The organism is Olivibacter sp. XZL3, assembly GCF_004368405.1.
In the GTDB taxonomy this organism is placed as follows: Bacteria; Bacteroidota; Bacteroidia; order Sphingobacteriales; family Sphingobacteriaceae; genus Olivibacter.
In genome coordinates this window covers 1-57671 of the sequence record NZ_SBJH01000033.1, presented here as the reverse complement: position 1 = coordinate 57671, position 57671 = coordinate 1, and the positions used below count along the sequence as shown (strand labels likewise).

General features: G+C 45.1%; 42 protein-coding genes and 2 pseudogenes. 17 read left to right on the top strand and 27 right to left on the bottom strand.

The genetic code is table 11. From position 1 onward, the window contains the following. The first annotated feature begins 58 nt into the window (after nucleotides 1-58). Nucleotides 59-2323 carry a GH92 family glycosyl hydrolase gene (locus EPX21_RS08305; RefSeq protein WP_134089201.1) on the top strand — a complete coding sequence of 755 codons (2265 nt, stop codon included), beginning with the start codon at nucleotides 59-61 and terminating at the stop codon, nucleotides 2321-2323. A gap of 143 nt (nucleotides 2324-2466) precedes the next feature. Here EPX21_RS08305 and EPX21_RS08300 read toward each other — a convergent pair whose 3' ends face one another. Next, nucleotides 2467-2910 (bottom strand): SgcJ/EcaC family oxidoreductase, encoded by a 444-nt coding sequence (locus EPX21_RS08300; RefSeq protein WP_166670712.1) that lies wholly within the window; start codon nucleotides 2908-2910, stop codon nucleotides 2467-2469. Between the two features lie 430 nt (nucleotides 2911-3340). Here EPX21_RS08300 and EPX21_RS08295 point away from each other — a divergent pair, with 430 nt between their 5' ends. Together EPX21_RS08295 and EPX21_RS08290 are read left to right on the top strand one after the other, a co-directional pair. After that, nucleotides 3341-3724, top strand: coding sequence for a co-chaperone GroES family protein (locus EPX21_RS08295; protein ID WP_206106031.1), 384 nt, complete (start codon nucleotides 3341-3343; stop codon nucleotides 3722-3724). 87 nt (nucleotides 3725-3811) lie between these two features. Continuing rightward, nucleotides 3812-4021: a hypothetical protein gene (locus EPX21_RS08290; protein ID WP_134089199.1), complete on the top strand. Its 210-nt coding sequence runs from the start codon at nucleotides 3812-3814 to the stop codon at nucleotides 4019-4021. A 107-nt stretch (nucleotides 4022-4128) separates the two neighbouring features. On the opposite strand, the gene EPX21_RS08285 is transcribed toward EPX21_RS08290, so the two are convergent. Beyond that, on the bottom strand, nucleotides 4129-5379 hold the full coding sequence (locus EPX21_RS08285) for a PQQ-dependent sugar dehydrogenase (RefSeq protein WP_134089198.1): 1251 nt from the start codon (nucleotides 5377-5379) through the stop codon (nucleotides 4129-4131). A 52-nt stretch (nucleotides 5380-5431) separates the two neighbouring features. Further along, the gene (locus tag EPX21_RS08280; RefSeq protein WP_240768600.1) at nucleotides 5432-6139 is read right to left on the bottom strand and encodes a DUF92 domain-containing protein; all 708 of its coding nucleotides are present in this window, start codon (nucleotides 6137-6139) and stop codon (nucleotides 5432-5434) included. A gap of 93 nt (nucleotides 6140-6232) precedes the next feature. Here EPX21_RS08280 and EPX21_RS22645 point away from each other — a divergent pair, with 93 nt between their 5' ends. The 6 genes from EPX21_RS22645 to EPX21_RS08255 all read left to right on the top strand — a co-directional run bounded on the left by EPX21_RS22645 (nucleotide 6233) and on the right by EPX21_RS08255 (nucleotide 11606). Further along, complete coding sequence (locus EPX21_RS22645; protein ID WP_166670711.1) at nucleotides 6233-6409, top strand: hypothetical protein; 177 nt, start codon at nucleotides 6233-6235, stop codon at nucleotides 6407-6409. 172 nt (nucleotides 6410-6581) lie between these two features. Continuing rightward, nucleotides 6582-7253: a YceI family protein gene (locus tag EPX21_RS08275; protein ID WP_134089196.1), complete on the top strand. Its 672-nt coding sequence runs from the start codon at nucleotides 6582-6584 to the stop codon at nucleotides 7251-7253. 269 nt (nucleotides 7254-7522) lie between these two features. Further along, complete coding sequence (locus EPX21_RS08270; RefSeq protein WP_134089195.1) at nucleotides 7523-8146, top strand: bifunctional 4-hydroxy-2-oxoglutarate aldolase/2-dehydro-3-deoxy-phosphogluconate aldolase; 624 nt, start codon at nucleotides 7523-7525, stop codon at nucleotides 8144-8146. Nucleotides 8147-8159: 13 nt separating this feature from the next. Beyond that, a complete protein-coding gene (gene dgoD / locus EPX21_RS08265; protein ID WP_134089194.1) occupies nucleotides 8160-9308 on the top strand; it encodes a galactonate dehydratase in 1149 nt (382 codons plus the stop codon). After that, the gene (locus EPX21_RS08260) at nucleotides 9302-10642 is read left to right on the top strand and encodes an MFS transporter (protein ID WP_240768598.1); all 1341 of its coding nucleotides are present in this window, start codon (nucleotides 9302-9304) and stop codon (nucleotides 10640-10642) included. Before dgoD ends, EPX21_RS08260 begins: the two co-directional genes overlap by 7 nt. A 4-nt stretch (nucleotides 10643-10646) precedes the next feature. After that, entirely contained in the window at nucleotides 10647-11606 is a 960-nt protein-coding gene (locus EPX21_RS08255) for a 2-dehydro-3-deoxygalactonokinase (protein ID WP_134089193.1), read from the top strand. Between the two features lie 23 nt (nucleotides 11607-11629). On the opposite strand, the gene EPX21_RS08250 is transcribed toward EPX21_RS08255, so the two are convergent. The 3 genes from EPX21_RS08250 to EPX21_RS08240 all read right to left on the bottom strand — a co-directional run bounded on the left by EPX21_RS08250 (nucleotide 11630) and on the right by EPX21_RS08240 (nucleotide 20356). Beyond that, on the bottom strand, nucleotides 11630-13588 hold the full coding sequence (locus EPX21_RS08250) for a sialate O-acetylesterase (RefSeq protein WP_134089192.1): 1959 nt from the start codon (nucleotides 13586-13588) through the stop codon (nucleotides 11630-11632). Between the two features lie 25 nt (nucleotides 13589-13613). Further along, nucleotides 13614-17696: a hybrid sensor histidine kinase/response regulator transcription factor gene (locus tag EPX21_RS08245; protein WP_134089191.1), complete on the bottom strand. Its 4083-nt coding sequence runs from the start codon at nucleotides 17694-17696 to the stop codon at nucleotides 13614-13616. A gap of 149 nt (nucleotides 17697-17845) precedes the next feature. After that, the gene (locus EPX21_RS08240; RefSeq protein WP_134089190.1) at nucleotides 17846-20356 is read right to left on the bottom strand and encodes a glycosyl hydrolase 115 family protein; all 2511 of its coding nucleotides are present in this window, start codon (nucleotides 20354-20356) and stop codon (nucleotides 17846-17848) included. Nucleotides 20357-20681: 325 nt separating this feature from the next. On the opposite strand from EPX21_RS08240, the pseudogene EPX21_RS08235 reads away from it, so the two are divergent. After that, nucleotides 20682-21786 (top strand): annotated as a pseudogene (locus EPX21_RS08235) (endo-1,4-beta-xylanase). A gap of 96 nt (nucleotides 21787-21882) precedes the next feature. On the opposite strand, the gene EPX21_RS08230 reads toward EPX21_RS08235, so the two are convergent. From EPX21_RS08230 to EPX21_RS08170, 13 genes are all read right to left on the bottom strand, one after another. After that, complete coding sequence (locus EPX21_RS08230; protein ID WP_206106030.1) at nucleotides 21883-23952, bottom strand: alpha-glucuronidase; 2070 nt, start codon at nucleotides 23950-23952, stop codon at nucleotides 21883-21885. Between the two features lie 11 nt (nucleotides 23953-23963). After that, nucleotides 23964-26627, bottom strand: a complete 2664-nt coding sequence (locus tag EPX21_RS08225) for a glycoside hydrolase family 3 C-terminal domain-containing protein (RefSeq protein ID WP_240768595.1) — start codon at nucleotides 26625-26627, stop codon at nucleotides 23964-23966. A 14-nt stretch (nucleotides 26628-26641) separates the two neighbouring features. Next, on the bottom strand, nucleotides 26642-27763 hold the full coding sequence (locus EPX21_RS08220) for a glycoside hydrolase family 43 protein (RefSeq protein ID WP_134089189.1): 1122 nt from the start codon (nucleotides 27761-27763) through the stop codon (nucleotides 26642-26644). A 131-nt stretch (nucleotides 27764-27894) separates the two neighbouring features. After that, nucleotides 27895-29847, bottom strand: coding sequence for a RagB/SusD family nutrient uptake outer membrane protein (locus EPX21_RS08215; RefSeq protein WP_134089188.1), 1953 nt, complete (start codon nucleotides 29845-29847; stop codon nucleotides 27895-27897). 11 nt (nucleotides 29848-29858) lie between these two features. Next, on the bottom strand, nucleotides 29859-32957 hold the full coding sequence (locus EPX21_RS08210) for a TonB-dependent receptor (RefSeq protein WP_134089187.1): 3099 nt from the start codon (nucleotides 32955-32957) through the stop codon (nucleotides 29859-29861). 263 nt (nucleotides 32958-33220) lie between these two features. Continuing rightward, nucleotides 33221-34663 (bottom strand): NAD(P)/FAD-dependent oxidoreductase, encoded by a 1443-nt coding sequence (locus EPX21_RS08205; protein ID WP_134089186.1) that lies wholly within the window; start codon nucleotides 34661-34663, stop codon nucleotides 33221-33223. A gap of 168 nt (nucleotides 34664-34831) precedes the next feature. Then, nucleotides 34832-35176, bottom strand: a complete 345-nt coding sequence (locus tag EPX21_RS08200) for a DUF2149 domain-containing protein (RefSeq protein WP_134089185.1) — start codon at nucleotides 35174-35176, stop codon at nucleotides 34832-34834. A gap of 2 nt (nucleotides 35177-35178) precedes the next feature. After that, nucleotides 35179-35790, bottom strand: a complete 612-nt coding sequence (locus EPX21_RS08195; protein ID WP_134089184.1) for a MotA/TolQ/ExbB proton channel family protein — start codon at nucleotides 35788-35790, stop codon at nucleotides 35179-35181. Between the two features lie 9 nt (nucleotides 35791-35799). Next, nucleotides 35800-36546, bottom strand: coding sequence for a hypothetical protein (locus EPX21_RS08190; RefSeq protein ID WP_134089183.1), 747 nt, complete (start codon nucleotides 36544-36546; stop codon nucleotides 35800-35802). A gap of 10 nt (nucleotides 36547-36556) precedes the next feature. Further along, nucleotides 36557-40651: a cobaltochelatase subunit CobN gene (locus EPX21_RS08185; protein ID WP_134089182.1), complete on the bottom strand. Its 4095-nt coding sequence runs from the start codon at nucleotides 40649-40651 to the stop codon at nucleotides 36557-36559. Between the two features lie 7 nt (nucleotides 40652-40658). Continuing rightward, complete coding sequence (locus EPX21_RS08180; RefSeq protein WP_134089181.1) at nucleotides 40659-41729, bottom strand: HmuY family protein; 1071 nt, start codon at nucleotides 41727-41729, stop codon at nucleotides 40659-40661. 57 nt (nucleotides 41730-41786) lie between these two features. Then, nucleotides 41787-44090, bottom strand: a complete 2304-nt coding sequence (locus EPX21_RS08175) for a TonB-dependent siderophore receptor (protein WP_134089180.1) — start codon at nucleotides 44088-44090, stop codon at nucleotides 41787-41789. Nucleotides 44091-44154: 64 nt separating this feature from the next. Beyond that, nucleotides 44155-44481, bottom strand: coding sequence for a hypothetical protein (locus EPX21_RS08170; RefSeq protein WP_134089179.1), 327 nt, complete (start codon nucleotides 44479-44481; stop codon nucleotides 44155-44157). A 406-nt stretch (nucleotides 44482-44887) separates the two neighbouring features. Between EPX21_RS08170 and EPX21_RS08165 the strand changes: the two genes are divergently transcribed. Further along, nucleotides 44888-45463: a DJ-1/PfpI family protein gene (locus EPX21_RS08165; RefSeq protein WP_134089178.1), complete on the top strand. Its 576-nt coding sequence runs from the start codon at nucleotides 44888-44890 to the stop codon at nucleotides 45461-45463. A 92-nt stretch (nucleotides 45464-45555) separates the two neighbouring features. Here EPX21_RS08165 and EPX21_RS08160 read toward each other — a convergent pair. Further along, nucleotides 45556-45831, bottom strand: a pseudogene (locus EPX21_RS08160) (winged helix-turn-helix transcriptional regulator); the annotation flags it as partial. A 140-nt stretch (nucleotides 45832-45971) separates the two neighbouring features. Here EPX21_RS08160 and EPX21_RS08155 point away from each other — a divergent pair. Then, on the top strand, nucleotides 45972-46970 hold the full coding sequence (locus tag EPX21_RS08155; RefSeq protein WP_134089176.1) for a YhdH/YhfP family quinone oxidoreductase: 999 nt from the start codon (nucleotides 45972-45974) through the stop codon (nucleotides 46968-46970). A gap of 73 nt (nucleotides 46971-47043) precedes the next feature. Here EPX21_RS08155 and EPX21_RS08150 read toward each other — a convergent pair whose 3' ends face one another. Then, nucleotides 47044-50109, bottom strand: a complete 3066-nt coding sequence (locus EPX21_RS08150) for a beta-L-arabinofuranosidase domain-containing protein (RefSeq protein ID WP_134089175.1) — start codon at nucleotides 50107-50109, stop codon at nucleotides 47044-47046. A gap of 357 nt (nucleotides 50110-50466) precedes the next feature. Beyond that, on the bottom strand, nucleotides 50467-51693 hold the full coding sequence (locus tag EPX21_RS08145; protein ID WP_134089174.1) for an MFS transporter: 1227 nt from the start codon (nucleotides 51691-51693) through the stop codon (nucleotides 50467-50469). A gap of 104 nt (nucleotides 51694-51797) precedes the next feature. On the opposite strand from EPX21_RS08145, the gene EPX21_RS08140 reads away from it, so the two are divergent. Further along, complete coding sequence (locus tag EPX21_RS08140) at nucleotides 51798-52634, top strand: AraC family transcriptional regulator (RefSeq protein WP_134089173.1); 837 nt, start codon at nucleotides 51798-51800, stop codon at nucleotides 52632-52634. 137 nt (nucleotides 52635-52771) lie between these two features. Here EPX21_RS08140 and EPX21_RS08135 read toward each other — a convergent pair whose 3' ends face one another. Both EPX21_RS08135 and EPX21_RS08130 read right to left on the bottom strand, forming a co-directional pair. Continuing rightward, on the bottom strand, nucleotides 52772-53224 hold the full coding sequence (locus EPX21_RS08135; protein ID WP_134089172.1) for a hypothetical protein: 453 nt from the start codon (nucleotides 53222-53224) through the stop codon (nucleotides 52772-52774). Beyond that, nucleotides 53224-53856: a peptidoglycan-binding protein gene (locus EPX21_RS08130; RefSeq protein ID WP_240768592.1), complete on the bottom strand. Its 633-nt coding sequence runs from the start codon at nucleotides 53854-53856 to the stop codon at nucleotides 53224-53226. The genes EPX21_RS08135 and EPX21_RS08130 overlap by 1 nt, the downstream gene beginning before the upstream one ends. 427 nt (nucleotides 53857-54283) lie before the next feature. Here EPX21_RS08130 and EPX21_RS08125 point away from each other — a divergent pair, with 427 nt between their 5' ends. Together EPX21_RS08125 and EPX21_RS23435 are read left to right on the top strand one after the other, a co-directional pair. After that, a complete protein-coding gene (locus EPX21_RS08125) occupies nucleotides 54284-54481 on the top strand; it encodes a hypothetical protein (protein WP_134089171.1) in 198 nt (65 codons plus the stop codon). A gap of 9 nt (nucleotides 54482-54490) precedes the next feature. Then, the gene (locus EPX21_RS23435) at nucleotides 54491-54733 is read left to right on the top strand and encodes a type II toxin-antitoxin system mRNA interferase toxin, RelE/StbE family (protein ID WP_206106028.1); all 243 of its coding nucleotides are present in this window, start codon (nucleotides 54491-54493) and stop codon (nucleotides 54731-54733) included. Between the two features lie 224 nt (nucleotides 54734-54957). On the opposite strand, the gene EPX21_RS08115 is transcribed toward EPX21_RS23435, so the two are convergent. The 3 genes from EPX21_RS08115 to EPX21_RS08105 form a co-directional block, all read right to left on the bottom strand. Then, complete coding sequence (locus tag EPX21_RS08115; RefSeq protein ID WP_134089170.1) at nucleotides 54958-55311, bottom strand: hypothetical protein; 354 nt, start codon at nucleotides 55309-55311, stop codon at nucleotides 54958-54960. Between the two features lie 114 nt (nucleotides 55312-55425). Further along, on the bottom strand, nucleotides 55426-55977 hold the full coding sequence (locus EPX21_RS08110) for a DUF6266 family protein (protein ID WP_255502053.1): 552 nt from the start codon (nucleotides 55975-55977) through the stop codon (nucleotides 55426-55428). Nucleotides 55978-56020: 43 nt separating this feature from the next. Continuing rightward, a complete protein-coding gene (locus EPX21_RS08105; RefSeq protein WP_134089168.1) occupies nucleotides 56021-56662 on the bottom strand; it encodes a DUF6266 family protein in 642 nt (213 codons plus the stop codon). 216 nt (nucleotides 56663-56878) lie between these two features. Between EPX21_RS08105 and EPX21_RS08100 the strand changes: the two genes are divergently transcribed. Together EPX21_RS08100 and EPX21_RS08095 are read left to right on the top strand one after the other, a co-directional pair. Continuing rightward, complete coding sequence (locus tag EPX21_RS08100) at nucleotides 56879-57103, top strand: hypothetical protein (protein WP_134089167.1); 225 nt, start codon at nucleotides 56879-56881, stop codon at nucleotides 57101-57103. Next, nucleotides 57084-57497, top strand: a complete 414-nt coding sequence (locus EPX21_RS08095) for a putative toxin-antitoxin system toxin component, PIN family (RefSeq protein WP_134089166.1) — start codon at nucleotides 57084-57086, stop codon at nucleotides 57495-57497. Before EPX21_RS08100 ends, EPX21_RS08095 begins: the two co-directional genes overlap by 20 nt. The last annotated feature ends 174 nt before the right edge of the window (nucleotides 57498-57671 follow it).

The following is a 57671-nucleotide window of genomic DNA, read 5'->3' as shown; positions in this document are numbered from 1 at the left end:
AGCTTATATTTACCGGCGGGAATAAGCATTATTTAAACGCCAATACTTTTATAATACCATGAAACGACCGAGTATTTTATCTATTTTGTTATCTATAATGGTTGCAACGACCCTTTTTGCGCAGACGCCCAAGAATCCGGTCGACTATGTCAATCCTTACATAGGAAACATCAGCCATCTGTTAGTGCCTACCTATCCGACGATCCATTTGCCCAATAGCCTATTGCGCGTCTATCCAGAACGGGAAAACCTCACCGGAAACGTACTCAACGGCTTACCGCTCATTGTTTCGAGTCACCGCGGAAGTTCGGCCTTTAATCTTAGTCCGTTTCAGGGCGAGATAAAAGACATTCGGCACATTCTACCTTTAAGCTATGACAATGAAGTGATTAAACCGTTCTACTATAGCGTCGATCTCGATGAACAGGACATCCAAGTACAATACGCGCCCTCGCATCAATCGGGTATATACGCATTGAATTTCCAGCAACCTGAAAAAGCGAGTTATTTAGTATTCAATACGCGAAACGGCGAATTATCGCATGACGGGAAAAACATCAGCGGATATCAAAATCTGGACAAACGTACAAAGGTATATATCTACTTGGAAACAGATATCAAACCTGTTGCTATAGGAACACAACAAGGAAATCAGCTTGGGGTAAACGACAAAACAACAAAAGGTGAAAACGCCTATTTCATCCTGCACTATCCAAACGGAACAGCGAAACTCAATGTGCGTTACGGTGTGTCTTTTATCAGTATAGAACAAGCTAAAAAAAATCTCCGTAGAGAAATCAAAGACTTCGACGTGGCTACGCTAGCTGAGCAAGGACGTGATATCTGGAATAAAACATTAGGAAAGATAGAAGTTACTGGTGTTGACGAAGATGCGAAAACGGTATTCTATACTTCTTTATACCGGACTTACGAAAGGATGATCTGCCTTTCGGAAGATGGCCAGTATTTTAGCGCCTATGACGGGAAGGTCCATAGCGACAAAGGCAGGCCTTTTTATACGGACGACTGGATTTGGGATACCTACCGGGCAACGCATCCATTGCGTGTATTGATTGAGCCGGAAACGGAGGCGAATATGATCAATTCATATATTGTCATGACCCAACAGATGCCTCGCGCGTGGATGCCTAACTTTCCGGAAGTTACGGGCGATAGTCGGCGAATGAATTCGAACCATGCCGTCGCAATGGTAGCAGACGCTTATAGCAAGGGATTGCGAAATTTTGACTTAGCGGAAGCCTATCAAGTGGCCAAAGCGGCCATCACCGAAAAAACCTTGGCTCCGTGGTCGGCTAAGCCTGCTGGCGTATTGGATCAATTTTATAAAGATCATGGATATTTTCCTTCTCTGGCACCGGGAGAAAAAGAAACTGTTCCGGAAGTACACAGCTGGGAACGTCGACAGCCCATCGCAGTAACGCTGGGTACTGTATATGATGAATGGTGCTTGTCGAAGATTGCCAAAGCACTCGGAAAAGAAGACGAAGCCAAGCATTTTTCGGAAAGAAGCTTAAACTATCGCAAAGTGTTTAACCCTGTAACGAAATTTTTCCATCCCAAAGACACCTTTGGCGTCTTCATGCCCGATTTAGATTATCGCTTTCCTCCGGGGATTGGCGGGCGGGATGCTTACGATGAAAACACAGGCTATGTTTATCGTTTCGATGTACCCCATAACATCGAAGACCTTATGCACTTAATCGGTGGAAAACAAGCTTTTGTCGCCGCGTTGGAAGATATGTACAGCACGCCATTGGGTAAAGGAAAGCCCGATTTCTACCACATCTATGCTGATCATAGCGGAAACGTCGGTCAGTTTTCTATGGGGAATGAACCGGCTATGCACATTCCGTATTTATACAATTACGCCGGAGAGCCATGGCGTTCGCAAAAGCGTATACGCACGCTACTTCGACAATGGTTCCGTAATGACCCGATGGGAATACCGGGTGACGAAGATGGCGGAGGGCTTACTTCTTTCGTAGTCTTCTCTCAACTAGGTTTTTACCCCATTACGCCCGGTTTGCCGATGTATGTAATCGGAAGTCCGACTTTTGAAAGCGCGACCTTGAACCTTGGAAATGGTAAGCGCTTTAGCGTTGTATGTGAAAATTATGCACCGGAAAACAAATACATCCAATCAGCCAAGCTCAATGGTGTATCGTGGAATAAATCCTGGTTCAGTCATGAAGATTTGATGAAGGGCGGTAAACTGGAATTGGTAATGGGAAAGCACCCCAACAAAGCCTGGGCCTCGGGAGCAGATGCCATACCACCTTCGTTTAGTATGAGTGATAAGTAAAAATCCAAAAGCTTGCCTCCCGTAGGGGGGTAAAAGATTGGGTGTCTGCTGTCTGTTCCTTTTACGCGGCCAGCGGGCACCCAATCATGCTGTTAATGTCTTCTCGCTTATACCAGACAGCTTTGCCTAAATATGAAACACAATCACCGATCTCTCATCAGCCATTTGGCGAGCCAGCCTTTTTTTTGAATACGGCAGTTGTGAAAGGCGGTCATCTTCCACTTACCGGTAAGCTCCTTAACCCAAACAGAAGTATTAATAGACACCAAATGGGGTGTTATTTTCTTCCGCCAACGAAAGTTAATCGATTCTCTTGCGATTACGACAACAGTTTTTTCATTTAGGAAACGGATATCGGTAATATCACCTTCCACCTTGGCTCCTTTGAATACAGCATTATTCATCAACTCTTTATGTGCTCTTATATAAGCTGCGCGGCCTTTAAGACGCATTCCTTTAGCAGTTATATAGTCACAATCTTCCGTAAGATATTCTCCCGCAGCGTTGAAATCCAGGGTTTCGAATGCCTGGTAAATGGAACGATTAGCTTCCTGAATAGCTTTTACATCTAGTGTATGTTGATTCATCTGCTTCGCTTTTAATGTATACTCGGCATCCATGTCTTATCTATTAGGTTGTAATGTTGTCGTTCATGTAAAAATAAGTCTATATTTTAGATAAAGAGGCTAACTTTTCCGTCAATGGAAGGAATTTCTCGGTGAACAGTCCTATTTCTTCGGTTAAGCCTATGTGAAATTGTCCTAGCGATGCCAAGCCCTTGGTAATAAAGTAATCAAGTGCTAATGACGCTGCTTATATAAAAGACGTAATAACAGTGAAATAGTTGCATCGCATTTGTCATTTCTCTTAACCGTTCGCAACCAAAACGATTTTCTCGCGGCACAGGAACCACAAGCAGACTCTGCCTGTAGATTTGCACGCCGGTTAATGTGTCATTATGGCATTTTTTATGGGTGCTGCACAGCTTTTGCTAAGAACTGAAAAAGGATTGAATGCATGATGACCATCCATTTAACAGAAGACAATAAATTGAGAAAGCTAATTGTTGTTGGGGATCGCGTATTGGTGAAGCCCGCCAAACTTAACGAACGAACGGAAAGCGGACTTTATCTTCCTCCAGGTGTTCAGGAGAAAGAAAGAGTGCAGCAGGGCTATGTTATAAAAACCGGACCAGGTTATGCCATTCCCGTGCCTGCGGAAGAAGATGACGCTTGGAAACCACAAGAAGAGAAAGTAAAGTACATCCCTTTACAGGCAAAGGAGGGCGACTTGGCGATCTTTTTGGTCAATGGATCTACCGAGGTATTATATCAAGGGGAAAAATATTTTATTGTTCCTCAGGCTGCGATTCTTATGCTCGAAAGAGAAGAAGAACTCTGATAGGCCTTTACTAAGACACGGATAGATTAAACACCTAAACAATTAGGTCTTTATCGCTGTTAAGTAAAGAAACAAATTATATTTATTATGAAAATGGTAAAAACGCTATCTGGTATATTGCTTGTTGCAGCCACTCTGTCCTTCAGCAGCTGTGGACAATCGGACGGGCAAAATGAAACGGACAACTCTTATCAAGATACGGTTGAATCACCAACCACGAACGACAATAACATGCGTAATGATCAGCCGATTGACGAATTAACTACGAAAGATTCGCTACAGACTGATTCCATCTAATATGGTATCTAAGACCTTAGCGTATTTGCGCGAATAAAAGGTAAGGATATAAAAAAAGGTTCCGCTTACAAAAAGAAGGCGGAACCTTTTATTTTTCTATTTACTACTTATTCGCTGGCCTTTTTAGCCACTTTGAATAGCCATCCCGAATCGGTAACGGCGTATAACGCCCCATCGGAACCTTCCGTGATTGCGCGGAAACGCTGCGCCTGATCGGTCAGCAATCTTTCCTCGCCTACCACCTTATTGTCCTCGATAACCAGTCGTGCTATATGCACACCGCTTAATGCAGTAACGAATAAATTATCCTTCCATTCCGGAATAACGTCACTGCTATAAAAGGTGATGCCACTTGGCGAAATTACCGGATCGTAATAATACACAGGCTGTTCTAATCCGTCTTTTTGCTGAAGGCTGTCGCCAACCTTTTTTCCACTGTATTCAATACCATAAGTAATAATCGGCCACCCATAGTTTTTACCGGGAACAATACGATTAATTTCATCGCCGCCTCGCGGACCGAACTCCGATTCCCAAAGATCGCCTGTGCTTGGATGAAATGCCAGACCTTGCACGTTTCTGTGTCCATAGGAATAGATCTCGGGGCGCGCTTCGCTATTATTCTCAAAAGGATTTCCCGGTGCAGGCTTACCCTCTTTCGTGATGCGCACAATTTTTCCGAGTGCCGATTTCAAATCTTGCGCTTGCGGTCTGGTTTCTAAATCTGAACGTTCTCCGGTACTCACAATCAAATTACCGGTCTTATCAAATAAAATACGACCCCCATAGTGTAAAGTTCCATCATGAGCCGGTGTTGCTTCGTAAATCACCTGCGCCTGTTCGATCGTTTTTTCGTCGTCGGCTAATCGACCTTTTCCAACTGCCGTCAGATTTCCTCCTCCTTTCGGTTCGGAAAAAACCCAATAAACAATGCGGTTGCTTAAGAAGTCAGGATCAATGGTCAATCCAAGCAAACCACCCTGCCCTCTTGCATCGACCTTCGGTAGGCCTGTGATGGCTTCGCTTATTTTGCCGTCTTTCGCCACGATTCGCATAGTGCCGCCTTTTTCGGTAATTAGCAATCGACCGTCCGGTAAACTGACAATACCCCAGGGATTTTTTAATTCCTTGTTAAGCACGGTAACCTCATAAGGAGTGGTTGTTTTAACACCTGCTGCCCGGGTTTGACCTTCAAAGGCAGGCTTATAGCCGCTATTTGGTGCCTCTGTTTCCACAGCAGGTAGGCGGGTAGTGTCGGCATCTGCGGGCTCGCCATTCTTGGTTGCAGAGGAGCTGCAGGAAACCACAGCAAACGCTAATCCGGAAATTAATCCTAAAAAACTTGAGTTGTATGACATAGTTGATGTTTTTTGCAAGGATAAAACTATTGAATTTTATTTATATCGGCAATTAATCCAAAGCTAACAAAAAAATGAGAGCAACAAGCGACGCAAAAAGGGTATTGAGAAAATTCACGCTGTTGTTTCGTAAATACCGCCTTCGCTCTAAACCTGCGCCTAAAATAGAATCGAAAATATTGCCAGAAACACCTGCTATAGCTATAAACACAGCTTCTTTACTAATTCCCGCGTAAACAAAGGCCATTAAACCAGCGCCCAGTGCGCCTATTAAGGTACCCTCTATACTCACGACGCCGTCCATTCCGCGGACATCTTTTTTAAACGTCAATATATTATAAAAACGAGTTCCGTAAACTGTACCCAATTCAGAAGATAAGGTGTCTCCCAGAGCGGAGGCTAAGCTGGCGACCATCATCACCTTATATAAATATACATGGTCTACGTCTATCAAACTGGGCAGGCTCAGTAAGCCGGCGACACCGCCATTTGCGAACACCTGCCCAATCGTTCGGGTTTCCTGATGTTCCGCTAATTCTTGCAGCTGCGCTTTATATTCCTTTTTATGTGAAGTCGCCAAGACACTGAGCACAAAAAAAAGACATAACATCGACAATTCTTTCACTCCTGCCGAAAAAAAAACCAAAAAGCCTATAAAAAAAGCGGTGACAGCCGCAGAAATAGTTAGCTTTTTTGTCAATACAGTTAAAAATGATCCAATAAACAAACCGAAACAGAGAATCAGAAACGATTTTCCCATTAGATTGTCAAGATTATACAAAATAACATCATTTAACAAATTCTTATTATTAGAGTTTCTACCTTTATCCCGTCACACATAAACAGTTTTGCTATGAATTCAGCAGCAGTATCCTTAAAGAGCAATAATAATGAAATACGCATAAAAAAACCCGGCATAAACGAACTCATTGCTATTGCAAAAGGAATGAAAAAGGACGGCTTTTCTTACGATGAAATAGCGAAAGAAACAAAACTCGCGCTATCTTTTGTCATCTCCCTATTTAAATAATTGTTTAACGCCTTCATTTACCGCATTTTATTCGCCATTAGGTATCAAAATAATCGGCCGTTCTCTCTTAGATCCAACTGCTAATAAATGTTTAAACATATATTTTTAAAAACCTTTTCCATTTGTAAATCAAATCTACTACTTTTGGAAAGATTAAAAATAAAAATAGCGTATGAAGACAATTATTCCAGCATTTGCCTTAGTGCTCCTTTTGGCAGCATGTGGTGGCTCAACGAGCGATCAGGCGAAAACAGAAGAAAAGAAAGAAGCAGCGGCGTCTAATGGTGCCTCTTATGAGATCGACACGACCGCCACGCAAGTTACTTGGCAAGCTACCCACAAGGGAGGATTAGCACCGCGTTTCGGAAACATTAAAGTTACCGGAGGTTCCTTATCTGTTGACAATGGCGCAGTAACTGCCGGAGATCTTGAGTTAAGCCTTTCCGGACTTCAAGTTGACCCTACATCGGTTACCGAAGACGGCAAAAAACACACGGATTTAGAAGGCCATCTTAAAAGCGCTGACTTTTTTGATGTAGAAAAGCACCCTACTGCTAAATTTGTCATTACTTCTGTTGCCCCTTACGACAGCACCCAACACAAAAGCTTACTTCCTGGAGCTACTAACCTGCTAAGTGGTAATTTAACGCTAAAAGATAGTACATTAAACATTACGTTCCCGGCACAGCTATCTGTTGCAGAAAATGAAGTGACCGGAAAAGCCAAGTTTACCATCGACAGAAGCGCTTGGGGCATCAATTATAAAACTGAGGGAAGTCCTGAAAATTGGGCAATCAGTAAAGATGTTGAAATAGGGTTCGATCTAAAGGCTGTAAAAAAATAATCTCTTCAAACAACAACTTTGTATAAGGCTGTGTCCTGTGTTCGTCTTCGATAAACACAGGACACAGCCTCTTCTTTTGCCGCCTTCTCTTCCTTCCTTTTTGCCTACTCAAGTTCTTTCTTAAGCATTTCATATACAGCCCTTGCCACTTATACGTTTTATTCGTAATTTGTGCTTAATAAACAAACGGAATGTGTCAATGATGCCACATACCGTGCTACGATAACTACTTATAAATTTAAGCGAATTATTATCTAAACGTCCATTCTATGTCTGTACGATCGCAAATAGCGGAAAGCAAAATAGTAGCCATTATCAGAGGTGCAGATCCGCTCGATGTTGTCCATATAGCGCAAGCATTATATGAAGGAGGAATTCAGCTATTGGAAATCACCATGAATTCAACCGAACCGCTTGCTGCTATCGAACGGATAAGCAACGAACTAGGCGACAAAATGGTCATCGGTGCAGGAACTGTACTTGATGGTGATGGGGTAAGAAATGCCCAGAAAGCCGGTGCAAAATTTATCCTTTCGCCCATAGTGGATGAAGAAGTGATTACCATGACAAAGAGCCTTGGTATGGTGAGCATACCCGGCGCCTATACCGCCACAGAAATCTATAGGGCCTACAAATTCGGCGCTGATATCATAAAAGTTTTCCCGGCTACATCTCCGTCCTATATAAAAGATATTGCAGGACCTTTACCGCAAATTCCTTTGTTACCAACCGGTGGCATTACCTTGGAGAATATTGGCGACTTTAATAAAGCTGGTGCAGCCGGATTTGGTGTGGGCAGCGCGCTGGTAAACAGCAAACAGAAAATCACCGCAGAATACCTACAACAGTTAACCGATAAAGCCCGCAAATTTGTAGCGGCAATTAACCCATAAAGAATATACCCACATGAAGATTAAAAGTTACGAACTATTTCAGGTTCCGCCACGATGGTTGTTTTTAAAAATCGAAACGGACGAAGGAATTGCGGGATGGGGAGAACCCGTTGTTGAAGGAAGAGCTGCTACCGTAAAAGCTGCCGTCGACGAATTGATGGGGTACCTTGTAGGCAAAGACCCCATGCATATAGAAGACCATTGGAATGTGCTATACCGCGCTGGTTTTTATCGTGGTGGCCCTATTTTGATGAGCGCAATTGCAGGAATCGACCAAGCACTGTGGGATATAAAAGGCAAATTCTACCAAGCGCCTATACATCAGTTATTGGGAGGAAAAGCCCGAGACAAAATGAAGGTATATTCGTGGATTGGCGGTGACCGCCCCGCTGAAGTAGGCGCGGCGGCAAAAAAGATGGCTGAACAAGGCTTTCTGGCGGTTAAAATGAATGCCACGGAAGAATTACAGTATATTGACAGCTACGATAAGATCGATGAAGCGGTTGCACGAATGGCCGCTGTGAGGGAAGCCGTGGGACCGGCACTTGGAATCGGCGTAGACTTTCACGGCCGCGTACATAAACCAATGGCAAAAATACTGGCTAAAGAGCTGGAGCAGTATAAACCGATGTTCATTGAAGAACCGGTACTTCCCGAGAACAATGAGGACTTAAGAGAAATTGCCAATCACGTTGCTATCCCCATAGCTACAGGCGAGCGGATGTTTTCTAAATGGCAGTTTAAAAGCCTGTTGAAAGAGGGTTATGCAGACATCATTCAGCCCGACGTTTCACACGCTGGGGGCATTACTGAATGTAAAAAAATCATTTCCATGGCCGAAGCCTTCGATGTTGCTGCAGCGCCCCATTGCCCGCTTGGCCCGATAGCGCTCGCCGCCTGTTTGCAAGTGGATGCAACTTGCCACAACGCCTTCATACAAGAGCAAAGTCTTGGTATACATTATAATGAAGGAAGCGATCTGCTAGATTACTTAGTAGATAAAACCGTATTCGAATACAACGAAGGCTATGTAAACATTCCGGACAAACCCGGATTAGGTATAGACATTAATGAAGACCAGGTTAGAAAGATGGCCGCAATTGGCCATAACTGGAGAAATCCGCTTTGGCGGCACACCGATGGAAGTATAGCGGAATGGTGACAGAAGAGATGAACACCAGCAAAGCTATTATGAAGCCGACAAAAATCCGATATCGGATGCTCTTTCTCCTGTTTGTGAATGTCGTCGTAAATTACATGGATCGCAGCAACCTGGCGGTTGCAGCCTCTGACATTGGCAGCGAACTCAACTTTTCACCGGTAGAACTTGGCCTTATCTTTTCAGCTTTCAGCTGGACCTATCTACTGTTCCAGGTTCCCGGCGGCATTTTGGTGAAGCGTTTCAGTCCACGGGTCTTGTATGCGGCAAGTTTAATCGCTTGGTCTTTCGCTACCATCATGCAGGGTTTTGCAAAAGGCTTTGCTAGTTTTTTCGGATTGCGCATGGCGACAGGCGCTTTTGAAGCACCTGCTTTTCCTATTAACAACCGCGTCGTGAGCGCCTGGTTTCCCGACAGCGAGCGCGCCTCGGCAATTGCTGTTTATACTTCCGGACAGTTTTTGGGACTTGCTTTTCTAATGCCGATACTTTCAAAGATCCAATCGCATGTCGGATGGAAAGGATTATTCGTTGTAACCGGGCTCATCGGTGTTTTTTGGGGATTTATATGGTATTTTTTTTACCGTGATCCGCTAAAACATCCGAAAGCAAATAAAGCGGAACTTCTGCACATCGAACACGGTGGCGGTTTACTGAATCGCACAGCGGAAAAACCTGCACATCCGAAAAAAAAATTTGATTGGACCGACCTTAAAGAAGTACTGTCATATAGAAAGTTATGGGGCATTTACATTGGCCAGTTTGCTGTTAATGCGACGCTTTGGTTTTTTCTTACTTGGTTTCCTAAGTATCTAGTCGATTACCGGGGCCTGGACTTTATCGAATCGGGATATTGGGCGTCCATACCCTATCTCGCCGCATTTTTAGGGGTGCTTTCTTCAGGCTTTCTCTCCGACTATCTCATTAAAAAAGGGGTTTCAGCGGCAAAGGCGCGCAAGCGCCCCATTATAATCGGCCTGTTAATTTCTGTATTCATCGTAGGAGCTAACTACGTGGAAGCGCCTGTATGGGTGATTTTCTTTATGTCTTTGTCTTTCTTTGGCGTTGGTTTTGCATCGATTACATGGATATTTGTTTCCACGTTGGCGCCGAAACATCTCATTGACATTACGGGAGGCGTGTTTAATTTCATTGGGCAGTCGTCCGGCATCATCGTCCCAATCGCCATCGGCTTTTTGGCAAGCGGTGGCAGCTTTACACCTGCGCTGATTTTTATAGCCGCATTGGGATTGTTAGGAGCCTGTTCTTATCTCTTTTTAGTGGGGAATGTGGAACGTATAACATCGCGTCATGATCTGGAACCTTTAAACAATTAAATAGATGGATTACTTTTTAAGTTGCGACTGGGGAACAAGCTCTTTTAGGCTACGCCTGATCCAGGTCAAAAACCTAAAGACGATTTCAGAAATAAAAAACGATCTAGGTATGTTGGAAACATTTAACCGTTGGCAACTGGCGGAAAATCCAGCGGATCGCGCGCAATTTTATACCTCCATAATAGAAGATCAACTAAAAATCATGAGCCGACAGCTTTCTATGTCACTCCAAGGCATACCCGTCGTCCTCTCGGGAATGGCCTCTTCTACCATCGGGCTTATGGAACTGCCTTATAAGATTTTGCCCTTTGCGATTGATGGCTCCGATTTGAAATTTGAGAGTTTAACAAGCGGAAAAAACGCAACTTCCTTCCTTATTGTTTCGGGAGCGAGAACCGAAAACGATGTGATGCGCGGTGAAGAAACAAAAATAGTGGGCTGCGCTCCACTTCTGGCAGGCGATGAACGCGAACAATTGCTTATTCTACCGGGAACACATCCCAAACATATTTTCATAAAAAACGGCCGGGTTATCCGCTTTAAAACATTCATGACCGGCGAATTTTTTGATCTGCTTAGCACAAAAAGTATATTAGCATCCTCTATCGAAGCGGGCGGAGACTTGGGCGATCCTCTAAATCGCGAAAGTTTTATTCAAGCCGTAAAAGCGAGTCGGACAGCCGGTTTACTGCACAACAGCTTTATGGTGCGGACAAACGAGTTGCTTAAACATATATCGAAACAACAGAATTTCTTTTACCTGAGTGGATTATTAATCGGAACAGAGTTGACGGATATCACACCCCCCTCATCAGTTTATCTATTGGGAGGGTCTATGCATACTGCTTTGTATACCTTAGCCTGTGAAGTCCTCGGTATTGATATTACGAAAAGCTTAGATGCCGATCAAGCTTTAATTAACGGGCAACGGCTCCTTCTTTCTGAGTTCGGTAAGCGGCGATAGTCTCCTTTTATTAAAAATAAACACTATTGCAAATCGTCAGTTTGACCGTCCGTCCTAAATGGCGACGCAGGCAATCCTTCCACATTATAGAGGTTTGGGTTTACCGGATTATCCGCCCAAGCATAACGTACATACTTTGGTTGGTCCACTTCGTCTGACCAGATTTCGACACTGTTTCCAGAAACTTTCGCTTTCGCCCATACAAATTTTTTATCGGCGCCAGCTATTGCAAATTCCGACAACTCTTCACCATCTATTGCGATCAACCCGCTGCCTGTATGGGAGAAGTTTATAATAATCTTATTTCCTTTGACTTCGGCAGATTGATACAGTGGGCCGCTGTAGACCAAGTCTTGTTCACCATAGCTCAGCCGCCGGGCAATTAGCGAAAGCCGGTCTCCCACCCCTTTTTTATTATCCGGATGGATATCATTCCACTCGCCCAAATCGATTGTAACAGCCATTCCGGTATGGGGCAAGTTCAGTGTTTTAAATGCAGCTTCTCTAACAACCGCCCAAGCACTTTGTAAAGGTAAATAATTCGCATCGCCGTAATTAGGCAATTGCACATAATAAAATGGAAGATTTGGATTTGAAAATTGACTACGCCAGTCGTGAATAAGTGCCGGTAATAGCTTTTCATAATCTTCCGCATGGTCTACATTGCTTTCTCCCTGATACCATAGGATTCCTCTTAAATTATAATGCGTAAATGGAGCGATCATCGCATTATACAATGCCGTCGGTTGATGCTGTTCATTGAAATTTCCCTGTTCTATCGACTGCTCAATCGGCCGGTGTACCTGACCGACTTTATATTGCCAATATCCCTTCAAGTCGATAGATTGATTGTCAATGAGCAAACTATAGGGCTTATCGGGAACGAAGCCTCCCTTTCCAGCTACATTTTCTACACGTACTACGATCAAATTTGTTCCTGCTTTCAACAAACCGCTGGGCACCTGATACCGTCGCTGTGGATATTGATACGATGTTTGTCCGACTTCCACACCGTTGATATAAACCTGATCTGCATCTACGATTCTGCCCAGAAATAACATCCCTCCTTTTCCGGCCAAGGATTCAGGGACAACTACTTCCCTTCTGTACCATACCACCCCGTTTAAATCGCGAATTCCCTGGTCTTCCCAATACCCGGGGACATTGATAGTCCTCCAGCCTTTGGGTTTATAATCCGGATTGAACCATTTCTGTTCAGTAAGCAAGCCTTTATCGGGTTGCAAGGGCAAATTTTTATTTTCTAACGAGCCTTTTTTTATGCTTTTGATGTAGTCTGTATTTTTGTTGCGGCCTATTACCGATAAGACAGAAGGAAACTCCTTAAGCCCCTCTTCGCTGGTCCACGCTTCAATAGGCGTACCACCTACGCTGGAGTTTATAATGCCAATGGGTATGTGGTGTCGCTGATAAATCGCCTTGGCAAAGAAATACGCGACCGCAGAAAAATCCTTTACGTTTTCGGCATTTGCCCATTTCCATGTACTGGGCTTGAGCGTTTCCCGAGGCCCATCGAGACTGGTGGCCGTTGGAACCCAAAACTGGCGGATTTCCGAAAAATCAGCCTGTGCAATATCATCCGCATAGGTGATATTATGGAGACGCATTTGATGAACCATGTTAGACTGGCCAGCGCATAACCATACATCTCCAACGAGTACTCCCTTCAAGGTCAACTTATTCTTTCCTTCCAAGTGCAAATTATCTGGTCCGCCCGCTTTCATAGCCGGGAGGGTTAGTTTCCACTTCCCTTGCCCGTCGGCGGTCGCAGAAGCGCTTTTCCCCCGAAAAACAACCTTCACTTTTTCGCCGGGCGAAGCCCAACCCCACAAGTTCAAAGGAACATCTCTTTGCAAGACCATGCTGTCGCCAATAAGTGCCGGAAGGCGGATCTGGGCGAAATTACTTTGTCCGGCCAAGAAACACAGCGCAACAAACGCTAAAAATGATTTGATTAAGCTCATATCGTCACTATAAGGGAATCATTTATCAGACTGCCCGTAATCCTGCATTCCTTTTTAGATGGATGTATTCGGAGGGCAGCATACTGAATTTAGCCTTAAAGGCCCTGGCAAAGTAATTCGGTGTGCCGAACCCAACCGAATAACATATCTGAGCCACGTTTAAGTCACTCTTCTCTAAAAGTACGGCAGCCTTATCCAATTTTACCGAGCGAATAAACTCTACGGGCGTCTCACCGGTCAATTCAAGTATTTTTGAATATAAGGATCCCCGGCTCATGCCCATATGCCGGCTCAGATCTTCAACTGACAGTTTATCATTGGTAAGATTCGCTTCTATATATTTGAGGGCTTTAGCCAAGAGCTTTTCATTCTCAGATACTATTTTTACTTTAGGTGCCGCTACTTTAAGTTGTTTGCTATAGGTACGCTTAAGTTGCTGATTCAGCGCAAGCAAATTGCGGGCTTTAGCATGTAGAATCTCGAAATTGAAGGGTTTGGTTATGTAATCGCTGGCTCCGGTTTCCAGTCCGATAAGCTGATTTTCCTCGCCCGTAAGTGCCGTAAGCAAAATAACCGGAATATGGCTGGTGCGTTTATCGGCCTTAATTTTTCGACACAGTTCGATACCACTTACGTGCGGCATACTGATATCCGATACAACCAGCTGCGGATGTGCAGACAATACCTTTTGCCAGCCTTCTTTTCCGTTACAAGCTTCCACTACTTGATAAAAGGTCTTTAGGTTGTCTTTTAAATAGAAACGGAAGTCGCTATTATCCTCCACCAGCAGGACTACCGGAAGAGCGGTGTCGGTTGAGGGCTCCGGCTGTGCTTCTTCCACGGATAATTCTTCTATTGTGTCCTCGTCGGCGAAGCCGGTATCCTCAATTTTCGTAAACGGAAAATAAATGGTAAAGGTCGATCCTTCTCCCGCTATACTTTCTACCTCAATGGTCCCACCGTGCATCTTTACAAACTCTTTCGCTATAGACAAACCAATGCCACTGCCCTGATTCAATACAGCTTGCTGCGTTTCGCTCTGGAAAAATCGTTCAAATATCTTTTCTTTTACCTCATCTTCCATTCCAATACCCGAATCCGCCAGTTTGATTTCCAGACCTTCTTTATCGTTGTAAGCCGCAATCTTGAGTGAAACCTCACCTCCTTCGAGTGTAAACTTAAACGCATTGGAAAGTAGATTGAATAAAATTCGCTCAATTTTGTTATGGTCGAAAAAGGTAAAATAAGATCTAACGTAGCTTCTGAATTCGAAGCTTATTCCCCTGCGATCGGCCAGATCTTTGAAAGAGTCTGCTACTTCTTTTGCAAATGCTATAAAGTCGCCTTCGGTAGCCTGCAATTTCTCCTCTTTTTCTTTGATGTTTCTAAAGTCCAACAACTGATTAACAAGGTTCAGCAACCTCCTTGCATTTCGCTTAATCATTTGTAGCTGCTGGTTCCTTCCGTAGCTGGTCTCCTGCTGGATTAATTGCTGCACGGGTCCCATAATAAGCGATATCGGTGTACGGAACTCATGACTCAGATTGGTCAGAAATTTAATTTTCATCTGATCAAATTCATGCAGCCGTTCGGATTCACGCCGCTCCTGTTCAATCAGCTGCTGTACCCGAAGTCTTTCCTGTTCAATGGCGAAGCGCGCTTTTAACTTTCGGATGCCCCGATGGCGTACAAACAGTAGGATAGAAACAATCGCTATCAAATAAAAAATATACGCGTAAATGGTTAACCAAAAAGGTGGACGAACGGCAATCTTGATAGAAGTGATCGGCGTTGTCCATTCTCCCGCATCGCTTGCAGCCTTTACTTTGAATACGTATTCTCCTGGGTCGAGGTTGGTATAAACAGCCGTGGACGTCTGTCCGACGTCATTCCAATCCTTATCGAAGTTTTCCAATTTATAGAAATACCGATTTTCCTGTGGGGAAGTGAAATTGAGTGCCACAAAACTTAACGAGAAGTTCTGTTTATAGTCCAATTGAATTTCGTCTGCCACGGAAATATGTTGTTGAATGGGCGAGTCTTTGGAAGGTTGAACACTTTGATTTGAAATCTTTAAATCGGTCAAGACCACCTTCGGAACGCTGTTATTAGAATGCAAAGTTTGGGGATCGAAATAATTGAACCCATCTGTTCCTCCAAAGAAAAGACGACCATCGCTTAGCTTAAGTCCAGCCCCCAATATAAAAGGGCTCCGCTGGAGACCGTTGTAGTAGGAATAATTTTTAAATTTCTGGGTGGCTGGATCAAAGCTGCTAATCCCTTTGTTGGTGCTCAACCAAAGTTTTCCATTGTCGTCTTCCAGTATCTTGTAAACAACGCCGTTGGCGAGTCCGTTTTCCTCCGAAAGGGAAACCATTAAGCCGTTCTCCTTATAACAGGTTAAACCACCTCCGGCCGTACCGATCCAAACGGTCCCTTCGCGCCCCCTATAGAGAGCGGTGATATTGTCGCTTGGCAAACCACTGTTAACCCTATTTAAAATTTTTGACGATCCAGTAAGCGGGTTGTAAACAGCTATTCCAGCGCCCGTGGAACCGATCCATATATTGCCCTGCCTATCTTCTTCTATCGCCCTTATATAGCCATTTAGCTGGATGTCTGCGTCATTTTTATCAAAGTGAATAAAAATATCTTTTCGGCCATCATAACATGCTACGCCTTGGCCGTTTGTTCCAATCCAAACATTTCCTCGACTGTCTGCCTTTAAACAAAAAACATCGTTGCCGTTAATAGATCTCGGACTGTCCCCGGCTTTTAGCTGTTTACACCGTCCCGTTTTGGTATCTAAAATAAACAGACCGTTTAAATACGTTCCTATCCATATTTCCGACGCTTTTCTTTCCATAGCAAGGATAGACAAGCGTTCGCCTTTGGACGCCTGTCCTACGGCTACGTGGCGAAAAACGCCTGTAATTGGATCAAAAAGGTGGAGGCCTCCACCATCCGTACCGACATATATACTTCCCTTATCGCCTTCAACAAAAGAGGTGACTACCGGCGCACTTAAGCCATAAGGATCAAAGGGATTGCTTTGGCTCAAACTAAAGAATGCTAGGTTTTTATCGAATTTACTCACTCCTCCTCTAAAGGTCGCCACCCAAAAAACACCCTGATTATCCACCAGAATGCACTTTACCGATTTCCCGACCAAGCTATATTGATTACGGATATTGCGTTCTACGCGCGAAATCTTTCCTTTTACCGGTTCCATGATATGGAGGCCTTCCTCGGTGCCTATCCAGAGTTTGCCTTCCGGATCAACGGCTATTGAATAAATGATATTACTGCGTAAGGTAGATTTGTCAGCATCATCATGACGGTAGTTAATAAAGCCCTTACCATTAGGCATCAACATACTCAACCCATCACTTGTACCGATCCACATATTTCCCTGCAGATCTTCGGTAATCGCACTGATATAGTTTCCGGCAAGGCTGGATGGATTTTCTGCCGAATGTGCAAATCGCTCCAATACCTGATCTTTTGGGTGATATTGATACAGCCCTGTACGGGTACCTAGCCACATCCTTCTCTTTTTATCTCGATAAAGCTGTAAAACGGCCTGCTCAACGACCTGCTGGTCTTGTTTTCTTTTCAATGTTAAAGCGGAGAGCTTTCCAGTTTCCGAATCCAAAAGAGCAAGACCTTCATAGTTAGCAATCCAGATGCGTTTATTTGTATCGCTGGAAACCGAGGTCACCGACATATCCTCTGTTTCTTTAAAATTCTGGAAAGCATCTTTTTCACGATCGTACCTTACCAAGCCGGAGCGCGTACCAATCCATAAATTACCTTCCCGATCCTCGTGTAAGTCTAGTATATCATTGGATGCAATGCTTGTTTGGTCCCCTGCTTTATGCCGATAAATGGTAAAATGCTGACCATCAAATTTATTTAAGCCGTCGTCTGTACCGAACCACATATAGCCCATGTGATCTTTTAGGATTGCATTGACGACATTAGAAGAGAGGCCCTCTTTGCTGCTAATGTTTAAAAAGTTCAGATCGCGATCCTGTGAAAATCCGCTTTTGAAAAACGGAAATAGGAATAACATCAGGAAAAGACACTTCAGCAACTTAATGATCATAATTTTAAGGTTACTTGCTAAGGCGCAATTAGGACGGTTGCGGATTAACGTCACTCCCTCCAAATTTTGCCTAAAATAATTTAAGTCATAGGTTTTATAAGTTAAAAATAATATTCTTCCTTCATTTTTCCACCATTTAAATCTTTTATTTATTGTTTTGTTGTAACTTCACTTTCCGGTGCTCCTAAATAAGTTGGCTTCAGTCCACCCAAATCCAACATAATTTTTTGGAAAACAATCCCCGGCTCGAGGGGTCGGATGCGAATCGTATGCATGCCGGCTGCATCAATCGTATGGTCAGTAACGGTTTCTATGATGCGTTTAGCCTGCCACTCGCCCAATTCACCCCGGTAATGGCCGTTGATATTCACCACTTTTTCTTTGCCACCATCAACGGACACCGCATAGCGTAAACCTTTATTCTCGTTAAAGTTTAATGTCGGTGAGGTTAGTATAATCAATTTGGCTTTTCCGGTGCTGTGAAGATCAACCCTATATTCCAGGTATGTATGCTTATTCGGGACGGCAACAACCGGCGTGGTGGTGACACCTGAAAGCGTCCTGCCTAAATCGGGGATCGTCATCCACGATACCGCCCCTTCTGCGCTGGCTTTATCATAATGTTCGGCTTCTATGGAGACATAGCCATCTGCCTCGGCAAACACTTTTCGAGACGCTTTTAAAGCGGTAGTCACATAGCTTATCTCTGGCATGATACTTTTCGGCGGATCGTTCCAACTGCTATAACCGATACGTATCTGATCCATCATATGTGGCCATTTGCCGTTTGCTATACCTTGGTTATAATGCAGGGTCAGTACCGAATCGCGTTCAAAACAGGCCTTAGCCTGATCGGCCCAATGGTTAGCTTCCTCCTCATTCCTATTGGCGTGGTACTTGTTTTTTGCTACCGCATAATACATTTCGTAGAGATTTGCACACGCATTAATCGGAAAGAGCACCAATTCATCAAAGGCATCTCTGCTTTCCTTAGGCAGGATATAGTAAAGGCGCATCGCATCTAATAACAGACTGCGATAATCGTTTGTTACGCGTTCAAACTCATTATAATTCGTTAAGCTATAGGTGTTTTCGTCCAGTAATTCGGGTGTTACCCGATGGTTATATTTGGTGTAGGTATTGATTAATCGCGCTGCCTCACTAGCATACTTCGCTCCAAACTGTTGAGTGCACCAATCTTCGGTATGCTGCAACAAATTTGAGGTATTAAATCGGTTGGGATCCCACGCCATATCCAAAAAGAAGGAAATGGGGTATTCCATCGGCTTCAAATCACCTACATTCACAATCCATACGCGGTTTGCCCCATATTGATAGGCCAGATTCATCTGCTCCCAAACCCGTTGTATTTGCGTTACGTTGATCCATTTTGAATTACGCGGACCACCGACGTAATCGAAATGGTAGTAAATGCCATATCCCCCTTTTCGTTTTTTATCGTCCAAGCTAGGCAGTTTCCGGATATTACCCCAATTATCGTCACATAGCAATAAGGTTACGTCTTCCGGCACACGCATTCCTTTATCGTAATAATCCTGTACTTCCTTATATAAAGCCCAGAGCTGTGGCGTTTCGGCGGCAGGCTTTTCCGTAACCTCTTGAATAATTTGTCGCTGATCTTTCACTATTTGCTCCAATAGCTTGATGTTGCTCTCCTCGCTCATAGGCTCATCGCCGTCACCCCGCATTCCAATCGTCACTATACTCTCGTGATTACCCATATTCCGAATCCCGTCCCGCCAGAACCGCCGAAGTACTTGGGCATTGCGCTGATAGTCCCAAGGGCCTTCCCCATAGCGTTTCCACTCCTCCTGAGCGCGTTGCATAGGCTCGTGGTGCGATGTTCCTACGACTACCCCATACAGGTCTGCCAATATTGGGTTTTGCTTATCATCGTCATTGAAAGCTTTTCCCCACATCGCCGGCCACATATAATTACCTTTAAGTCGAAGGATAAGTTCGAACACCTTTTCATAAAAACGATGGTTTAACCCCCCGAATTTTTCGTTTGCCCATCCGGTCAATGCAGGCGCCTCGTCATTCAAAAAGATCCCCCGGTACTTAACCGCTGGCTCTTTTAATACATGTCGTCCCGGTAGCAAGTGAATTTCCGGATGTGCTCGTATTGGCACATCCGCCCACCAATACCAAGGCGAAACGCCGATTTGTGCGGAGAGCGTATAAATTCCATAAATAGTTCCGCGCTTGTCGCTGCCTGCTATCACATAAGCCCGTTTTACCCCCTCTACCGGATTTTCTACGAGCTGTAACAGGGTCGATTCCCATTTCCCTTCGATGTCATCGACATCGATTTTTTTTCGCTCAATCAATTGATCGATAAGACTGCTATGACCAATGGTTCCTGCAATGATGACGGTACTACCGTTTTCTGTGGGCAATCGAGTGCTCAGCGAAATCGCATTGCCACTTACCGATTTCAGATCCTGCTGAAAATCTTTTAAGGCCCTGGTTACGCCTGCCCATTCGTTTTCACTAGTCACCAAGGCGGTTTCTATGTCCGGCCGACTAAGTGGATAAGTCCCTGCTGATTGGTGAAAGGAGACGAAAGTTTCGGTTTGCACGGCATAAGCTTCGCCAACAGACCACAGAATGAGAAGAAAGACGTAAATTCGTTTCATAGACTAAAGCGGAGCCGACTTTTAAGGTTTATACTTACTTGTAAAAGTAGGGGCTACTGTGCATCATCCCTATCTTTATTGTTGCTAATGATGGGACAAATGTTCAAAATACTTTCTTTGGAAGCTTTAAGGCGCATAACAGTGGGGCTATCTTAAACGCGATCCTATTTTCAATTACTCGAGTAACTGCCTTACTAAACATTTGTGCCGTTAAAATATTCAAACTAGCCAAGCTTATCATCTATCTTGGCGTACATTTGTTATAGAAGCTTCCTCTTGCTGGAAAATTGTTAACCTCGTTTTTACAATATGTTCGAATATCCCTATGACTCATCTAAACAATAAAGACAATCGCCCAACCATACTTTTTTTCTGTAGTCTTTCGGCACTACCAATCCTCTTTTTAGTACTGGCCTTTACTCGAAACAAGGAAACAGAAAGCTTAAAGGATCGCTATGAAGATTATTTTCCTATAGGTGTTGCCGTACGACCTTCCGACCTGAGCGGTGAAACGGCCAAGTTGATTCAAGCGCAATTCAATAGCATTACTGCAGAAAATGCGATGAAAATGGGCCCTATCCATCCCGAGGAAAACCGCTATTTTTGGAGAGACGCTGACGCTATAGTCGACTTTGCAAGCCGTCACGACATGAAAGTGAGGGGACATACCCTTTGCTGGCACACAAACTCCCGACTGGCTTTTCCGGGATGCTTCAGGTAAAGACGTTACGAAAGAAGTACTCCTTAAGCGGCTAGAACAACATATTAAAACAGTGGTGCGCAGATATAAGGGACGGGTTTATGCCTGGGATGTGGTTAATGAAGTTATTGCTGACAGCGCAACTTTTCTACGAAAATCGAAATGGTTTGAAATTGCAGGAGAGGACTTTATTGCCAAGGCTTTTGAATATGCACATGAGGCCGATCCAGCGGCTGTTTTATTTTATAACGATTATAACACCGAAATCCCGACTAAAAGAGCGAAGATTTACCGACTTCTGAAAAACTTATTGGATAAAGGCGTTCCTATACATGGAGTAGGTTTACAAGCGCACTGGTCGGTAACTTATCCTAGTCGTGAAGAACTCGAAGAATCGATTCGGCTGTTTTCTTCCTTGGGTATACAGGTGCAATTTACGGAGTTGGACATATCGGTATACGGTGGGCGGCAGGGAGGCCAGCTCCAAAAAGACCGCCAATCAATTGCTGCCGCTTCGTTTACTGCCGAAATGGAACAGCAGCAATTGAAGCAATACAAAATGGTGTTCGAGGTATTTCGCCGTCATAAACGCGCCATAACCGGCGTTACCTTTTGGAATGTATCAGACCGCTATAGCTGGTTGGACAATAGGGGAAAAAAGAACTTTCCCCTACTCTTTGACCAACATCTAAAACCCAAAAAAGCTTTTTGGGAAGTGCTCCGCTTTTAGTTGATCATGACGACCAGCTAAAAGCTTCTTGAAAAGTTCCACCTATTACCGGTTTTATCCATAACCTTTTGAGCCCAATATAACCGCATTAACAATTTATTTATACAAGGAAAGCGGATCTGCCGACTGTAGAAATTCTAAATCATATACAGGTCGCTCCAGCTCCGAAGGAATCGGCCGTCTACTGAACTGTTGAAAATACAACAAGCAGGCGTCTTTCCAAACTTGTGCATCCCGCGCTTGCCTCCTTAATTTACTTTGCACTTCTTTAAAACGTTGTTCATCCACATCATGCTGTACTTTATCCCATACTTTTTGAAAAGCACGAACCTGACGCACCCCCTTATCATAACGATAGCAAAGTTCATCCCACAAAATCCGGCCGCTCTTAGTCTGATAATCCCACGGAAGATGATGAAACCACAGCAGATAAATTTCCGGGCATTTGTCGACGTCATTAAATTGCGAAGCTAAGGGCTCGTGGTACTGCCCTACGGCATCGCTACCGTTTTGCGTTCTGTCGAATCCGATTCCTATGGTATCCGCCTGATGATAATAAGGGGGTGTCCAGTCTGCCCGCATTTTCTCCGGCGCCCACCAGGGGCCCGGCCCATAATGTGCATGTGGTGCAAAAATATGATGCAGCCCTAAGGGCATAGAGTAGTCTACCGCTGCGTCATGACTTTCCATCATCATCTGCTTCACCGGTTGTAGAAAGTCACTGTCCCAATCCGTTTGGCTGTTTGTCCCTTCAGCGTTCTTAAAAGTAAGTTTCAACCATTCGTCGGCAATTTGCTCACTGCTTAACTCATCGTTCCAGGCTAGGCGCCCAAATGCATACCAATTGGCCTGTGCGAACTGATGCCCGCACCAATTGGTATCCAGTCCGGTATTGGCAACGCCCGCTATCGCTGTGTGTTTCTGATCAAAGATTCTTCCGTCGGTACATTTGGCAACGGTGCTGCCCGGCCCTTCCTGATACGTATCACTTTTTAAACATTCTTCCCACATCGTGGACAAAAACACCAGTTGATAGGCGTGTCCGAGATACTCCTGTGTGATCTGTAATTCCGGCATAATCGCCGTCTTTTTCATCGCACCAAAAAGCGGACTAAACGGTTCGCGAGGCTGAAAGTCTATCGGGCCGTTCTTTACCTGTACAATCACATTATCGCGAAATTTTCCATCAAAGGGCATAAATTCATCGTAGGCCTGCTTCGCCCTATCGTTATCGGTAGGGCTGTATACAAATGCCCGCCACATCACGATGCCACCATAGGGGTTCAACACATCGGCCATCATATTGGCTCCATCGACATGCGTACGGCCGAAGTCCTGTGGGCCGGATTGGCCCTCACTATTGGCTTTTACCAGAAAACCGCCAAAATCAGGCACCAGCGCGTAGATTTCTTTTACCTTGGCTTTCCACCAATTGATCACTTCCGTATTTATCGGGTCGGACGTCTTTAAGCCGCCCAAAATGGTCGGTGAAGCAAAGTTCACCGAAAGATAGGTTTTGATACCATATGGACGTAAAACGTCAGCAATAACCTTCACTTTTTCCAACACATTGCGCGATAATATCTTGGGCGATGCATTTACATTATTCAGGACACTACCGTTAATCCCGATCGAAGCATTCGCTTCTGCGTATTCCTCCCACCGCTTTCTATCCTCGGCTGTTACGGAAAGCGCCTCCTCACCTCTCCAAAATATGGAAGCTCCTGCATAACCGCGCTCTACCGAACCATCCAAATTGTCCCAATGGTTTAAAATTCTACGTTGATAAGAAGGGTTCACCACAGCATTTTCCGGTACCTGACCGGTTTGTTGCCTTCGTAATAATTCGTATACGCCATATAAAATGCCAGCCGCGGTATTGGCCTGTATCTCACTGGGGCTCAGTTTAAACCCATCGTCCTTTATGGCTTTATCTTTCTCTACCCTTAGCCTTATCATTGCTCCGGATTCTCCCTGCCAACCTGCCCGCAACGCTTTTACAGCCTGATCAAGGATCGCGGATTTATTCGAACACACCACCTTAACCGGTTTTGGAGTTTCCCGCCTAAGCCAAAGGCTATGCCCATCTTCTGCTTTTACTGTGAGGACGATAAAAATCCCCACTAGCATGGTACCGATATTTTTTCTGATCTGTATAGTAAACATGGTCTCCTATATTAGTTGATCAACAACGCTTGTTGAATTACATTACTGCTGGTCGTTTGCTTTTCATCGGGCTGGCTACCCCCAATACTGATGGCGAGCGCCCCTTGCAGGGGTTTTGCTATTCCCTGCTCATCTACATAAGATAAGTCGTCTGGACTAAGCACGAATTTCACGGTTTTACTTTCCCCGGGGTTCAGATGGATACGCTGAAAACCTTTCAATGTTTTCCTTGCTGTGCTAATAGAAGGCTCCTGATTGATCAAATAAAGCTGGGCCACTTCTTCACCTGCAAGCTTTCCGGTATTGGTAATCCTTACGGAAACCGGAACTGCTTTTCCCTTTGCTACCTCTTCAGCAATATTTAACTGATCATAATGGAACGAGGTATAGCTCAAGCCATAACCAAATCCATAAATGGGATTTCCAGTAAAATAACGATAAGTTCGGTTCTTCATACTGTAATCGGTAAAAGGCGCTAAATCGGCATCACTTTCGTAAAAAGTTACAGGCAGCCTTCCGCCAGGATTATAATCGCCGAAAAGCACATCGGCCATGGCTACACCTGCTGCCTGTCCGCCATACCAAGCATTTACAATAGCAGGAACATGCGCCGCTTCCCAGGGAATAGCAAGCGCACTGCCAGTCATCATCACAAAAACTATAGGTTTTCCGGTAGCCGACAAGGCTTTCATTAAGCTGGTTTGCACCTCGGGCAACTTAATAGAAGTGCGATCTCCACCTTCAAAGCCAGGATAGTTCACGTCCATTTCTTCGCCTTCAAGCTGCGGAGAAATGCCGCCGACAAAAATGAAAGCGTCGGCATCTTTCAGCCGATTGGCCAACCGTTCAAAATTACTACGCTCATAAGTACCTGCCCTCAAACGCACATTTCCTTTTCCACCGCCCTGCCAGTATTCGACCACCAGTTTATAAACCGAATCTTTTTCAGCCTCCAGTTTATAAGTACGGGCGCCCCAGCGGTTCCGCGTCCAGGCATCTATCACTTCTTCCCCGTTAACCAAAAAACGGTAGCCATCATCCGCTTCCAGTTCAAAGGTTAGCGGTCCGGAAGCTGCGGCCTTAAACTGAGTTGTAAACCGAACAGAAAAGTCGTTCGCCCTCATACCATTTCCTAATTGCTGGCCTTCCTGCCACAGATGGTCTAAGGCCTTCTCGGTGCGGACAAACACCGGAGCCCCTTTTAATTCTCTATTGTTGAAATATTCGGCTTTAAAGCCTTGATTTCCCTCGAAAGTGTACTGACGGCTTACATCTTGATAAACGAGCAGGGTGTCGTTAGTAAAGTTAATCGCCTGTTCATAAACGACCTCCGTATTGCTGCCTACTTTATCCCGGATCCCCTGTAACATGGTAGTCAACTTAGAAGGCGTACCATTATAATTTCCCAGAATAGAAATGGGGTTATCGGCATTGGGTCCGAGTACGACTATCTTTTTCAGGTTCTTTTTCAAAGGAAGCGTTTGCAGATCATTTTTCAGCAATACAATCGACTGCCGAGCCATTTTTAAGGCATGTGCGTTATGTTCCGGACTTTCCAGTACATCGAACGGCGTTTGGGCGTATTTCACAACAGCGACCGGATCAAACATTCCTAATCGAAGGCGAATCATAAAAAGTCGTTTTATAGAAACGTCTATCTGCTTCTCCGTGATCTTTCCGTCCTTCACGGCCTGTACTAAGGCCTTATAGGTGTCTGTTCCACAGTCTATATCCGTGCCATGGAATACGGCGTCTGCTGCTGCGGAAGCTGCATCTGGATGGGTTTTATGATGCTTATAGAAATCATCGATGGCCCAGCAATCGGAAGTTACATAGCCCTCGAAGTTCCATTGGTTTCTTAGGATATCTGTCATCAGCAGATCATTGGCACAGCAAGGTTGCGTGCGGAATGCATTGTAAGCGCACATTACGCCGGCCACTTTAGCATCAACTACTAGTTTTCGGAAAGCAGGCAGGTACGTATCCCACAAGTCGTAAGGACTAACATCTACATCGAAAACATGACGTATTGGTTCGGGGCCACTATGAACCGCATAATGCTTGGCACAAGCCGCGGCTAATAGATATTTAGGATCGTCTCCCTGCAAGCCTCTTACAAAAGCGTCGCCCAATATGGCAGTCAAAAACGGATCTTCTCCATAGGTTTCTTGTCCGCGCCCCCAACGGGGATCCCTAAAAATATTGATATTGGGTGTCCAATAAGTTAAGCCTAGATACCGTTCGTTGGTTCTTCCCGTCTCTACCGCTTTATTGTAAATAGCTCTTCCTTCTAATGCTGAATAGCGCGCCATTTTAAACAGAGAGAGCGTATCGAAAGTTGCTGCCATGGCGATCGCTTGCGGATATACGGTTACTTTAAACGGTGTTCTGGCCACGCCATGCAGCGTTTCATTCCACCAGTCGTACGCCGGTATTCCCAGTCGCGGAATTGCAGGCGCAGCATTGAGCATCTGGCCAACTTTCTCTTCTAACGTCAGCCTACCTACCAAGTCATCTACGCGCTGCTCAAAAGATAAATGATGGTCTTGAAAAGGATATTGACGCTCCTGAGCATAGGAAGAAGAAGCAATTAAAAAATAAAGTACCCAAAAGCCGAAGGCCAATTTAGGAAGCTCTCGTTTTGTCAATGAGACTATATTTATGATCATCTTCATGAAATGCATTTTATCTAATTAGGTTGAGCTGTTCCATGATACGGATCGATTGGAATGATCTTACCATCTGCTGTATAATTCAATTCGGTCACCTTGACATTCCGCAAATGTGTCTTCCCGTCGGAAAGCTCGGTATCGTGATAAAAAAGGTACCATTTCCCCTTAAATTCTACAATAGAGTGATGGGTTGTCCATCCCAATACCGGCTTCAAGATCACTCCCTGATATGTAAAAGGACCGTAGGGATTATCGCCGATGGCATAACACAACAAATGTGTATCACCGGTAGAATACGAAAAATAATATTTCCCTTTGTACTTGTGCACCCAAGCTGCTTCGAAGAAGCGTCTTTCGTGATCACCGCTTTTCAGTGGCTTGCCCTGCCCATCAAGAATAAGCACATCCTTCGGTTCTTCCGCAAAGGCGGTCATCCCGGGTTCCATTTTCGCTATTTTCGGCGCTAATGCAGGTTCATCTCCCTTACCGAGATCGAAGGCCGGGCCCTTCGGATCAAAACTTCCGCTTGCCCATTTTTGCAATTGCCCGCCCCATATACCGCCAAAATACATATAACTTTGGCCGTCTGTATCGGTAAATACCGCGGGGTCTATACTGAAACTATATTTGATGGGCTGTGGATATGCTTTAAACGGTCCTTGTGGACGATCGCTTTCGGCAACCCCTATTCGGAATATTCCGTCTTTGTCTTTCGCCGGAAAATACAAATAGTATTTTCCATTCTTAAACGCTGCATCCGGCGCCCATAGTTGCTTTGCTGCCCATGGTACGTCACTAAGCTGCAAAGCAATACCGTGATCAGTTACCTGGCCGCCTATGCTATCTAAGGAATAAACATAATAATCTTTCATCGCAAAATGATCACCATTATCGTTTTCCGGAACGCCGGCATCATAATCATGCGAAGGGTAAATAAAAATTTTTCCTTCAAAAACATGGGCTGACGGGTCTGCACTGTAGCGCTTGCTTATCAAAGGCTTAGCAGTACCAGTCGAATCTTGCTTTTCGGCCAGGGAATCGGTGATTGCAGTGATCGAAGCTGCTTGATTTTGGCTCGCCCGCTGTTGGGTGCAGGAAATTATGAAAGCCACGAAGGGCAAAAAGTATGTTAATTTCATATGATATTTAAGGTATCGTTTGTATTTTTCGCCTGTCTATTTGTTATTTCATCGCTTTTTCTATCATTAAAGACTAACCGTAAAGATTGGCCTTCTCATAAAGAATGGCCAATCGATGTGATTATCCCATGCTATTGATAGCCGGGATTCTGATAGGCCGCTTTCTCCGCATCCGAAATTTCCATCCCGTCAAGCTGACCTTGCGGAATGGGACGCAGGTAATGATGCGGTTGAATGTTACGCGTTACGGTTACCGGCGTATGGTCTCCTTTGGCAGAGCCACAAATTTCATATGTAGAAGCCAGACTTGTCCAGGTCTGTGTCCGTATCAAATCGTACCAGCGATAACCTTCTCCATAATATTCGCGAGAACGTTCCGCCAATATATAATTGATATCAATAGTGGCCGAGGTGGTTGCCACCATGGTCTCGCTATGATCTTCCACTTTTGCGACATTCCCATTGTTGTGCCAACGCCATTTACCTGCGCGCGCGCGGATAACATTGATCAACTCCCTCGGGCTTTTACCGGCTTGGGGAGCGGCTCCTTTTACCGCTGCTTCCGCCGCTATAAAATAAAGTTCCGAAAATTTCGCGATATTGAAAGGACGCGTGCTTGCCGCATTCGGCTGCCCCAACCCCGTTCCATTGTCTGTGCGATAAGGGCCTAGCTTCCAAAGGCCTGGATAGACGATCCGGCTAATGCCTCTCGGCGACACAACAAAATCAGGTCTTCCGGGCAATACCCCCGCACCGATATTACTGTTATACGTTGAATTCGAGTAATCGATCGATGTACCCGGTTCTTCATCCAAAAAGGTCAGTATAGGCTGGCCAGGATAAACCTGCAAATTATTTGCGTTGTATACAAACGGATTTGTAAGGCCACCTTTAGGCCAATTGGCTCTGTAAACGGTGGTGAAGGTACCGTCGTACCGGGAATCATTGGTCTTATCGGCAAATGTATTTTCAATAGCCCCGATAGTCGGACTCATTCTCGTCCACGGACGCCCCAAGTCCTGTGACGCTTCCCGCTGTACAGAACTGATCACATTGGTCCAACTTGGATCTGTAGCACTCCTGATATCGGTATAATTCCAGGTCATCATCCAACCGGCAAAATTATCCGGTGCTTCGCCATTGGCGTAGGTCAAGCTACTACCGTTATAAAACTCACTGGTTTCCGTATGATCAGCATATAATAGGATTTCGTTGTTACGGTCGTTTGGCCCTAAATTGACATCATAATAGGTTGCCTGTAAACCAAAAGGCCCCGGGTGGTCGATAGCTGTGGCGGCGATATCATAGGCCTGTTGAAAATACCATTGGGCGTTGTGGCCATCAGGGTCTACCCTATCCGCGGCCGGATAAGTCGGGATGTTATTGGGATTTTCCAGCCACCAGGCATAAGTGAGGTATGCCTTTGCCAGGTAAAGACGTGCAAGCGTTTTGGTAGCACCACCGGTAACACGTCCAACGTCCGGCAAATCGTTAACCGCTGTCACCAGATCCGGGAATATAGCCCGGGTGTAGACCTCCGGCACCGTATTGCGAACCGAAACCCGCACGGGATTGGTATTAAAGGCCAGTTCGCCTGCACCTAAATCTAGGGGTACACCACCAAAGGTCTGTACCAGTAAAAAGTAGTCAAACGCTCGGAAGAATCGTGCTTCAGCAATCAATGCATCTGAAATGGTTCCTACTTCAACTGCATTTTCAATGATCCCGCTAGCCGTATTGATGTTCGAAAAGGCTGCTTGCCATACCACATCGGCGCGACTGTCGGTGGAAGTGATTTCCCCCTGACCGCTGAGATCCATGATTAAAAAATTCTGGTCTGCACTTTGACCATAGGTGACCTCATCGGTTCCTGTGAGGCAGGTATTATAATAATAAGCTTGCCCATATATGTAACGCAGGTGGGCGTACATCGAGGTTAACCCACCATAAACGCCTTTCTCTGTTTTAAAAAAACTAGGATCATAAATACTGCGGGGTTGCTCTTCCAAAATAGCTGAGCAGGAAGCCAGGAACAAGGTTATTAGGGCAGCTCCTATATACTTTTTTATATGAATACGTGTCATCGCTATCTTTATTAAAATGTCAAATTAATACCAAACAAGTAGTTGCGTGTGGTAGGTGTATTTGTACCTATTGTCAGTAAGCGGCTTTGATAGGCCGTCGTTACCGCAGCGTTTTCGTCACCGTAGGAGTTGGTTTCAGGATCCATACCGGATTCGCTATGGTAAGGTGAGAATAACACGAAGGGATTTTGGACCGTACAGTAGATACGAAGCCTGTCAATGCCGACATCCTTTATCCACTTTTGATCAAAATTATAGCCCAAAGAGATGGTCCGTATCTTCAAAAACGATGCGTCAAAATAGCCCAAAGTAGAACCATATTTCGGATTATCGCCACTGGCTATTCCTCCGGGTTGAGGATATTTAGCGTCCGTATTCTCCGGCGTCCAATAATCTACCTTCACATTCCCTCTACGGCCGCTTAACATATTGAGGTACCCTGATGATCCGTAAAGGGTACTTACCAGCGTTCCGCCACTTTTAAAAACACCTACCGTACTCAGGTCAAATCCTTTGTAGGCAATACGAGTATTAAATCCGCCCTGGAAATCAGGATCCACGCTCATAATTTGTCGGTCGTCAGGGCCAATTTGCCGAGTCGGTGTACCATCGGCATTATAATCACCGGTATACTTTACCTTGATCATCCCTACATTTCCACCGGGTTCCAAAATATCAAGGTATGGATCCCCCTCTTGCCAGAGGCCTATTTTCTCATAATCGAAGATTACATTGATGGGATGGCCTACAAACCACCAGTTGCTTTCATCCCGTAACTGCCCCGATGCAAGGCCAACCAGTTTATTTCGGTTAGCATAGAGATTAATGCCGGCTTCCCAGGTCACACCGTCCGGATTGTCTAATATCACCCCATTAAGCGAAAGCTCAAAGCCTTTGTTTTGGCTTTCCCCTACGTTGGCTGTATAGCTGCCCACGCCCGATGTATTCGGCAGATTGACATTAAGTAGAATGTCTTTGGTATTAGTGACATAATATTCGAAGGTACCTGACAAACGACTATTAAGGATGGCAAAATCTAAACCGTAGTTCCATGTTTTTGAGTACTCCCATCCTAAGTTGGCATTTGGAAGCGTGGAGACGTAATAACCGGTAGAATAATTGTCATTTCCGAAGTTGTAGGGCCGGGTGCTTAACCGTCCGAGTGTCGCATAGGGAGCAATAGCCTGATTGGAAGTTTGTCCGTAGCCGACACGCAGTTTCAGCATATTGATTAATGTGCTGTTTTTCATAAAATCTTCTTCCGATATATTCCATCCGGCGGATACGGCGGGGTACGTATGCCACTTAAATCCGTCAGCCAGCCTGGAAGAGCCGTCTGAGCGCAACGTAGCGGCCAACATATAACGGTTATCATAGGCGTACATCACGCGGCCCATCCAAGACATTAAGCCCCATAACTCATAATTTTGGTCATCCGGATTCACGGTGATTTCACCGGCAGCCTGTCCTAAGTTATAAAACTGGAAGGCATCGGAAGGAATATCCCGGGCTGATATGCGAGAGCTGTTAAATTTGTTTCGCTCGGCGGAATATAGAGCCACTGCATTTACTTGGTGCTTTTCAGCAAAAGTGCGATCGTAAGTCACCAAGTTTTCTACCACCCAGTGGTAAGTATGTGAATTACTGATCGCCGCTGTGGAAGGTGTAGTAGGCGTAGCACTGTTGATACCTTCTCCGGTATATTCACCACCGTTTGTCTGCCGAAAGTCCAAACCCACATTGACACGGTATTTCAGGCCCTCCACTCCCGGGATTTTCACTTCGCCATATAGGGAGTTATAAGTGGCATAGCCCCGCGTTTCATTTAGCCACCTGTCCTCTAAGCCCGCTAAGGTTTCCCTTGAATATACCCATTGCTCATCCAAAGGCATTCGGATGGTTCTTTTCCAGCTGCCGTCTTCGTTAAGCGGATCGGCAATGGGCGACATACTTAAGATACCGTACATTCCTATTTGAGAACCCTGGGTAACGTTATAGTTGTTATTGGTCGTGAAGCCTAAGCGCAAATACTCGCCGATTTGCTGATCAACCGTACCGCGCAGTGAAAAACGCTTATATTGTTGCGATGGGATAACCGCCTGATCTTGGTAGTAGCCGGCGCCAAAATTGTAGCTACCTTTATCGGCGCCGCCTGACACCCCTATATCGTGACTTGTAAGCATCGCCGTTCTATAAAGCAGGTCTTGCCAATCGGTATTGATCTGATCCGATTCATCTACACCGTTAGTATATTGGCCGGCTGCTGTACGAAGGGCAACAAATTCCGGTCCGTCCATCATCGGGTATCTTCCGAATACTTTTTTGAAACCCTGATAACCATTGTAGGCCACCTGCGCTTTTTGTCCACTCTGCCCTTTATTAGTGGTAACCAATATAACGCCATTTGCGCCCCGCGAACCATAAATCGCGGTAGCAGAGGCATCCTTCAAAATGTCAATACTTTTAATATCGTTGGGATTAATATCACTAATAGATCCGGCAAATGGAATACCATCAAGCACCACCAAAGGGTCATTGCTGGCATTTAGCGAACGCGTACCGCGAATCCGGATTTGCGTGGCAGCTCCCGGTTGAGACGACGATTGCGATATCTCTACACCTGAGGCACGCCCTTGCAAAGCCTGAGATATGTTGGGCGACGGCACATCGCGCATGTCATCTCCACTAACAGAAACGACTGACCCGGTTACCGATTCTTTCCGCTGCGTACCATACCCCACTACGACGACCTGGGAAAGGGATGCTGTGCTTGGCTCAAGATTTACGCGAATCGTTGATTGATTGCCGACGGCCACCTCTTTGGACAGGTATCCCATAAACGAAAACACCAAAACAGCGTCCGCGCCCGGCACTTGAATTGTAAAGTTTCCGTTTTCATCACTCGTGGTACCACCATTCGTATCCTTCAGCTTTATGCTGACGCCGGGCAAATCTTTACCCAATTCATCAACAACCTTACCTTTAACGGTGGTTTGGGCTTTAACCACAAACGACAACAACATTAAAAAACTACAGATTAACGTGATACGAAGGCGCTCCATGCACCCCCTGCTTGCAATAACAGAACCTTGTAAAATTGCATTTTTCATAAAATTAAGATTAGTTTATAGCTTGGTTAAATTATAAACGATCTGCTAGCAAGCAGACACCGAATAAATAGGCCTTTCAAAAAGTGATCATCCTCTTCAATATGAACGGCGAGGTTTTTGGGGCTGGTTTACTTGGCTATCGTACTTGCTCGATCTGAGGTAAAGGTATTGACTTCCTGTAAAGAATGGCTAATACAAATGTTCATATTAATGGAAAAAATGTTTAACCGAACTCGAACAAAAAGGGCAATCTTTATTTTTGCTTAATTATCGGGAAATAAATCCTTTAAAACACGTTGTGCAGCATGATAACCACACATGCCATGAACGCCTCCACCGGGAGGTGTAGACGAAGAACAGATATACAAACCTTTCTTGGAGGTTCTGTACGGCGATAAGCGCAATGCAGGGCGCGTAAATAGCTGTCGGATGTCAAGCATACCGCCATTAATATCTCCACCGATATAATTTGCGTTGTAATTTTCCATCTCGACGGTGTTCATGGTATGTTTTGCCAGTATTCGTTCTCGAAAGCCGGGCGCAAAACGTTCTATTTGCTTTTCAATCCGCTCCGTCATATCTACAGTGGACCCATGCGGAACGTGGCAATAAGCCCATACAGCATGCTTACCGGCGGGAGCACGGCTTGTATCCACAATACTCTGTTGTGCCATCAAGACGAAAGGGCGCTCGGGATGTTTGCCTTGCGCGCTCAATTGCTCGCTTCGGGTAATCTCCTGCAAGGTATTACCAATGTGGAGAGTCCCCGCACGGCGACACGCTTCCGCTGTAAAAGGAACTGGCCCATCTAGCGCCCAATCTACTTTAAACACGCCCATTCCGTAGCGATAACGTGCTAACTGCCCTTTATATACAGCGGAAAACTGATGTCCCGCTATTTTAAGTAGCTGCCGAGGCGTAACATCGAACAATACGGCATGACTGCTAGGTAATTGCCCTAGCGATGTGATATAGCTTTCGGTTTCAATTTTTCCACCAAGCGAAACAAAATAGGACGCTAAGGCATTCGCAATCTGTTGCGATCCACCGATAGGCACTGGCCATCCGCCTAGATGCCCTGCCACCAGTAGTACCAATCCGATAGCCGAGGTAGTTAAATTAGAAAGTGGTTGAATAGCATGGGCGGCCATCCCTGCCCACAATCCCTTTGCTTTCTCGGTACTAAAACGCTTCGCAATAGTTAAAGCTGAGGGGATAGCCTTTAAACCAAATCTCGCCATAGAAACAGGCTTAGCTGGTATATGAAGCGGACTCAGTACATCGCCTACTATTGACGGCCAATCGCTTGCAATTGGCTTAATAAGCTTGAGATAGGCCTGATTATCTTTTTCTAATAACCTCGCTGTTTCTTCAATGGACTTGAGCAATACGGCTGCCTCACCCGAATCAAAAGGATGCGCGGCAGAAATTTCGGGGTAAGCATAACGCAATCCGTGATCCGCCAAGGGAAGCGTCGCGAAAAATGGTGAAGCAGCTGCCATTGGATGAATGGCCGAACATACATCATGCAAAAAACCAGGCAAAGTCAGCTCAGCAGTACCTAAGCCACCGCCGATGGTATCTTTGCCTTCGAGTAATAGCACTGAAAGTCCCTTTTGTTGCAATGTGATGGCCGCTGCCAATCCATTTGGCCCCGAGCCAACAACAACAGCGTCATATGCACGCTTATCTTTTGCCGATTTCACTTATATTAGAAAAAAACATGCCGTCCAAAATAGTTAGACCCGCTTCGTGCAGGCTTCTTAAAGATAGTAAATTATTTAACTAAGCCAAGCGCCATTTCGGCAGCTGCCAGGTCGACATCCATCAAAAGCCATTTTGACTTCTAAAGAAACGACGAAATAAGTAAAGGCTCATTCATCTGGTACATAAATGATTCCGCCGTCTTCCAGTTCATATGCTGTTCCAACACGTTTACCCTTCCCTTTTCTGTCACTTCCCGTTTCGTTGTTAGCCTTATACTTACTTATTTCCTTCCCTTTTTTCGTGATGATCTCCATATTCTCCTTACCGGGATTTTTCACGATGGTATAATCTTCCTTACCGAACACCTCCGTCATATTAAAGCGCGTCACCAAGGCCACCATCAGTGCCACGGCAAAAACAATGCTTACGTCAAACAAGTTTGCGACCGCATGTAAGGGATTAACGTCATCACCCTCTGAAGCGAATGCTCTTCTTCTATTCTTTCTTCTCATATTTAAGCTCCTCCGATTCCGTTATTTACATTTTTCCGTAGCAGATCGTTTATAAATTCCAATCGATTCAGATCTTCTGCGAACCAACGTTGCTTCGTTTGCAAAATCAAGTATCCAATACAACCGATTACCAACCCTACAACCGTCGTGTTGAATGCAACCTGCATATGGTGGCTCATTTCGGCTATATCGCCCGATGCCAACCCGGCCAATGCGGGCCCCATCGGAATAAGGGTGCCCATAAGTCCTAATATGGGGCCCATCTTCGAAAGCGTACGGCTTTTATCCAATTCCTTTTCGCAGCTTATTTCGAACTCCGTAATTGCCTTGTCTCGATGCGCTTCGCTATGACGATATTTCGCTAATTGGCCTAAGGCTTCTGACCAAAGAGCGGGCTGCTCGGACTTGCTTTGTAAAAATTCATCAATTCGTTGTTCGTCAGCCTCCGCTAACCACGCTGTCAGCTGTTTATCGAACCGTATTCTCGCCATATACTGCGCATAAAATTGGCCGACCTGCATCAGTGCTTTCACTAAGAAGTAAGCAACTGCCACCATAACCGGCACCAACAAGCCGCTAGAAAGCCAAAATATTGCCTTATCAAAATACTGCATAATCTTTTTCTATTTTTTATTAATTTTTCTGTTGTTTCTTAATCGTGTGGGAATATCCCCGGCCTGTCGCCTAGCGCGTTGATACCCTGCCGTCGCACAAACAATCAATAAAGCGAAGCAAGCTAACAAGGGCTGCCAGTGGAATGGCATGGAAGGAGTATCAGACAATCGATATCCATTTATTCCAGGAAAAGCGGTTACGATCAACACCAGGGCCAGTTGCAGCAACAGCAGAAAGCAGGTAATTTGCAAACGAAGCTCCTTTTCAGGCAACAGTAGCCGTATAATACCAACAGTAAGGCAAACAGCTGCAAACGCCGCCGCCGTTATCAAAGCCGCCAATTCACCGAAAGCCATCGATTCATTTTTCAGCACAAGCGATACCTCTAAATAGAACAACGCAACAAAGACCGCCATTCCGGGATACCACTGCAGTATCCGCATCATCCATCGCTGCGCTCTAGCGGCTTGCGTAAAACAACCATAACCTTGCTTTAATAGATCAAGTCCCAGGCAAAGAAAAAGAAGCGCCTCCAAAATGGCAATCGCACCAAGATTGTGGAGCCATTCGCTGTTCTCGACGAAATGCCGCAAAAATTTATTGTTCTGTTCAATGGCTAAAGGGAACATACACCAACTAAAGAGCGAGGCCACTACCCCAAACGCAATTACCTGTGGCCAACGCTTCCATAAGCTTGCACGCAGTAAACTTATCAAAGCGGTTACAAGGAGCAAAAGCACAATAGTTTCTTCCATCTTTCAATCGTTATCGGCTACTCCTCCTATATCGACGGATTATTAAGCTAAGCACCACTAAAATCAACATCATCGTGGGCCATAACCACGAGATTTTGTCGCCACCTTGCCGTGTTTTCTCTGTCGGCTGCTTGCTGTTCCCTTCCTCCTCTTTCTTAAGGCTTACCTGCGATTGGTCTTTGTTTCCACTGCTTACTGTTGTTGCCCGGTCGATCGCTTGATTATAAGCTTTCTGCTCATCAGGAGTGAGGTACTTGGAGATCTCCTGTTGCAAAGCCTTATTTCCGCAAACAAACTCGCTGCATGCCGCGCCGTATTCCTTTGCCAATGCTAGATGCAAGGTAGCGGTCGACTGCAGCTGCGCTGTACTTGCCGACCAAAAGCCCTTCCGGTGCGCCTCCATCAGCACGGCGCTCATCTCTTCCAAGGCGTAAGGATTTTGCTGTTTGAAGAAAGCCGCTACACCTAAATCCAAGTTATCGCTCACGTAAACTGCGTGCAATTGGTTCCACAACTCATTATCAATCACATCGCTTTTCATTACATTCCATCCAAACGTATTACGAAAAGTCTCTGCAAATGTCTCTGCGCTCGAACTACTTCCCTTCAGCATCTCTTGTACATATTTTGGATTCAAAATGGTACTCCGTGCCTCTACCCATACAGCCTCCTTCATACTTTGTATACGTGCATGCTGCGGATTGCGGAAGTCGCTGAACAGCACATCCGGCTCTTTTCCGGTCACCTTTCTTACCGCATTGTTCAGTCCACCGGCAAACTCATAAACATGATCCAAGCTCAATGGCCCCCAGGTGTTTCCTTGTCGCGGCTGCAATACCACATCGGTATGTTCTAAGGCGGTTTCAAACAAACCCTCTCTAAAAACCGCCCACTTATTTTCGCTATCATAAGCGGCGCCCATATTATGTATATAAGTATCCGCCACTTCGTCTGAACTATGGTAACGATCACTGCGTTCCACCATCCCCATAATCCCCGAACCGTAGCTACCGTCTACACCGCCAAATACCCGTAGCACAGCCAACTCCTTCGCGTCCCGGGGCGAGAATCCTTTCTCCTTCAGCAAACGTTCGCTTGTGCGAATTCCCTCGGCGACGAAATTCGGCTGTTCGCTATCCTTCGCCTGAGCAGCTATATTAACGGCTTTATTCAATAGGGCTATCCGCGAGGCCGCCAAATCGCGGAATTGTCCGGATGTCTGCACCACCACATCAATACGCGGTCGTTTCAACTGATCGGAAGGAATCAGCCGAAGATCGACCACCTTCCCCATCATATCGCGGACAGGCTCAACGCCTAGTAAGTAAAAAGCCTGAGCCAACATGGCCCCGTCTGTCTGTATAAAATCGCCAGCCCAAAAGGTTAGCGCTACTTTAGTGGGATATTTGCCGTCATGCGCATCACGGAATGCCTGCAAAGTTTTCTCGGCTAGCGAAACGCCTACCCGCCAACCCTGCGCGGTAGGTGTTTTTTCAGCATCAATGCTATACATATTTTTTCCCGTAGGCAGCGCCATCGGCGAGGCGACCGGGTCGCCGCCCACTGATGGGGCCGTATAACCGCCGTTTAAGGCGTTCCGTATTGCCTTCAACTCCGCATCTGTACTTTCCCGCAGCGCCTGTTTGTATTGGCCAATGTGGGTGACCGCTTCCGCTAACGAAGAATAAGCCTGTGCAAAAGCGGCCTCTTTTTCGTTCACCGGCCCTGGTGCATCCGGCATCTTTCGCTTTCCTTTGGCAGACTGATTCAGCCAATCTTTCGCCCGCTTTATATCGGTCGCAGAGAGAACGGCCGTCAAAGAGGTATCAAGCGACGCCAGGCGTTGATCCACTATCTGTTCCGCCTTTTTTCTATAGCGTTTGCCAAATAGCAGCTTATCGTCCAATATTTCCGGTTTAACCAAGCCTTTTGCAATATCCATCGAGGCCAGTCCATAGCTGATAGGATCGATGCACATCAACCGTACCGTTTTGTTAATTTGCTGCTCCGTGTAAGGCTTGCCAAGCGTATATAAACCCTCGCTAACCTTTTCATTATCGATCTCCTCCACCAGGTCGGCCAATTTTTTAAGCTGACTTTCTGAAAGCGACTGAAGCGTATCGGCTTGCAGGTCGTTATACAGTCCTAACTTGTTAGCTAGGGCGCTGATCGATTTACCATATTCTTCTTTCAAAAGCGGGTTTTCAAGCTCATGCCATCGATGCAGATCGTTTTCCAGCTGGGCTAATTCGTTATAGGTGCCGCTCTGCATAAAGGGTGCCGTTAGGTGCGATAAGATGGCTGCATAGCTTCGCCTTTTAGCGATAATGGCTTCGCCCACATTCGACATCGTATACACATAAAAATGAGGGGTATTGCCGATGAGCGCATCACTCCAATCGTCATCGCTCAGGCCGACCTGTTTTCCGGGCGTAAATTCAAGGCTCCCATGGGTTCCAAAGTGAATCAGCGCATCAGCACCGAACGCATGCCTAGCCCATAAATACGAAGCGACATAAGGATAAGGTGGCGCCGTTTCGGCACCATGAATCAGTTTAAAGGTATCCTCACCGACACCGGGTAATGGTTGAGGCAACAGCACTACATTACCAAAAGCAACTCGGGCTACCCCGATATAATCTGCACCTCCTTGCGAAGCAACCATATAGGCGCCCGGCACCTTGCCGTATTTGTGCTCCATGGCAACCCGCATACTATCCGTTAAGTCGCTTTTCGCCCAGTTAGCAAAACTATCAACCGGTACCAATGCCGGTTTTCCCTCTTTAAAGAAACGTGCAAGGCTACCTTCCGCATACGGGTTTAATACAGCGCCGTCCAACTGAAGGCGCTTTCCCAGTTCTTCGGCATCGGCAGGGAGTCCGTCCACGGTATAGCCAGCGTCTTTCAACATTTTCAAGGTGTTATACAATGCCGGCACCACCTCCAGATTGGAGGCCACCAAGCTATTCAATCCCGGTCCTTTGAAGTAGTAAATCGCCACTTTCTTATCCTTGTTTTTCTTTTCCCTTAGCGCCAACCATTTCTCTATTAATGTGCAGAATTTTTCCAAGCGATCGGGAATCACTTTATAAATTGCAAAGCCCGACTCATCCTTAAACTGGGCGGCAATGGTATAGGGAGCAATTCCGCCATCTACCTCCGGTAGCACGACACTCATGGTTAGCAAGCCGCCACTCATGCCCTGCGGATCTGCCTTCCAATCGTCGTATAAGTTAAAAATACTTAAAGGACTCAGCATAGGGATATTCCGTTCGCGCAGCCAAGCTACAGCAGCATCGGCATTCCCGTTTGACAAGCGCCCATGCGGCAGTTCGACTACCAGTGCCGGATTGATTTCTTGCAGGAACTGCAGTCGCTTAGAAGTGCTGGCAATTGGATACACGTTCCACCCTTTCGCTTCAAAAGCCTTAATCATGGCGTCCAAGTGATCCCTGTTCGCATTGAACGGCCCGGGCACGCTGGTCAATAAAGCAATTTTGGCCCCTTCAGTTTTAAAAAGACCACTTTTATGGAGGTATTGTTCATAATCCGCTACCTTTTCAAACACTTGTTCGTCGTCCAAATGGAAGAGCACATCCTTGGAAAGTAGAACCGGTTCTGCTACCGCCAACGCCGGCCATCTTTTGCCATCCAATACGGTGCGCGTATAGTGCAAAAAGTTTGTAAAGTTCTTTCCACCTCCATTTCGAAGGTAAGCGTTCACCTTATCCAGGCGCTCTCCCTCGATATTGGTTACCTCCTGATCGGGGTTCACCAGCTCTCCAAATACCGGCGTACCTGCTTTCGCAACCTGTCGGATAGCCTTTAGCTGTTCCGGGTTCAACTTCAAACCCCGGCCGAACACAAATACGGCGTCAAAACCATCAACTTTTCGTTCAATATCCTCTTCTGCCAAGGCAACAATTTTGACCCAACGACTGTCATTTGCCTTTTGGATGCGAGCTAAATGAAAGGAAGAATAATTGACAAATGCAATACGCGTTGGACCTAGGTATTTTTCGTAAGACAAGTAGCATCCCAACAAAAGCAACACAGTGATCAGTAGGCCCAGGCCTTTTTTCCAATAAGCAGACATCTTAATCATTTATTATTTACGGTAACTCCTGATATTCAAATGATGGGTAGCCTTTCTCCCCTGTTTCAACACTTTTATAAGCAGTAAACTTCAGCTTGAAGTATTGGTCGTGCTGCGTTTTAATTAGATAAGTACGCCAATTGTAGACCTTATAAATCCCGTCGCTATGGGGTTTTAATATCTGATACCAATCGCGACCAATGGCCAGCGGGTTATCACTGCCGCCGATACGTGCGTAATCAGCCTTGCTGAGTGTTTCATAATTACTCTCGCTATCGGGGAGCTGGTTAATAGGGTCCTCGGGAAGATCAGAATCGACTAGCTCTTTACCGGGATTGTCTTCCGCCACACGCGTTCCGTTCAGTGTGTTGCTGATCACCGCAAAAGAAACCACATAACTTCCCGGAGGCCCTCCACCTGCAACGGTAATTCCTGCGAAAGCCAGATCCCAGCTATCCTTATCAGGTTCCACTTGTACCACCCCCTTCGCAAAGGAATAATAGGTGTAATTGGTACGTGTATTGACAGGTATATCGGCTTCGCCCGCTTCCGTTCCGTCGAGGTTTGCATATTTTATATGATAAACCCCATCTTCGAATCCAGTCACCTGCATTTTTTTGTATCCCAATGGATTGGATGATGCGGGCGCATCGTTCCCAAGATTAATGATATAGACCAGATTTTTACTCGCCCCAGCTGCCATCCATTCACCGATAGCCGTTTTGGAAGGGTCGGACATGGCTGCCGGATCATCATAGGCAAAAGCACGTGCTGCAGGTGCACTTGTGACCGACGCAAAATCGGTTGTTTCCGCAATGTATACAGATGATTTTTTTCCTGTATTCACGCGGATTGCTGTACCTCCGCTGCTCTGGAAGGCTAAGTCCCAGCTACCCGCAGGCACGGAAAGCAATTCTTTTTTCGCCAGGTTGACAAAGACCTGATTTTCCAATTCTTCGCCAAGCGCAGCGGTTATACTTCCTTCAATAACCGGAGGCACATATGGCGCCTCGTCATTCTTGCTACAACCTGCTAAAAATGCTGTCAGCAAGACCAAACAACTCGATTTCTTAATTAATCCTTTCATTTTTCTTCTGTTATATGTTCATATTATTTTATTTACTCGTTTAAACCAGAATCCGCGTTAAAAGCTAATCGCTGCCTTCAAAAACGCCGTTCGCCCCCAAGCTATGGGCACCGCGGAGAAATCACCCGAGCCGGCCACCAACCCACTTCCCGTTCCGGCTCCCGACTGGTATACATCCGTTACGCCCAGCAAATTCTTACATCCCAGGGTAAGTTCGACCTTGGCAATAGACTTGGTAGCACTCAAATCAAGCAACTGATAACTTCCCAATCGCTGATCGATCAGGTTACCAGATTCATCTATTCCAAATTGGGCCATAGAACCGTTATATTTATAAAAAGCGACGATACGGATCTTACTTTTTGCTAGCTCATACATTGCCTGCGCGTTGATATCATAACTATGAAAGAACTTTCCCTTACTATTCGATCCACTCCTTGCCAACCAGCCAAACCCGGGGCGGAAGCTGAAACGCTCACCATGCCGGTAGTCGGCACTCAGATTAATTCCTTTGGTTTTGAAAAGGGGAATATTAGCATAAGTTCTAGGTACCTGTATATCTTGGTATTGGGGCGGCAGGGAGGCCCTGTCAGGCTGAACCAGTTCTATTTTATTGGTGATATGATTGTGGTAAAGAGAGGCTTTGAACAGTATGTTTCCAAATCCCAAGTGCCTGCGCCACTGTCCCGTGAACATATAGTTGTCGGCCAGCTCGGGTATCAACAAAGGGTTACCCAAAATATAATGCGATCCGTTGATCATCTCTCGGTACAGTTCAATAAAAGAGGGGGCTCGGAAAGCTTTGGTATAAGACGCAGCAAGATGAAACCCTTCGGATGCATGCCATTTTAAGCTGACGGAAGGAACTACCGGTAACCCAGCATGCAGGAAGTCAATCTGCTTCGCATCGTATCGGCTGTTATAAATATAACGGAAGGATACGCGCGCATCCAAGTGGTTGAAAAAGGCCATTCCCATCCCGCCAAAGACGCCAACGTCATGAATCGATTTCGCTGAATCGCTAATACTTTCGCCTGAACCATTATTCAGGTTAATATCGTATCCAAACTGGTAGTTTGCCCTCTTATCCCCTATCTCAAATTCGCTATAAGAAGCCCGGAAGGTCCAGGTATGAAAACGATCCACGGGATTGTCCAAAACCTTTCGCGTATTATTCCCGACGTTAACGAGGTATTGCGTATTATCGAGTCGATACACCCCGTAACTGTTGGCTACGTCTAAATAAGTGTTTTCGCCCAATTTTCCATTAGCAAAGAGATTGATGTTCGATCGATCGGCAATTGTTAGATTATCCGTCGCGGTGAGGTAGGCCGTACCTGCATCCTGTTCTCCCTTGTTGTCAATACGCTGGTGCGACTGATTGTACTGTCCGCCCAGGTTCAGGCCCTTCCACGGTCTGTAAATTTTCACCGCACCGTTTATTAGCGTTTTGGGACTCCAATTGAAACCTCTTACCGTATTGCTAGGGTTATTTACACGAGATCGGTAGATAGAAGAAGCATAACCGCCAAAATTGTTGTAACTCCCGTCAATCACCAAATTCCACGACTTCCTATGGGCAGCCACCCAAGCACTGCCGTTATATTGACCAACGGATTCGGCATATACACCTCCTCCAAAAGCCGTTCTTTTGTTAACATCGGCTTTTTTAGTAATAATATTGAGCGTTCCTGCCAGTGCATTGGTGCCGAACTGAACACTCAGTGGCCCTTCCACCAGTTCAACCCGCTCGACGTTTGACAGATTCAATTGTTGCAGGTCGAACTCATTGGACATCCCGAGCACCTGTGGCACACCGTCTATCAGGATTTTAACGTTCTGACCGCTCAGTCCTTGCAACAACAAACTGCTTCCATCATTGCCATTATTGATCACCCTGGCGTTTAGTTCCGTATTGAGCAGATCGCCCATATTAACCGCTCCTTTTTCGGCAATGCGTGTGCTGCTAAACACCTGTATATCAAACGTGCTGTGTGGAAGGGTTGTCGCCGCTAAACTTCGTGAAGCAATCTCAACGGCTTCCAGCGAAGTGGCAGCCGGTTGCAAGTAAACAATAGGCTTATCCGCCTGCACCAGCGTATCTGTTAAACTTCGGTAACTAAGTGCACGGACTTCTATACGGAAACTTTTAGCTAAGGAAGAATAGTGTAATAATCCAGCGGTGTCGGTGGCCCCCTCCACCAGCTTTACACCACTTACATCGGTAATCTTTACAAACGCTCCCGCTATAGCCTGTCCGGTTTCCGCGTCTAAGACCTTTAGTTGCGCAGATAATCTACTTATAGGAAAAACAAATAAAATCAGAACCAACAGTACGCTATTGGCAGCACGTATACACATGTTGAAATCGTAGGTTGAAAAAAAGACATACAATCGCTAGCACCGCAGCTATTTGGCGCAGGGACTAGCCCACATAATTGGATGCGGTGATTGTGGGCGGAGACCTGCCCTGCATGCTTAGACTCAATAAACGAGCGGAAAAAGCCACCTCTTTAAGCAGCCAGCAAAAGAGTAAACGTGCGAAAAGCTTAAAGCTAAAAATTGAAGTCGACAGGTCATATCCCTGCTGCACTATAAAATCGCAAACTGCACAATGAAGAGAATACGTTTTATTGTCAGCCGTATCGCCGGCTCGCTCATAAGCCGTTTTGACGTCTTCTCTGTTCGCGTGTCCATGCGTCAGCAGAACGCCCTGCATCATCCCATACACCATTAGCAGGAATATAGCCATGCATTGTAGATATTTCGACGACTGGCACACTTTTAACTTCAATATTACTATTTAGCAACAAAATTGCAATAATATTTTAGACCAAACAACCTATATTTAAACATAAAGCACAAACTACTATTTATCAATAGTTTACTTTTTAAAAAAACAACAAAAATTCATATAGGACGTATATGAATCACGAAACCAAGTTGCTTTTAATGTGATTTACAGAATAAAACACGATTATCCTGACCACATTGAGCCGCTTTCAGGAAAAGAATAAAGGATTGGGTAATGAACGACCGATCTCGGATTGGAAATCCGAAATTGATATTGACAATTACATGGCAATAGCGCATGCTATTTCAGCAAGTATTTCGTATTTTCATTGCGTAAATCGAAGTTAAACCAAAGAACATTTATCATGGCAAAGAAAATTTTATTGTTAGCTGGCGATTATGTGGAAGACTACGAGGCGATGGTTCCCTACCAGGCAATGCTATCTGTAGGATTATCGGTAGATACCATTGCTCCAGACCGGAAGAAAGGCGACACGGTACCAACTGCCGTTCATGATTTTGTGGGCGATCAGACCTACAAGGAAACACCCGGACACCGCTTTGCCATTACGGCAGATTTTGACTCCGTCGACCCTTCCGAATACGACGGTATTTATATTGCCGGAGGACGGGCTCCGGAATATACGCGGCTCAACAAACGCGTGCTAGCGATTACGCAGCATTTTTTTGAACAGAACAAGCCGGTAGCGGCGATATGTCACGGCATCCAGATTCTCACTGCCGCAAAGGTACTGGCCGGAAGAACACTGACGGCTTATGTCGCGATCGGACCTGACATTGAACTGGCCGGCGGCACCTGGAAAAATATTCCTGCCGATGAGGCCATCGTAGACGGCAACTTGGTTACCTCTCCAGCTTGGCCCGGTCACCCTGCGATTCTGCGGGAATTTTACAAATTACTGGGATTATCCATAGGCTAATGAAAGCAGCCTCAACGGGAAATAGGCCTGTCCGGTACGTATATATTAAGATGTAGCGGGCAGGTTTGTCTCAAACTTGCCGAGATCAATATTTAACCGGTTTTTACCGCCTTTTGCTTATTGTTGTTTTCGAGATGTATGTATCCCCACTTTCTCATTTCTTTCACTATGGGATATAAACTTTCGCCATACGCTGTCAAATAATACTCCACTTTTAGGGGAACTTCATTAAAAACCTTGCGGGTGATAATACCGTCTACTTCCAGTTCATCCAACTGCTTCGCTATCATACGCTCACTAATAGTAGGAAGCGTTCTCTTCATTTCACTGAAGCGATTACGTCCTTTTTTAATCAAAACGATCAGCGTCGTTTTGCATTTTTTTCTATTTCACCCATATTTTTTTTCATTGATTATCAACAAAACCGTACTTTAATTCAGTATGAGAACCAAATGTAAGTTATTGTTTAATAACTTTTTATTCTTCAAATTTACAAAAAACAATCAATATGGATAAGCAGTTTAAAGCATTAATGGTACGAGAAAAAGACGGTCTTTTTAATGCGAGCGTTGAGCAGGTTCCCTTTGCGGAAATGCGTCAAAATGAAGTCTTGATCAAAGTGAATTACTCTTCTGTAAATTACAAGGACGCCTTATCGGCATCAGGAAACAGAGGGGTTACCAGGAGATTTCCCCATATACCGGGCATAGATGCAGTAGGCCGGGTCGCATCTTCGGCTTCCGATCGGTTTAAAGAAGGCGATCCAGTCCTCATTACCGGATACGATTTGGGGATGAACACATGGGGTGGTTTTGGAGAATATATAAGCGTTCCTGCCGCATGGATTGTCCCGCTTCCGGCAAGCCTTTCTCCATTTGAAGCAATGAGCCTCGGCACAGCGGGACTAACGGCGGGCTTGTCGGTCTTCAACCTTATCGAGGCGGGCATCGACAAAGATAGCGGTCAAATCGCCGTCAGCGGCGCTACCGGCGGAGTGGGCAGCATCGCTGTTGCCATTTTATCTAAATTGGGATATGAGGTTGTGGCCATATCGGGAAAAAATGACGAGGGCTTCCTGACAGACATACTGGGCGCGGCGGCCTCGGTTCCGCGCGAGGCCTTCGTTGAAAAATACAACGCCAAAGCCATGTCCAGCGCCGAATTTGCCGCAGGAATCGATACCGTTGGAGGCGATGTTCTGTCAGGCATCTTGAAGTCATTAAAATATAATGGCGTTGTAACTTGCTGCGGCAACGTCGCATCAGCGCAAATTTCCACCAGTATATTTCCTTTTATTTTGCGCGGAGTTAAACTTATAGGAATTGATTCCGTAGAACAACCCATAAACTTCAAAGAAAAGATTTGGAATTTATTGGCCGATGAATGGAAGCCGACGCGTTTAAAGGACATGACCAAAGAAATCTCTTTGGAACAGTTAGCAGACGTGCTGAAAACGATTTCTGAAGGCAAAGCGAAAGGCAGGTTTGTTGTGAATCATCGTTTATGATGTATCTCTGTAAGCCAATCAAATTGCGGCCACGCGTTTGCGTGGCCGCAATTTACATGAGACCAGAAACGGTCTATTTCAACTTGACATCCAAGTAAACAGAATGACGCCCATACGTTTCGTAAAAGGGCTTAAAGACCACATCGTCAATGGTGAACTCCAACTGCTGCGGATCACCTTTAATTGATTTAGCGATATCTTTAGCGTCGAAGGTTACTTTACGCCATTCTTTTCTTGCTTCGGGCTCTTGAGCGGCCAGTAAGATCGGCCCGTAAAACAGACTCGCTATGTTTTGCTGATCCATAACCGGGTCGAGATGAAAAGAAAAAGGCATTTTTAATTCTATGATATCACCATCTTTCCAATCGCGGCTTATTTTCAGGTAGCTGCCCGGCGTAGCCTGGAGCTTTTGCGATGTACCGTTAATTTTCACAAAGAACCCTTTGGTAGCCCAAGCCGGCACGCGCACATGGATGTCAAATCTGCCGCTCCCTTTAATCGTCAAGCGGGTCTGGTCCTCTTTCGGAAAATCGGTAGTCTGCTCCACCGTTACATTACGCTCCGTCCATTTTAGTGTGGATGGTATGTATAAATTGACATAAAGAGCCTGGTCATCCTTGCTTTTAAAATAAATTGAATTTTGCAGTTTAGTACTGCTCTCTATAGCAGTACCGTTGCAGCAGGTAAATCCTGTCATATTCGGGTTACCGAATTGCTTAATGGATCCGGGCCTGAGCGGCACATGATAGGTGTTAGCTGGACTATCCTTGGCTACCGAAGCGAGAATATGGTTATACAAGCCACGCTCATAGTAGTCCATCAGCTCGGCGCGCTGATCGAAGAGAAACAGGTTACTGGTCAGTTTTAACATATTATACGTGGCACAGGTTTCATTCTGTCCGCCGGCAGAGAAACCGTTTCCGTATAATGTGGCTGGCTGACTGATAAAACATTCGGCATTCGCCGGATTACGTGCACCGGCGACGCCTCCAATGCTATACATATAATCGTTGACGGCCTTGTACCAAAAGTTATCCGCCACGCTATAGTATTCCGGATTGTCGGAGACACGATACATTTCGATACTTCCTACAATCTGCGGTATATGTTGATTGGCATGCAAGCCACGGAATGTGTCCACATTTTTGGCCAAGCCATGCGAATGCTTTGCGTCGCCAAAGAACATATCAATATTGTCAAATAGCTGTGCTGTTTTAAGGTAGTTCGGTTTGTTTGTAATCCGGTACAAGCGAGCCATCACCTCGTTCATACCACCAAATTCGCCCGCAATGTAGGTATTCCACATCTTGATGAGCGTCTCGGTTGGCAACTGACTCAAGCGTGCGTATACCCAATCGCTCATGCCCGTAGCTATTTCAAGCGCTTTTTTATTACCGCTTACGTCATAAATATCCAATAAACCGGCCAATATTTTATGCAAGGTATAATACGGTGCCCAGACCTGATTCTTCTGACCTCCGTACTTGGCTCCCTGTTCCAACATGATGAACTGATCCGGAGGATAAGCACTGATGAACCCTTCCCCCCAATTCCAATAGTCGGTACGAATGCCTGTATCACTGAGATCGGAGTCATAAGCTGCTTTTCCGGGACCGAACGGCACAGCCGTCGGATCGGACACGTAGGCCCCCTTCCCTTCTTTCGCCTTTCCGGATAATTGTGATAATTCGTAGAGCGTATTTACCATATACTCCATTTTTTCGGCGAAATTAGCTTGGAGCTCCTTGTCGTATCCCGTACCGGCATAGGCCTGTGCAATTGCCGTCAGGTAATGTCCGGTGGCATGGCCTCTTAATTTGGTATCCTGACTATCCCAAACGCCCAAAGGCTTTGCTCCTTCCGGCTGCGGTTGACCAAAAGCATGGCGAAACATATAGAGAAAAGAGTTCGGATCGGTTTTAGCCAATGTCGTTATAAACTTATCGCGATTTTCGATAAACTTAGTTTGGTGATTATGAAGGTCGGTTTTCAGCGAAACCTGATCTAAATCAAAAGTCTCCAATTTTAAGCCGGGCGCCGTTGACTTGTTGGATTCCTTTACCGTCACATATGCCTTCGGTTGAAAATCCGTTCCCGCAACGCGCCCTGTAACGGTATAACGCCCTGCTTCAAGTACATCACTATTGTTTGTAGGAGCAGGCCATAAGACACGAACTTTTGGTCCGTTTAGCCCTTTCCGGTAAGTCCCCTGTACATAACTTGGTAATCGGGGCAACGTTCCTACTTCGGTCTCCACCTCCACATCGGATACATTCACTAAATACGCGTTATAAAGCTGGGCTTCCGTTTCAGGAAACTGTTGAAGATTATCTTCAGGCTTGCCCACATTGACCGCACCTTCCCGGTTGCCTCTCAGTGCATTGTAATAAATGCCGGCAACCTGTCTCCTCGTTAGCGGAACACGGTAAATGCGAAAATCATGTATCAAAGCATTCAGATTCGGATCTTCCGACAATAGTGATTTTCCGATATAAAGCAGATTTTTTTCGCCTCCCTGTTGACCAAATACCTCTGCCAATTCCATCGAAATATTCTTCGCTTCTCCAGCTGGCTTACTGTCAACATAGGTAGTCAACGATTTCGAGGCAACATCTATTACGACGGCAAGATGAACCCACTTATTCGTTTCTATAGCAGCAGCAAGCGCTCCCTTTTCATCGCCTTTTCCCGCTGTTATCAAGGCTTGGTAGCCTTTCTGAACATCAGTGCCTACAGGGGCCGCAAAAAAACGGTTGGTGGCATCCTTTCCGAAATCAAAAAAGCGTTGGCCCGGCTGATCCGAACGTAGGTATATCCATCCGGATATACTAAGCGATTCTAAATCGGTTAACGCTTCGCCCGGTAGCGTTACAAAATCGCCTTCTTTCCCAGAGAGCGATAACACCTTTCCAAACCGATCATCACTGACAAACTTAGCTCCGGAGCCTTGAAGCTCGCCGTGCAAACTATTTCTAGACCAATCTTTGGCATTTCCATCAAACACGTAACGGGCTATCATTCCGGTTTCACCGATTCCGTCCAATATCTGATCTCCGCTTTGTGCCCGAGCGGTCGTAACACCCTCGGTCATAACAACAACAAACAGAATAACACACAAAAATAACTTGTAAATTTTCATTCGAATAAATTGTTTTTCTAATGGCAATGAATCTTGCATAAATTATTCATATCCTTTTGTTTATAGTAATTTATGCAGGTTTCATCCGAATAATTTGTTTAACCTTCCAATCTAGGACTTTCCTTACAACATGCCTTGACATTTTCCATTAAAACCACAGAAAAAATACAAGCACCTATAAACCAACGGCATAAGAAAGGAAACCTAGCACTTTTTTATTTTTTATAAAGCTATAAAGAATCGCTATGCGGCTCTACGCCTATTTTAGCTAATAATCACATGATATTAGCCGGTACACCGGTTTATCGTTCTTGCACCAATGAAACTTTTATCTTTTTAATAGCGGTTATGAAGGGGCTATACGGTTATCTGCGTCTTTGATATTTTAGGTAATAAAGCTGTAATTACGCCTAGAAGCGGTAGAAAAGCGCAGATTTTAAATACATATTCGATGCCGCTGCTATCGGCTATTGCACCGAGCATCGCGGAGCCGATGCCTCCCATTCCGAAGGAAAAACCAAAGAACAATCCCGCTATCAAACCAACTTTGTCAGGCATAAGGTCCGTCGCAAACACTAAAATTGCCGAAAATGCGGAGGCGATGATCAAACCGATTAGGACAGTAAAAACGACTGTCCATCCAAAGGGCAGATAAGGCAGACAAAGCGTAAAAGGTGCCGCGCCCAAAATGGAAATCCAAATAATGTTCTTTCGCCCGTATCTATCACCCAACTTGCCCCCTAAAATAGTTCCTATCGCAACAGCCGCCGCAAAAACAAACAAACACACTTGAGCGTCCTTTACTGACACATGAAACTTTTCTATAAGAAAAAAAGTAAGATAGTTGTTCATAGATGCCAAGTAAATATATTTTGAAAACACCAGTACCAAAAGAATGATGATGGAAAACACGACGCGTTTACGTGACAAATGGACATCAGCTGCAAAGGCTGCCTTTTTCGAAGTTCTCCCAATAGCCAATTGCTCGGCATACCAGTTTCCGATTTTCCATAAAACGATAATTCCGACGAAAGCTGGAACGGCAAAGACACTTATATAACTTTGTCCCAATGGCAGCACTATGAATGCAACTAATAACGGTCCAATAGCACTTCCCGAATTACCACCTACTTGAAAAATAGATTGCGCCAATCCTTTTTGTCCGCCGGAAGCAAGTCGAGCCACCCTCGAAGCTTCGGGATGGAACACCGAAGACCCCATACCGATTAAGGCTACCGCAAAAAGCAGCATCGAGTAATAATGTGCAGAAGCCAAGAGCAACAGCCCTGTCATCGATAAAGTCATGCCTGCAATTAAAAACCTGGGATTAGGTTTTTTGTCTGTGTAAACCCCCACAAAGGGCTGAAAGATGGAAGCCGTCATTTGAAAAACAAACGTTATTATGCCTATCTGTGCAAATGACAACTGAAATTCGTCCTTAATGATCGGATATATAGATGGAATAATCGACTGAAGTAAGTCATTCAATAAATGCGAAAGACTGATCATAAACAGAATCGGGTAAACGATTTTATGATTATCGGTTGCTTTGGACATGACGTTGAGATTCTGGTTTGCACTCATTTCTAATTTTTTGCTGTGCAAAGTTAAAGCCGCAAGGATTGCCGATATTTGTATATTCCTGATATAAGTTTGTACATTTACAACACAACGAACCGACAGCTGCCATGAGAAGGATACAGTTTGAAACATTGGTGGTAACCGAATGGAATGTGGAGATATTCCCTTTACCCAAGCATAAACACTCCTTCTACGAATTGATTTATATCCGCAAAGGCTACGGCGTTCATATTTTGAACAATAACCGATTCCCCTATAATCCGGGCGATATTTTTATAGTCAGTCCAGAAGACAAACATTATTTTGAAGTAAAAAAGCGCTCAGCATTTACGTTCATCAAATTTACCGACAGTTACTTTGCCAGTCACAAACAACACCGTCCTGATGCATTATTTTTTTCTTCTCCCGAAGAAATTATGCGCAACAAATTATTGAAAGAAGTGAAACTCGAAATGGACGAACTTAGCGCGTCGATTTTACGCAATACGATTGACAATATCGTGGCGTACAATAGTCGAAAAGACATTGCTTCGTCGCCTTTGGTCTATTATCAGTTATTGTCTATTTTCGGATTAATTCGCGAAGCGGCGATGAAGCACAGCATTCGTGTGGACAAGGCACAAGCAGGCAACGAAGAGTTGATTTCCTACATTCACGAGCATATTTACGAACCGCAGCTGTTGCTGATGAAAAACATTGCCAACCATTTCCATATCGCCCCCGCTTATTTCAGCGCTTATTTTAAACGTAACTTTAGTATCTCTTACCGGGACTATGTAAGCAAATACCGCATTAAGCTGATAGAGAAACGCCTCGCCGTCCCTACGCTCACAATAAAAGAAATTGCCAATGAATTTGGCTTTACAGACGTAAGCCATTTGTCGCACTATTTCAAAACAATCAGGAAAACAAGCCCCAACGAATTTCGAAAAAAAACGGTATAAGTATGTTACCACTTGTTGAAGGTTAAGCGGACTGGGCTTTTACGTCATCATTTACGGGTAATGTACCGTATAAATTATTCCGATATCGAAATTATGGAGAGAAACATTCCGACGGTGTTAAATCAGCGTTGGAAATTTTAGCGATAAAACCGCTTCAGTAAATAGTAGCCACCCGGTATAAGTACGACAAATACCCACCAGGGCAAGTGAAACCAGTTTTTTTGCTCTTTCTGTTTTTCCTGCACCTGCGTACCGGCTGCTTGCTGAAGCATGTCTCGCGTCTCATACATTCTTTGCCCGCTATCCAACAGCATGGCATTACGCCAGTCTTTGCCCCGGTAACGGACCAAGAGCTCATCTGCGGTCATACCACTATCCGGATGCCATTGTGCATCTCCTTTCAACCACCATAGAACATCGTACGTTGAAGAATCTGCTGACACGAAACTACGACCATTTACTTCGCTAATAGCAGCATTGCGTTTCACCGATAAAACTTCCTGAGCGGAAAGTTTCGTTTTAAATTTGGCGGTATTGCAGGACCATAAAAGTCCTGCAGCACTCCATAAACAAATCAGACACCTGCTCATTAGCTTGCCCTCCCTATCCAATCTGCCACCGCATAGAGGCTTCTAATCGGCCTCCGCTTGCGGTATACCCCATCCCCTTCCCGGCTACCGTTATCATTGGTATTGCCCTCTACAGTGATCACTTCCTTCTCGCTCCATTTGTCAATAAAACCACAATGAGCAATGCGTTTGAGAGACGGAAAGTAGATACCAAAAATAGTTGCCCGCTGCGGATTGCCCGTTGCCAGTGCCTTCGCACGTGACCACACCAACCTATTTTTTGGAAAGAGGCTAGCCGCCCAAGCGGTTTTGGGGTTATCCACCCCTGCCTGCCCCAGCACCCAGCATACAAAAGCCGCGCACCAGGCATGGCCTTTGCCAAGGCCGGTATAGCGCAGGTATCGTTCCACCTGCGCACCGTCATTATGGCCCGTAGCCTCCCGCACGCCCAGCTGGCTGTCGTAAATTTTCTTTACCCTTAAACGCGTAGTTTCTATAGGAATCTTTTCCGCAAGCATATCATCTTGCCTCGCCAAACTGCATGGTGCAGCATGTTTATTGCTACCAAGCGACGGAAGCAATAGTGACAGCAGTATTTTTATAATGATAACACTGATTGTGATCATTAATAACGGATTTATTTTCTTTTTCATTTTAATTTCTTTTCTGATAAAAATTTATATGACTATCGGGTATCACACCCAAAGCCCTTATTTTTAAATTTGTGTTACTTTTTTCCGCAAAAAGTAACCAAAAACTCCCGGCTTGAAATCTCCTGTGAAAGCTTCTGCCACTCCTTAGCCTCTTCTATCCGGATATTTCTAGGCCGGATTTTATCGCTAACGATAGGTGCCTGCCTAGCAAATTGTTTTTAGGTAAGCTTTCCGATAGTCATAAAATTTATTAATCCTCATACCTAGAGGCCTTGTTACCTTATGTTGTGTCGACTTTTGACCTAGACTTGCGGACGCAGCAGTTGGCAGACAAAAACCCCTTTGACATGAATTGTAGACACTAATCTTTGCACTTTCAGCTTGTTATATTTGCAAAAAAGAAGCTGTTCCTGTATTTTTGTGTATTATGGAAACGCTTGAAATAAAAGTCCCTGACAACAAAACAGCTTTAGTAAAAGCATATTTAAAAGAACTTGGGGTAATTGTCAAAGTTAAAAAGGTCAGCAAGGAACCTAATGCGGAAACTATTGCTGCCATGAACGAATTGAAAGCAGGCAAAGGAAAAAAGTTCAATAGTGTAGATGAACTATTGAACAGTATATGATTTAACCTAATGTTTAAAATCGTTACCTCAACCAAGTTCCTAAAAGACCTAAAACTACTTAAAAAGCGATCTGTCAAAGATTTAAAACTATTAAAAGAGCTAATTAGTGTATTAGCTGAAAACGGGCATAAAGGTCTTTCCAAAAAGCACCGTCCACATAAACTTAGTGGTAATTACAACGGTTATTGGGAATGCCATGTAAAGCCGGATTTACTTCTAATCTGGACCGAAGAGAAGAGATCAACCTACTAGAACTAGTTCGCACAGGTACTCATTCCGATTTATTTTAAATAATGCGCACAGAACATTTTTCCAAGCTCTTCTAGCCTAATTCTCTTGACACTTAGTCCAGAAGCCTCCTTTTTTGCCCTACGCTCAAAAGCACTATTTACTCCTGCTACAATTATCCGCTACTACTATCAACGCCCACACTAGCAACTGACAACCGGCAACTCACAACTGTCAACCGGCAACTACTATAATAACGCTCCCAAAGCAATGACAAAGGCATAGAGCAAGGCAAGGAAGAAGCCCAGGTAAAACCCCACCTTTTGCCAGGATAATAACGATTTAAAATTTCGTTCAAAATGCTCCGCCGCATACTCGCCTAAAAAAGGCCAATGCCGGTGCAGCACCCAGAGGCAGAGCTGAACAAAGCTCAACACTGCCACCGCAGCCACTAAAATGGCGCTGAGGATACCGTAGTCAATGGGTGCCGCCGTGACATCCACCAGGCGGATGAGCGGTTGGTAAACAAGGTAAGCCAAGATACTGGCTATCAATAGTGTTATTAACAGATATTTTCTGTAGATGATAATAAAATTTTCCATTGTTATAAATACTTATAGTTATACTTTTACTTTCTTTGCCCGCGAAAAAAAGCTTAATCCGCCCGGAAAGCGTACCCTTATTCCGTTTAATGCGCTCACAGCGGCAACGGACAACTAAAAAACACCCAGAAACGCACTGTTAGCATAGCGCTTTGCTGAACGGTCGCGTGCAAACAGGTAAACCATAACCGGTGTATCCGCTAACTGCACCGGCAGCTGTAATTCCAAGGCGCCATCCCGTCTCAAGCACTTCTCTTCATTGATACCCGCCACCGCTATATCCGGATTATATGCACATACGATAACTTCGTCATCGCCAAAGCCACTCAATTCATCAAATTCCGGGTCAAAAGTCACCGTTAATTTATCCGTTATACGTAGCGGTGAAGGCCTCCGCGGGCACAGCAGCCCACCTTTTGTGAGACGTACCTTCTGCGGATTCACCGTCAATGCAGGATATAGCCCCTCAATAGCATTGTGCATCAGGTCGGCCACGGCCATATTAAAAGCACTTTTCTTATTATGCCTACCATAGCCCATGGCTATTATTTTACGTAGGGGCGATAAGAAACGCACAGCCATACTAAGTCGTGTTTGGTTAATCAGCCGTCCGTTTACCTCTCCATTTCCCCTGCTGTTCCGTTCTGAAATCAGTAACATACGCATATAATAAAGGCAGGCGGCGCCGGTAGCGGCGCCACCTTGCCGGTTAATCAAATGACACCGTTCCCAAATAGATGCTCTTAGACACCTCTTTTGCTTTCCGCTCTGCATAGAAAATCCATGCATGCCCTTCGCCGGCGTTGATATGGGCAGGGATGTTGATCGTCGCCTCGCCATCGCTACGCAGCGGCACCGACTCCGTCGTCAAAAACTGCTCGGAAGCCGGGTGATATACCACGATATAAACCGAGTCGTCCGAATTGCCGCTCACGGCATTTACCGTGGTGTTCCAGGCCACTGTTAACTCAGTACCCGTACGGCTTATGGTTTCGCTACCTGCCGTGAACAGTCCTCCCGCGCTCAGCTTAATCTTGCTATAATCCAGCCTATAATCGGGGTAAGTACCCACCACAGCCTCTCCAATATTCGCTTTCAGGGCCATGTTCATTCCCGTATTGGTACTGGCCCTTTTCAGCCCAAAGCCGATGCGCAGCAGCGCCTTGATCGGAAAAAGAAAAGCCGTGATCAGCGCAAACTTGGCCTGCTGCATCAACTGCTCTTCAGAAGCCGGTTTAGAGCGCTTTTTATAGAGCCCTTTGATATAGTTTATGCTTTTCCAGCTGCTGCCGATCACACTGCCCGCTTTACCTTTGAAGCCTCCGTTGGCTCCGTTTCTAATAGTTCCCATGTTGTTAAAATTTAAAAGTTCAATTTTACAATCCGCAATCTTTTATACCGGTATGTCATGCTTCATGGCACAAACATAAGCAGCAGATTGGTTTAAAAACAGCCCTGAATGGTGCTTGAAGCGGATATGAAGCAGATGATCTGGAAACTTGAAGCAGAAGTGAAGTGGTATATATTAATATTTGCAATAACCTGATGCTTTTGCTATCTTTGATACATGAGTACACTCCAAGTTGATATACTGAATCCAAAAGCAGGTAAGCTACTCAAAGATTTAGCTTCATTGGGATTAATCGAAATAAAACCGATGACTGAAGATGGTTTTCTTAAGGCTTTAGAAAAAATCCGGGTTAAGGCGAAAGGCAATACGCCAAGTTTAGAGGAAATAACAGCTGAAGTTGAATTGGTAAGGTCTAAACGCTATGCCGAAAAAAAAGGATAGTTTAATTATAGACACTAACCTATGGATCAGTTATTTACTCTCTGGCAACAAGAAATTAGATTACATCCTTTCCAATAAAAGGGTTACTCTTATATTTTCCCAAGAATTATTAGATGAACTTATAGAAGTTACACAAAGGCCTAAATTCAAAAAGTATTTTAGCTTTGAAGATGTCTCCACTTTATTACATGAACTTAAACTGAGATCAATATTTATCAATACATCCAGCAACGTAACGGTTTGTAGAGATGAAAAAGACAATTTTCTGCTTGGTCTCGCAGAAGATGGAAAGGCTACCCATTTAGTGACCGGAGATAAAGATCTACTTGTTCTAGAAACATACAAGAAGACTAAAATAATAACGATTGAAGAGTATCTTGATAAAAAACTTTAAGATAAACAGCAAGATACGTTTATATTTAACACATACCCTACCTACCAAAATCGTATCAATATTGCCTGTTTTCCAGATCGTGGCCAGATCCGGCTGTAATCTTACCCTAGCTAGCTACACCCAAAACTAAAGAATTCCAATCAGACTTGCTATTGCTATCCTGTTGGAATGTGG

Bases quoted from the DNA above. Each gene is read 5' to 3' on its own strand.
- EPX21_RS08305 (WP_134089201.1), top strand. From the start codon at position 59: ATGAAACGACCGAGTATTTTATCTATTTTGTTATCTATAATGGTTGCA.
- EPX21_RS08300 (WP_166670712.1), bottom strand. From the start codon at position 2,910: ATGAATCAACATACACTAGATGTAAAAGCTATTCAGGAAGCTAATCGT.
- EPX21_RS08295 (WP_206106031.1), top strand. From the start codon at position 3,341: ATGATGACCATCCATTTAACAGAAGACAATAAATTGAGAAAGCTAATT.
- EPX21_RS08290 (WP_134089199.1), top strand. From the start codon at position 3,812: ATGAAAATGGTAAAAACGCTATCTGGTATATTGCTTGTTGCAGCCACT.
- EPX21_RS08285 (WP_134089198.1), bottom strand. From the start codon at position 5,379: ATGTCATACAACTCAAGTTTTTTAGGATTAATTTCCGGATTAGCGTTT.
- EPX21_RS08280 (WP_240768600.1), bottom strand. From the start codon at position 6,139: ATGGGAAAATCGTTTCTGATTCTCTGTTTCGGTTTGTTTATTGGATCA.
- EPX21_RS22645 (WP_166670711.1), top strand. From the start codon at position 6,233: ATGAATTCAGCAGCAGTATCCTTAAAGAGCAATAATAATGAAATACGC.
- EPX21_RS08275 (WP_134089196.1), top strand. From the start codon at position 6,582: ATGAAGACAATTATTCCAGCATTTGCCTTAGTGCTCCTTTTGGCAGCA.
- EPX21_RS08270 (WP_134089195.1), top strand. From the start codon at position 7,523: ATGTCTGTACGATCGCAAATAGCGGAAAGCAAAATAGTAGCCATTATC.
- dgoD (WP_134089194.1), top strand. From the start codon at position 8,160: ATGAAGATTAAAAGTTACGAACTATTTCAGGTTCCGCCACGATGGTTG.
- EPX21_RS08260 (WP_240768598.1), top strand. From the start codon at position 9,302: ATGGTGACAGAAGAGATGAACACCAGCAAAGCTATTATGAAGCCGACA.
- EPX21_RS08255 (WP_134089193.1), top strand. From the start codon at position 10,647: ATGGATTACTTTTTAAGTTGCGACTGGGGAACAAGCTCTTTTAGGCTA.
- EPX21_RS08250 (WP_134089192.1), bottom strand. From the start codon at position 13,588: ATGAGCTTAATCAAATCATTTTTAGCGTTTGTTGCGCTGTGTTTCTTG.
- EPX21_RS08245 (WP_134089191.1), bottom strand. From the start codon at position 17,696: ATGATCATTAAGTTGCTGAAGTGTCTTTTCCTGATGTTATTCCTATTT.
- EPX21_RS08240 (WP_134089190.1), bottom strand. From the start codon at position 20,356: ATGAAACGAATTTACGTCTTTCTTCTCATTCTGTGGTCTGTTGGCGAA.
- EPX21_RS08230 (WP_206106030.1), bottom strand. From the start codon at position 23,952: ATGTTTACTATACAGATCAGAAAAAATATCGGTACCATGCTAGTGGGG.
- EPX21_RS08225 (WP_240768595.1), bottom strand. From the start codon at position 26,627: ATGAAGATGATCATAAATATAGTCTCATTGACAAAACGAGAGCTTCCT.
- EPX21_RS08220 (WP_134089189.1), bottom strand. From the start codon at position 27,763: ATGAAATTAACATACTTTTTGCCCTTCGTGGCTTTCATAATTTCCTGC.
- EPX21_RS08215 (WP_134089188.1), bottom strand. From the start codon at position 29,847: ATGACACGTATTCATATAAAAAAGTATATAGGAGCTGCCCTAATAACC.
- EPX21_RS08210 (WP_134089187.1), bottom strand. From the start codon at position 32,957: ATGAAAAATGCAATTTTACAAGGTTCTGTTATTGCAAGCAGGGGGTGC.
- EPX21_RS08200 (WP_134089185.1), bottom strand. From the start codon at position 35,176: ATGAGAAGAAAGAATAGAAGAAGAGCATTCGCTTCAGAGGGTGATGAC.
- EPX21_RS08195 (WP_134089184.1), bottom strand. From the start codon at position 35,790: ATGCAGTATTTTGATAAGGCAATATTTTGGCTTTCTAGCGGCTTGTTG.
- EPX21_RS08190 (WP_134089183.1), bottom strand. From the start codon at position 36,546: ATGGAAGAAACTATTGTGCTTTTGCTCCTTGTAACCGCTTTGATAAGT.
- EPX21_RS08185 (WP_134089182.1), bottom strand. From the start codon at position 40,651: ATGATTAAGATGTCTGCTTATTGGAAAAAAGGCCTGGGCCTACTGATC.
- EPX21_RS08180 (WP_134089181.1), bottom strand. From the start codon at position 41,729: ATGAAAGGATTAATTAAGAAATCGAGTTGTTTGGTCTTGCTGACAGCA.
- EPX21_RS08175 (WP_134089180.1), bottom strand. From the start codon at position 44,090: ATGTGTATACGTGCTGCCAATAGCGTACTGTTGGTTCTGATTTTATTT.
- EPX21_RS08170 (WP_134089179.1), bottom strand. From the start codon at position 44,481: ATGGCTATATTCCTGCTAATGGTGTATGGGATGATGCAGGGCGTTCTG.
- EPX21_RS08165 (WP_134089178.1), top strand. From the start codon at position 44,888: ATGGCAAAGAAAATTTTATTGTTAGCTGGCGATTATGTGGAAGACTAC.
- EPX21_RS08155 (WP_134089176.1), top strand. From the start codon at position 45,972: ATGGATAAGCAGTTTAAAGCATTAATGGTACGAGAAAAAGACGGTCTT.
- EPX21_RS08150 (WP_134089175.1), bottom strand. From the start codon at position 50,109: ATGAAAATTTACAAGTTATTTTTGTGTGTTATTCTGTTTGTTGTTGTT.
- EPX21_RS08145 (WP_134089174.1), bottom strand. From the start codon at position 51,693: ATGAGTGCAAACCAGAATCTCAACGTCATGTCCAAAGCAACCGATAAT.
- EPX21_RS08140 (WP_134089173.1), top strand. From the start codon at position 51,798: ATGAGAAGGATACAGTTTGAAACATTGGTGGTAACCGAATGGAATGTG.
- EPX21_RS08135 (WP_134089172.1), bottom strand. From the start codon at position 53,224: ATGAGCAGGTGTCTGATTTGTTTATGGAGTGCTGCAGGACTTTTATGG.
- EPX21_RS08130 (WP_240768592.1), bottom strand. From the start codon at position 53,856: ATGAAAAAGAAAATAAATCCGTTATTAATGATCACAATCAGTGTTATC.
- EPX21_RS08125 (WP_134089171.1), top strand. From the start codon at position 54,284: ATGGAAACGCTTGAAATAAAAGTCCCTGACAACAAAACAGCTTTAGTA.
- EPX21_RS23435 (WP_206106028.1), top strand. From the start codon at position 54,491: ATGTTTAAAATCGTTACCTCAACCAAGTTCCTAAAAGACCTAAAACTA.
- EPX21_RS08115 (WP_134089170.1), bottom strand. From the start codon at position 55,311: ATGGAAAATTTTATTATCATCTACAGAAAATATCTGTTAATAACACTA.
- EPX21_RS08110 (WP_255502053.1), bottom strand. From the start codon at position 55,977: ATGCGTATGTTACTGATTTCAGAACGGAACAGCAGGGGAAATGGAGAG.
- EPX21_RS08105 (WP_134089168.1), bottom strand. From the start codon at position 56,662: ATGGGAACTATTAGAAACGGAGCCAACGGAGGCTTCAAAGGTAAAGCG.
- EPX21_RS08100 (WP_134089167.1), top strand. From the start codon at position 56,879: ATGAGTACACTCCAAGTTGATATACTGAATCCAAAAGCAGGTAAGCTA.
- EPX21_RS08095 (WP_134089166.1), top strand. From the start codon at position 57,084: ATGCCGAAAAAAAAGGATAGTTTAATTATAGACACTAACCTATGGATC.